At 64.4% G+C, this 57671-nt stretch carries 52 protein-coding genes and 2 pseudogenes (1 of these 54 running past the window's edge); 19 read left to right on the top strand and 35 right to left on the bottom strand.

Annotated elements, in window-relative coordinates; all coding sequences use genetic code 11:
* The 5 genes from F6X40_RS31330 to gph all read left to right on the top strand — a co-directional run.
* The coding region (locus tag F6X40_RS31330) for a TonB family protein (protein ID WP_187630487.1) at window positions 1-541 on the top strand (541 nt) is incomplete at its 5' end.
* A gap of 58 nt (window positions 542-599) precedes the next feature.
* Window positions 600-1367 (top strand): MotA/TolQ/ExbB proton channel family protein, encoded by a 768-nt coding sequence (locus F6X40_RS31335; protein ID WP_090809011.1) that lies wholly within the window; start codon window positions 600-602, stop codon window positions 1365-1367.
* Window positions 1358-1780 (top strand): ExbD/TolR family protein, encoded by a 423-nt coding sequence (locus F6X40_RS31340; protein ID WP_018424565.1) that lies wholly within the window; start codon window positions 1358-1360, stop codon window positions 1778-1780. The genes F6X40_RS31335 and F6X40_RS31340 overlap by 10 nt, the downstream gene beginning before the upstream one ends.
* 146 nt (window positions 1781-1926) lie before the next feature.
* Window positions 1927-2748 (top strand): HAD family hydrolase, encoded by an 822-nt coding sequence (locus F6X40_RS31345; RefSeq protein WP_187630488.1) that lies wholly within the window; start codon window positions 1927-1929, stop codon window positions 2746-2748.
* The gene (gene gph, locus F6X40_RS31350; protein WP_187630489.1) at window positions 2739-3431 is read left to right on the top strand and encodes a phosphoglycolate phosphatase; all 693 of its coding nucleotides are present in this window, start codon (window positions 2739-2741) and stop codon (window positions 3429-3431) included. Before F6X40_RS31345 ends, gph begins: the two co-directional genes overlap by 10 nt.
* A 9-nt stretch (window positions 3432-3440) precedes the next feature.
* Here gph and F6X40_RS31355 read toward each other — a convergent pair whose 3' ends face one another.
* The 8 genes from F6X40_RS31355 to F6X40_RS31390 all read right to left on the bottom strand — a co-directional run bounded on the left by F6X40_RS31355 (window position 3441) and on the right by F6X40_RS31390 (window position 12546).
* Entirely contained in the window at window positions 3441-4103 is a 663-nt protein-coding gene (locus tag F6X40_RS31355; RefSeq protein WP_187630490.1) for an ankyrin repeat domain-containing protein, read from the bottom strand.
* 15 nt (window positions 4104-4118) lie between these two features.
* A complete protein-coding gene (locus F6X40_RS31360; RefSeq protein WP_187630491.1) occupies window positions 4119-4739 on the bottom strand; it encodes a c-type cytochrome in 621 nt (206 codons plus the stop codon).
* On the bottom strand, window positions 4736-6469 hold the full coding sequence (locus F6X40_RS31365; RefSeq protein ID WP_187630492.1) for a pyrroloquinoline quinone-dependent dehydrogenase: 1734 nt from the start codon (window positions 6467-6469) through the stop codon (window positions 4736-4738). The genes F6X40_RS31360 and F6X40_RS31365 overlap by 4 nt, the downstream gene beginning before the upstream one ends.
* A gap of 360 nt (window positions 6470-6829) precedes the next feature.
* A complete protein-coding gene (locus F6X40_RS31370) occupies window positions 6830-7702 on the bottom strand; it encodes a VOC family protein (RefSeq protein WP_187630493.1) in 873 nt (290 codons plus the stop codon).
* A gap of 135 nt (window positions 7703-7837) precedes the next feature.
* Window positions 7838-8266 (bottom strand): RT0821/Lpp0805 family surface protein, encoded by a 429-nt coding sequence (locus tag F6X40_RS31375; protein ID WP_184032431.1) that lies wholly within the window; start codon window positions 8264-8266, stop codon window positions 7838-7840.
* 16 nt (window positions 8267-8282) lie between these two features.
* Window positions 8283-10034 carry a SulP family inorganic anion transporter gene (locus F6X40_RS31380; protein ID WP_187630494.1) on the bottom strand — a complete coding sequence of 584 codons (1752 nt, stop codon included), beginning with the start codon at window positions 10032-10034 and terminating at the stop codon, window positions 8283-8285.
* 82 nt (window positions 10035-10116) lie between these two features.
* Window positions 10117-11076, bottom strand: coding sequence for a DUF2950 domain-containing protein (locus F6X40_RS31385; protein ID WP_187630495.1), 960 nt, complete (start codon window positions 11074-11076; stop codon window positions 10117-10119).
* Window positions 11077-11085: 9 nt separating this feature from the next.
* Window positions 11086-12546 (bottom strand): DUF3300 domain-containing protein, encoded by a 1461-nt coding sequence (locus F6X40_RS31390; RefSeq protein WP_262421607.1) that lies wholly within the window; start codon window positions 12544-12546, stop codon window positions 11086-11088.
* 330 nt (window positions 12547-12876) lie between these two features.
* Here F6X40_RS31390 and F6X40_RS31395 point away from each other — a divergent pair, with 330 nt between their 5' ends.
* Entirely contained in the window at window positions 12877-13350 is a 474-nt protein-coding gene (locus tag F6X40_RS31395) for a glycine zipper family protein (RefSeq protein WP_090810400.1), read from the top strand.
* An 18-nt stretch (window positions 13351-13368) separates the two neighbouring features.
* On the top strand, window positions 13369-13956 hold the full coding sequence (locus F6X40_RS31400) for a hypothetical protein (protein ID WP_187630497.1): 588 nt from the start codon (window positions 13369-13371) through the stop codon (window positions 13954-13956).
* Window positions 13957-13971: 15 nt separating this feature from the next.
* On the opposite strand, the gene F6X40_RS31405 is transcribed toward F6X40_RS31400, so the two are convergent.
* From F6X40_RS31405 to F6X40_RS31490, 19 genes and pseudogenes are all read right to left on the bottom strand, one after another.
* Window positions 13972-14991 carry a hypothetical protein gene (locus F6X40_RS31405; protein ID WP_184064552.1) on the bottom strand — a complete coding sequence of 340 codons (1020 nt, stop codon included), beginning with the start codon at window positions 14989-14991 and terminating at the stop codon, window positions 13972-13974.
* A gap of 19 nt (window positions 14992-15010) precedes the next feature.
* Complete coding sequence (locus tag F6X40_RS31410; protein WP_187630498.1) at window positions 15011-15268, bottom strand: RNA-binding protein; 258 nt, start codon at window positions 15266-15268, stop codon at window positions 15011-15013.
* Window positions 15269-15288: 20 nt separating this feature from the next.
* The gene (fabI, locus tag F6X40_RS31415; RefSeq protein WP_187630499.1) at window positions 15289-16071 is read right to left on the bottom strand and encodes an enoyl-ACP reductase FabI; all 783 of its coding nucleotides are present in this window, start codon (window positions 16069-16071) and stop codon (window positions 15289-15291) included.
* 12 nt (window positions 16072-16083) lie between these two features.
* Complete coding sequence (locus F6X40_RS31420) at window positions 16084-17259, bottom strand: acetate/propionate family kinase (RefSeq protein WP_187630500.1); 1176 nt, start codon at window positions 17257-17259, stop codon at window positions 16084-16086.
* A 4-nt stretch (window positions 17260-17263) separates the two neighbouring features.
* A complete protein-coding gene (locus F6X40_RS31425; RefSeq protein WP_184064541.1) occupies window positions 17264-18253 on the bottom strand; it encodes a phosphate acetyltransferase in 990 nt (329 codons plus the stop codon).
* A 22-nt stretch (window positions 18254-18275) separates the two neighbouring features.
* A pseudogene (locus tag F6X40_RS43650) lies at window positions 18276-18377 on the bottom strand (pentapeptide repeat-containing protein); the annotation flags it as partial.
* Window positions 18378-18437: 60 nt separating this feature from the next.
* Complete coding sequence (locus F6X40_RS31430; protein ID WP_187630501.1) at window positions 18438-20774, bottom strand: DUF3141 domain-containing protein; 2337 nt, start codon at window positions 20772-20774, stop codon at window positions 18438-18440.
* Window positions 20775-20952: 178 nt separating this feature from the next.
* Window positions 20953-21552 (bottom strand): membrane integrity-associated transporter subunit PqiC, encoded by a 600-nt coding sequence (locus tag F6X40_RS31435; protein WP_187630502.1) that lies wholly within the window; start codon window positions 21550-21552, stop codon window positions 20953-20955.
* Window positions 21549-23162, bottom strand: coding sequence for an intermembrane transport protein PqiB (locus F6X40_RS31440; protein WP_187630503.1), 1614 nt, complete (start codon window positions 23160-23162; stop codon window positions 21549-21551). The genes F6X40_RS31435 and F6X40_RS31440 overlap by 4 nt, the downstream gene beginning before the upstream one ends.
* The gene (locus tag F6X40_RS31445) at window positions 23146-24426 is read right to left on the bottom strand and encodes a paraquat-inducible protein A (RefSeq protein ID WP_187630504.1); all 1281 of its coding nucleotides are present in this window, start codon (window positions 24424-24426) and stop codon (window positions 23146-23148) included. Before F6X40_RS31445 ends, F6X40_RS31440 begins: the two co-directional genes overlap by 17 nt.
* On the bottom strand, window positions 24423-25937 hold the full coding sequence (locus tag F6X40_RS31450) for an efflux transporter outer membrane subunit (RefSeq protein WP_187630505.1): 1515 nt from the start codon (window positions 25935-25937) through the stop codon (window positions 24423-24425). Before F6X40_RS31450 ends, F6X40_RS31445 begins: the two co-directional genes overlap by 4 nt.
* A 1-nt stretch (window position 25938) precedes the next feature.
* Entirely contained in the window at window positions 25939-29172 is a 3234-nt protein-coding gene (locus tag F6X40_RS31455) for an efflux RND transporter permease subunit (RefSeq protein WP_187630506.1), read from the bottom strand.
* 13 nt (window positions 29173-29185) lie between these two features.
* Window positions 29186-30433 carry an efflux RND transporter periplasmic adaptor subunit gene (locus F6X40_RS31460; RefSeq protein ID WP_187630507.1) on the bottom strand — a complete coding sequence of 416 codons (1248 nt, stop codon included), beginning with the start codon at window positions 30431-30433 and terminating at the stop codon, window positions 29186-29188.
* A gap of 16 nt (window positions 30434-30449) precedes the next feature.
* A complete protein-coding gene (locus tag F6X40_RS31465; RefSeq protein WP_184064517.1) occupies window positions 30450-30842 on the bottom strand; it encodes a hypothetical protein in 393 nt (130 codons plus the stop codon).
* Between the two features lie 216 nt (window positions 30843-31058).
* Complete coding sequence (locus F6X40_RS31470; protein WP_184061877.1) at window positions 31059-31445, bottom strand: response regulator transcription factor; 387 nt, start codon at window positions 31443-31445, stop codon at window positions 31059-31061.
* A 162-nt stretch (window positions 31446-31607) separates the two neighbouring features.
* Window positions 31608-32231, bottom strand: a complete 624-nt coding sequence (locus tag F6X40_RS31475) for a response regulator transcription factor (RefSeq protein WP_187630508.1) — start codon at window positions 32229-32231, stop codon at window positions 31608-31610.
* Window positions 32228-33688: a sensor histidine kinase gene (locus F6X40_RS31480; RefSeq protein WP_187630509.1), complete on the bottom strand. Its 1461-nt coding sequence runs from the start codon at window positions 33686-33688 to the stop codon at window positions 32228-32230. Before F6X40_RS31480 ends, F6X40_RS31475 begins: the two co-directional genes overlap by 4 nt.
* 936 nt (window positions 33689-34624) lie before the next feature.
* Window positions 34625-35212: a YSC84-related protein gene (locus F6X40_RS31485; protein ID WP_410452552.1), complete on the bottom strand. Its 588-nt coding sequence runs from the start codon at window positions 35210-35212 to the stop codon at window positions 34625-34627.
* A 283-nt stretch (window positions 35213-35495) separates the two neighbouring features.
* Window positions 35496-36176 carry a hypothetical protein gene (locus F6X40_RS31490; RefSeq protein ID WP_187630510.1) on the bottom strand — a complete coding sequence of 227 codons (681 nt, stop codon included), beginning with the start codon at window positions 36174-36176 and terminating at the stop codon, window positions 35496-35498.
* A 231-nt stretch (window positions 36177-36407) separates the two neighbouring features.
* Between F6X40_RS31490 and ppk2 the strand changes: the two genes are divergently transcribed.
* On the top strand, window positions 36408-37223 hold the full coding sequence (gene ppk2 / locus F6X40_RS31495; protein WP_184064507.1) for a polyphosphate kinase 2: 816 nt from the start codon (window positions 36408-36410) through the stop codon (window positions 37221-37223).
* Between the two features lie 27 nt (window positions 37224-37250).
* On the opposite strand, the gene F6X40_RS42745 is transcribed toward ppk2, so the two are convergent.
* The 5 genes and pseudogenes from F6X40_RS42745 to F6X40_RS31515 all read right to left on the bottom strand — a co-directional run bounded on the left by F6X40_RS42745 (window position 37251) and on the right by F6X40_RS31515 (window position 42430).
* A complete protein-coding gene (locus F6X40_RS42745; RefSeq protein WP_311539612.1) occupies window positions 37251-37529 on the bottom strand; it encodes an acyl-CoA dehydrogenase C-terminal domain-containing protein in 279 nt (92 codons plus the stop codon).
* A 196-nt stretch (window positions 37530-37725) separates the two neighbouring features.
* Window positions 37726-38142, bottom strand: a pseudogene (locus tag F6X40_RS42750) (acyl-CoA dehydrogenase N-terminal domain-containing protein); the annotation flags it as partial.
* A 17-nt stretch (window positions 38143-38159) separates the two neighbouring features.
* A complete protein-coding gene (locus F6X40_RS31505; protein ID WP_187630511.1) occupies window positions 38160-40040 on the bottom strand; it encodes a feruloyl-CoA synthase in 1881 nt (626 codons plus the stop codon).
* A gap of 72 nt (window positions 40041-40112) precedes the next feature.
* Complete coding sequence (locus F6X40_RS31510; protein WP_187630512.1) at window positions 40113-41564, bottom strand: aldehyde dehydrogenase; 1452 nt, start codon at window positions 41562-41564, stop codon at window positions 40113-40115.
* Window positions 41565-41602: 38 nt separating this feature from the next.
* Complete coding sequence (locus tag F6X40_RS31515) at window positions 41603-42430, bottom strand: p-hydroxycinnamoyl CoA hydratase/lyase (RefSeq protein ID WP_090810398.1); 828 nt, start codon at window positions 42428-42430, stop codon at window positions 41603-41605.
* Window positions 42431-42644: 214 nt separating this feature from the next.
* On the opposite strand from F6X40_RS31515, the gene F6X40_RS31520 reads away from it, so the two are divergent.
* Window positions 42645-43058 (top strand): MarR family winged helix-turn-helix transcriptional regulator, encoded by a 414-nt coding sequence (locus F6X40_RS31520; protein WP_311539611.1) that lies wholly within the window; start codon window positions 42645-42647, stop codon window positions 43056-43058.
* Between the two features lie 33 nt (window positions 43059-43091).
* A complete protein-coding gene (locus F6X40_RS31525; RefSeq protein ID WP_187630513.1) occupies window positions 43092-43991 on the top strand; it encodes an amidohydrolase family protein in 900 nt (299 codons plus the stop codon).
* 58 nt (window positions 43992-44049) lie between these two features.
* On the opposite strand, the gene mhpT is transcribed toward F6X40_RS31525, so the two are convergent.
* Window positions 44050-45279: a 3-(3-hydroxy-phenyl)propionate transporter MhpT gene (mhpT, locus tag F6X40_RS31530; protein WP_187630514.1), complete on the bottom strand. Its 1230-nt coding sequence runs from the start codon at window positions 45277-45279 to the stop codon at window positions 44050-44052.
* 222 nt (window positions 45280-45501) lie between these two features.
* Here mhpT and F6X40_RS31535 point away from each other — a divergent pair, with 222 nt between their 5' ends.
* On the top strand, window positions 45502-45987 hold the full coding sequence (locus F6X40_RS31535; RefSeq protein WP_090808939.1) for a MarR family winged helix-turn-helix transcriptional regulator: 486 nt from the start codon (window positions 45502-45504) through the stop codon (window positions 45985-45987).
* An 81-nt stretch (window positions 45988-46068) separates the two neighbouring features.
* On the opposite strand, the gene F6X40_RS31540 is transcribed toward F6X40_RS31535, so the two are convergent.
* Entirely contained in the window at window positions 46069-46242 is a 174-nt protein-coding gene (locus tag F6X40_RS31540) for a hypothetical protein (protein ID WP_187630515.1), read from the bottom strand.
* Between the two features lie 167 nt (window positions 46243-46409).
* Here F6X40_RS31540 and F6X40_RS31545 point away from each other — a divergent pair, with 167 nt between their 5' ends.
* Entirely contained in the window at window positions 46410-46988 is a 579-nt protein-coding gene (locus F6X40_RS31545) for a DJ-1/PfpI family protein (RefSeq protein ID WP_184032364.1), read from the top strand.
* Window positions 46989-47116: 128 nt separating this feature from the next.
* Window positions 47117-47455, top strand: coding sequence for a ribbon-helix-helix domain-containing protein (locus F6X40_RS31550; protein ID WP_187630516.1), 339 nt, complete (start codon window positions 47117-47119; stop codon window positions 47453-47455).
* A 77-nt stretch (window positions 47456-47532) separates the two neighbouring features.
* Here F6X40_RS31550 and F6X40_RS31555 read toward each other — a convergent pair whose 3' ends face one another.
* Window positions 47533-48771, bottom strand: coding sequence for an MFS transporter (locus F6X40_RS31555; RefSeq protein WP_187630517.1), 1239 nt, complete (start codon window positions 48769-48771; stop codon window positions 47533-47535).
* Between the two features lie 463 nt (window positions 48772-49234).
* Between F6X40_RS31555 and F6X40_RS31560 the strand changes: the two genes are divergently transcribed.
* From F6X40_RS31560 to F6X40_RS31585, 6 genes are all read left to right on the top strand, one after another.
* Window positions 49235-49603: a hypothetical protein gene (locus F6X40_RS31560; RefSeq protein ID WP_184064479.1), complete on the top strand. Its 369-nt coding sequence runs from the start codon at window positions 49235-49237 to the stop codon at window positions 49601-49603.
* 522 nt (window positions 49604-50125) lie between these two features.
* Window positions 50126-52672, top strand: a complete 2547-nt coding sequence (gene ptsP, locus F6X40_RS31565; protein WP_187630518.1) for a phosphoenolpyruvate--protein phosphotransferase — start codon at window positions 50126-50128, stop codon at window positions 52670-52672.
* Window positions 52673-52694: 22 nt separating this feature from the next.
* Window positions 52695-54479 carry a PTS glucose transporter subunit IIBC gene (ptsG, locus tag F6X40_RS31570; RefSeq protein ID WP_187630519.1) on the top strand — a complete coding sequence of 595 codons (1785 nt, stop codon included), beginning with the start codon at window positions 52695-52697 and terminating at the stop codon, window positions 54477-54479.
* Window positions 54480-54577: 98 nt separating this feature from the next.
* Window positions 54578-56167 (top strand): aspartate:alanine exchanger family transporter, encoded by a 1590-nt coding sequence (locus tag F6X40_RS31575; RefSeq protein WP_187630520.1) that lies wholly within the window; start codon window positions 54578-54580, stop codon window positions 56165-56167.
* 185 nt (window positions 56168-56352) lie between these two features.
* Entirely contained in the window at window positions 56353-57666 is a 1314-nt protein-coding gene (locus F6X40_RS31580; RefSeq protein WP_187630521.1) for a c-type cytochrome, read from the top strand.
* Window positions 57663-57671 carry the beginning of a (2Fe-2S)-binding protein gene (locus F6X40_RS31585; RefSeq protein WP_187630522.1) on the top strand. 474 nt of this gene lie beyond the right edge of the window, so only the first 9 of its 483 coding nucleotides appear in the window; its start codon is at window positions 57663-57665; its stop codon lies off the right edge, out of view. Before F6X40_RS31580 ends, F6X40_RS31585 begins: the two co-directional genes overlap by 4 nt.

The raw sequence follows: 57671 nt of genomic DNA on the forward strand, positions 1-57671 counted from the left end.
CCCCCCCGCCGCTGTCGTTCCGACGGCGCCAACGCCGCCGGTCACGCACCCCGCCGTGCGCGTCAAACCGGCGCCGCAGCCTCGCGCGCAGGTGCCGCGCAGTGTGGAAAAGCCTGTGCCGACACCGTCTCCGACACGCGAAAGCACCGCGCAGCCCGTCACGCAAGCCGCGGCGGCACCGCAGGCCGCCGTGCCAACAGCCGCCGCGCCGTCGGCGGCATCGGCTTCCGCCGTCCGTCCGGCGGTGCCCGCGTCGACCGAGCCGCGCAACGTGTCGCACGTCGACTGCTCGATTCCGAAGCCCGACTATCCCGACATCGCGAAGCGGCGCGGCGAGCATGGCACGGCGATCGTGCGTTTCGTCGTCGGGCTGAGCGGGCATATCGAAACGGCGCAGCTGCAAACCAGCAGCGGCTCCGCGCGGCTCGACGACGCGGCGCTCGCCGCCGTCCATGCGGGCGCCTGCCAGCCGTACACCGAAAACGGCACGCCGGTGCGCGCTGCGTACTCGCAGTCGTTCGTATTCGGACTGACCGAGTGACGCGACAGGTTGAGCGCACCGCCAATCAGACCAGGGACACCAAACGAAGGAACTCGCCATGCAACACTACGGACTCGCAAACGTCTGGGATTCAGGTGATATCGTCACGCGCGGCATTCTGAGCGTGCTCGTGATCATGTCGGTGCTGTCGTGGACGGTGATCATCGTGAAGCTGTGGCAACTGATCCGCCTCAGGCGCGCAACCCGGAGCGACGCGCGCTTCTGGAGCGCGGACCGCTTCGACGACGGGCTGCGCAGCCTCGGCCATCCGGAATCGGGCGCGCACGACAACCCGCTGCTCGCGCTCGCGCTGGCGGGCCATGAAGCCGCGACGCACCATCGGCAGACGCAGCAGCATCTGCACGACCGCATCGACGTGTCCGACTGGATCACCCGGCGTCTGCAGGACACGATGGACGAGACGATCGCGCGCCTGCAAAGCGGCCTCGCGATTCTCGCGTCGATCGGCAGCACCGCGCCTTTCGTCGGGCTGTTCGGCACCGTGTGGGGCATCTACCATGCGCTGATCGTGATCGGCGAGACCGGTCAGACCTCGATCGACCATGTCGCCGGCCCGGTCGGCGAGTCGCTGATCATGACGGCGTTCGGGCTCTTCGTCGCGATTCCCGCCGTGCTCGGCTACAACGGTCTGACGCGCGCGAACCGCTCGATCGTCGCGCGCCTGAAGCGCTTCGCGCACGGCTTGCACGCGTACTTCGTGACCGGCTCGCAGTTGCCGTCGAGCGCCGGGCCGCAGATGCGCGTGGTGCCGCGCGGCACCAACGCGACGAACGCAAACCGCGACGGAGACCTCGAATGGCAATGAGCCCTTTCTCCGACGACGACGATCAAGGTTTGATGAACGAGATCAACATGACGCCGCTCGTCGACGTGATGCTGGTGCTGCTGATCATTTTTCTCGTCACCATTCCGGCGCTGCAACACGCGGTCAGGATCGATCTGCCGCACGCAAGCAGTCAGCCGGAAGCGCTCAAGCCCGCGCACGTGGACGTCGCGGTGCAGGCGGACGGTACGGTGCTGTGGGACGGTCAGCCCGTGACCGACGACGCCTTGCGCGCGCGCATCGCGCAAGCCGCCCTCGCGACGCCGCAGCCGGAGCTGCATTTGCGCGCCGATCGCAAGGTGCCGTACGAGCGGGTGGCGATCGTGATGTCGGCGGCGCAGCGTGGCGGGCTGACGAAGCTGGGCTTCGTGACCGATCCGCAGTTGGGCAAATGACGCGGCGCGGCGTGCGTGTTCGGTGCGTGCCGGCACACAAAGTCCCGCTTATCGGCGGCGAAAGAATCTCTGAATTTGAATCGGCGGACGGCTCGGCTATCGTGGTGCGTGTCTGAACGGCACCCCACCCTTGCGAGGACCGCACGATGCAAGCCCTCATCTTCGACGTCGACGGCACGCTCGCCGACACCGAGACTGCTCATCTGCACGCATTCAACGCCGCGTTCGCGGAAGCGGGCCTCGACTGGTTCTGGGACGAAGCGCTCTATTCCAGCTTGCTGAAAGTGGCGGGCGGCAAGGAGCGTCTGCTGCATTACTGGCGCACGGTCGAGTGCGAGGAAGCCGGGGGCCCGCGAGCGCGAGAGGCCGTCGACGCGCTGCACGCGCTGAAGACGCGCCACTACACCGAGCGCATGCGCGAGCGCGGCGTGCCGCTACGACCCGGCATCGCGCGTCTGATCGACGAGGCGAACGAGGCCGGTCTACGCGTGGCGATCGCGACGACCACGACTCCCGCCAACCTTGACGCGCTGCTGCAAGCGCATTTCGGCGCCAGTTGGCGCCATCGCTTCGCGGCAATCGGCGACGCCGGCACCACGCCGGCAAAAAAGCCCGCCCCCGACGTCTATCGCCACGTGCTCGAACAACTCGGCTTGCAGCCCGCGGCCTGTCTCGCCTTCGAGGACTCGCGCAACGGCCTGCTGGCAGCGCGCGCCGCGCGCGTGCCCGTCGTCGTCACGCCGAGCGCTTTTACCGCGCACGAGGACTTCGATGGCGCGCTGGCCGTGCTGCCTCATCTCGGCGATCCGCACGCGCCGATCGTTCCGATGGTGCGCGGCGAATGGCATCGCTGGGTGGATCTGGCGACACTGCGCCGCTGGCATCAAGACGCCACGCGTCGTCCCGATTCGGCCGCGCACGGCGCACTGAACGCGGACCAGGCGAACGCGAGCGCGTCATGGCAATGAACCGCGACTACCACGCTGTCCTGATCGATCTCGACGGTACGATGGTCGATACCGCGCCGGACATCGTCGCGGCTGCCGGCCTGATGCTGACGGATTTCGGCGCCACGCCGCTGCCTTACGACAGGGTGGCCGGCTTCATCGGCAACGGCCTGCGCAAGCTCGTGCAACGCTCGCTGGATGCGGCGGGCCTCGGCAAGCGCGTCGAACTGGACCACGCGCAGGCCGTGTTCGAGCGGCACTACGCAGTGACCAACGCGGCGCTGAGTCGGGTTTTTCCTGGCGTGATGGCCGGGCTGCGCGCGTTGCAGCAGCACGGGTACCGCTGCGCGTGCGTGACCAACAAGCCGCAGGCGCTGGCGGCGGCGCTGCTCGACAAAACTGGGCTTGCCGCTTTTCTGGACGTGCTGGTCGGGGGCGACACCGTGGCGAGCATGAAGCCGTCGCCCGAGCCGCTTCGGCACGCGTGCCGGCTGCTCGACGTCGAGCCCGAACGTTGCGTGCTGGTCGGCGATTCATCGGTCGATGTCGCGGCGGCGCGCGCGGCCGGTCTGCCGGTCTTCATCGTCAGCTACGGCTATGGCAGCGCGAGCGGCGCCGATCTGCCGCGCTGCGACGCGCTGATCGATTCGTTCGAGGCATTGCCGGCGATTCTGGCGCAAGCGCGGCCGGCATTGCGGGCGTGATTCGAGCCGCTAACCCGCCGACAACAACCCCGCGACGCGCTCCGACTTCGTCTGCACCGCGATATCTTTCGCCGTCATCCCGCGATTGTCCTTCAACGACCGGTTCGCGCCGCGCGCGAGCAACAGCTGGGCGGTCTCCGCGCGATCGTATCCCGCCGCCCACATCAGCGCGGTCAGATCGTTCTTGTAGGTCCGGTTCACGTCGACGCCCGCATCGAGCAACTGACCGACGACCTTCGTTTGCCCCTGGCCCGCAGCGTATTCCATCGCGGTCTTGCCGACGCGATCGGTCGCGAGCGGCTCGGCGCCATGCGCGAGCAGCAGCGCGACGATCTCGTCGAAGCCGCCGTAGGCGGCGGCCATCAGCGGTGTATCGCCCGGCGCGTTCGCATGCTGCACGTTGGCGCCGCGCTCGATCAGCGTGCGCGCCATCGCCGTATCGCCCTTCTTGCACGCGGTGACGAGCGCGGTGTCGCCGATCCGGTTCATCGCATCGACCGACGCGCCGCGCTGCAGCGCAGCGACGACCGACTGCTGATCGTCGTCCTTCGCGGCCGCGAGCAGTTGGCGGTTGATTTCCCCCTGGTCCTGCGCGAGCGCCGGCACCCATGCGCCGAATGCGCTGGCGAGCAGAACGGCGGCGGCAAGCGGCCGAGTGAGCATGTCTGTCATGGTGTCTTCCCCGTGCTACTGCAGATTGTTGATATAAGCGGCCAGATGATGGATGTCGTCGTCGGTCAGATTGCGCGTGACGCTGGCCATGTTGCCCGCATCGTTGGTGCGCGTGTGCGAGCGAAAGTCCTGCAACTGCTTGACGATGTACTGATACTGCTGACCGGCGACGCGCGGAATCTCGTTCTGCCCGGAAAAGCCACCCAGGTGGCACATCGTGCACAACAGCTCGGCGGCCTTCTTGCTGCCCGCCTCGATGCTCGCGCCATCCGCGTTGAACGGCACCGATACGGGCTTCTGCGCGGCGAAGTAGTCGGCGAGGTCCTGCATGTCCTCGCTCGACAGGTTCGCCGCCATCGGCGACATGCGCGGATCGCTGCGCCGTCCCTGCTTGAAGTCCTTCAGCTCCAGATACAGGTAGCGCGCGGTTTGCCCGGCCAGAATCGGATAGTCCGGATTGGTCGAATTGCCCATCGGCCCATGACAGGCCACGCACACCTGCGCTTTCGCCTTGCCCGCCTCGGCGTCGGCGCGCGCGCCCGACGGCAGGCATGCGGCGATCAATCCGCCGCACAGCAGCGCCACCCTTGCAGCGCGCGCCCCACCCGGCGCTCCCCGCGGCGCCGGCCGCCTCATGGCACCGCGAACACGACGACGCTATTGCCGCGCTTGAAGTCGATCTGCGTATTGCCGCCCGCCGCGACCGCGATGTACTGCTTGCCGTTGACCGTGTACGACACGGCCGGCGCGTTGACGCCCGCGCCGCACTGGAACTCCCACAGCTTCTTGCCGGTGGCGGCATCGAACGCGCGGAACAGGCCGTTGCCCTCGCCGTTGAACACGAGACCGCCCGCCGTTGCAAGTACGCCGCCGATCAGCGGCTGGTCGGTCTTGTAGTCCCACGCGATCTTGCCGGTGTCGACGTTGACGGCCGACAGCTTGCCCCATTGCGCCTCGGACGGAATCAGCTTGAAGGCGCCGCCGAGCCACAGCTTGCCGCCGCCCGGATAGGCGGCGTCCTCGACCTGGTACGTCATCGGCTGATTCAGGTTGGCCGCGTAGACGAGGCGCGTTTGCGGATCGAACGCGATCGGCGACCACTCGACGCCGCCGTTCGCGCCCGGCAGCATGCGCGCGCCGGCTGCAGTCGGCAGGGTCCACATGTTTTCCTGCGGAATCATCGCCTGCGAGAAGCGGATCAGCCGGCCGGTCGCACGATCATGCACGTACACGTGACCGGTCTTGCCCGCATGCACGATGCCGGGGATCATCTTGCCGTCGTTGTCGCGCACGTCGATCAGGATCGGCGGGCTCACCGCGTCGAGGTCCCAGACGTCGTGCGGCACGTACTGGTAGTGCCATTTGTACTTGCCGGTGTCGAGATCGATCGCGACGAGCGAATCCGTATAGAGGTTGTCTCCCGGCCGGATCGCGCCATACAGGTCCGGCGAAGGGTTGCCGACCACGAAGTACACCGTGTGCGTTTTCCGGTCGACCGCCGGCGTCATCCACACACCGCCGCCGAGCGTCTTGTAGAAGTCGCCGCCCTTGTCGGCCAACTGCTTCTTCTCCGCGTCGATGTCGCGCTTCTCGTCGCGGCCGGTCGCGTCTTTGGTGGCCCACACGCCTTCCTGGCCGGTTTCCGGAATCGTGTAGAAGGTCCACAGCAACTGGCCGGAATTCGCGTCGTACGCCTTCACGAAGCCGCGAATGCCGTACTCGCCGCCGTTCGTGCCGATCAGCACCTTGCCGTCGACGACCGTCGGCGCCATCGTTTCCGAGTAGCCCTCGTCGGGATTGGCGATCTGGCTTTGCCACAGCACGTTGCCGGTTTTGGCGTCGAGCGCGACGAGCTTGGAGTCGAGCGTGCCCATATAGAGCCGGTCACCCGAAATCGCGACGCCACGATTGTTCGGCCCGCAACAGAACGTCGTGACCGGACCCATCTTGTGCTTGTAATGCCAGAACTCTTTGCCCGTCGCCGCATCGATCGCGTATACGTGATTGAACGACGTGGTCAGGAACATCACGCCGTCCTTCACGATCGGCGCCGTTTCCATCGACTCGTTGACGGCCGTCTGGAAGATGAACGCCGGCCTCAGCTTCGCGACGTTCGTCCGGTTGATCTGCGCGCCAGGGTAATAGCGCGTCTGCGCGTACGAGCCGTTCGGATGGAGCCAGACCGCCGTCATGCTGCCGGCGCGATCGAGCTGATCCTGGGTCACGGGCTGAAGCGTCGATGGCACCGGCGCGGCGGTGGTGGTCGAGCTGTTCTGTACTTCGTCGGCGGCATGAGCCGCAGGCAAGCCGAACGCGATGGCGAGCAGTGGCAGGCCGACAATTCCCTGAATACGGTTGAATGGCATGAGCGTCTCCTAGCTTTTTATTGTTCCTATGAATTGCAGCGCAGGAGTGCGACATGGATCCACGCGGACGACAGCGTGAAAGAGCACGATGGCGCAACCCTCGCAGACAACAAAAGCGTACGACTTCGAATCGTTGTTAGCTTTATCAGGATGGGTCGGCTTCGCAGAGAGGGGAGAAGTGATGCACGGGTCCGCGGAAAACCGGCTCGTTTAAGGGTAGGCGATGTGTTGTGGATTTTCTAGATTAAATCGTTAAGGAGTGGCGAGCGATCAGCGTGCACCGTTGTGGTCGCTGACCGCCGCCCTGGTCGTGGCGTTTTCACCTGGGTCGCTTCGCGTTGCGGCCGCTCGTTGAGCCGATCAGAACCGGCCGCCGCGCGAATCGGCCCCCTGCTGATAGTTCCGGTTGGTCTGTTCCGGATTCCGGTTCACCAGCGGGCGCGCGTAAAGTGGGTGATGCAGGCTCCGTACTTCGTGTTCGAGCCGGAAGCAACGCTCTCCGGATGACAGATCGAGCAGGTCGGCAAACCGGTATTGATGCGGCTCTTCTCCATATACCAGACCTTTTTCGGCGAGCCGTGTGAACGGCCCCGAAAAAGCAGCGGTGTAAATGGCGATGTGGTGTCCGTCGTATTCAGGAATGGGCTCGGTCGTTTCCGCGTACAGCAGTTGCTGATGCGTGCCGATATCGATCACCGCGCGGTGCAATCCATGCTTCTCTTCGATGTCGACGGTCGCATCGAACATATCGCGGTAGAAGCGCGCGATAGGCAACGCGCTGCCGACCGGCACGTCCATCTTCACGAACGCGATGCCCAGATCGATTTCCGACCACGGAGCCGACGCGGATCGATTGAGAGGATCGAGGCACTCGTAGCGGTTGCCCCACGGACACGTCACTTCGACACTGCCTGCGCGCTCCGTCCAGCCGAACGCGGTGCCGGCGAGCAGCGGTTCGACCGAGCGCAGCCGCCTCACCAGCGCTTCGAGCTCGCCGACCACGAGACCGACACTGCCGCGCAGACGTTGCGCCGCCCCGTGCGGCAAGTGAATCTGCGACCGGCCGACGTTGATCCACATATTCTCGACCCCGGTCATCACGAACGGATCGCGCGTGAGCCCAAGGCCGGTGACGTAGAAGGCGGTCGCGAGAATCTGGTTGGGGATTTTCAGGTTGACGTGTTCGAGCAGGACCAGATTGCCGGTATCGTCGTTAGCGTAAGAGTGTTCCATGTGTTTGCCTTGTGCATGAGCCGCGAAACGCTGGACAAATTATGCATCAACAGGGCAGATGGTTCGTGCTCGTGCAACTCGGGCGGCGTGGCGGCGCCGCCATGTTCAGAGGCGTATGAAGCGGCACGCATGTGCTTATTGCCGCAGAATCTTCCACGGCCCATTGCCGGTTTTGCAGACGATCGGCGTCCACGTTTGGGTCTGTCCTTTCGCGACCGCGGTCAGCGTCGCGGTCCGGCAGGTTCGATCGCCGTCCTTCGTCGTGTCCTGCGGCGTCACCGTGCCCTTGATCGACACGGAATTGCCGGTGCCCGCATTGCTCCACTCGTACGATTCGCCATCCTTTTTTGTATCGAGCGCCTTTTGCGCCGCGTCGTTGAGCGCTTTACGGTCGGCCTCGCGCATGTAAGTAACGGGCGTGTCTTTCAGAAAGTTCAGGTTCGCTGCGTAACACAACATTGGGCTGGCGAGCAGCGCCGCTGCCGCAAGCCACTGCCTGATCGTGTGGGCGTACGCGGCGTCGAGTGCGGGCGCGCCTGCGCCAGGACGAAATTGACGTGACATGGGTTTCTCCTCGAGTTCATCCGCGATTCGCGTCGTCCGCGAAATCGCCGTTTTGCTGGAATGCGTCGACGACGTCGGCCACCGAGCCGCGTCGGCCGATGTGGCCGACACGAACTTCGAGCCCCTCGGCGCGCAGCATGTCGCGCACGTCCGCGTGCGCGCCGACGACCTTCATCGCGGCGCCCGCGGCCTCCAGCGCGCCGTGCATCGCTTCGAGCATGCGCGCGCCCGCCAGATCGACGACCGCCGATGCGGACAGGTCGCAAATCACGAGCCGGACCGGTTCGGGTGCGGCGTGGATCATGCGCCAGATCGTCTCGCGCACGTGCTCGACGTTGAAGTACAGCAACGACGCCTCGACACGCACCGCCAGCACATGCGCAATCGTCTCGTTCTCGGCATGACGTTCGAGATCCGAGAAATAGCGCGTGCCGGGAATACGCCCGAGCATCGCGACATGCGGATGAGCGGCGCGGTGGATGATCAGCAGCATCGACACGAGCACCGCGACGATGACGCCCTTCAGGATGCCCAACAACAGCACCGCCGCGAACGCCACCATCGAAATCGCGAATTCGAAGCGGCTCACGCGCCACACATGACGCAGTTCGCCGACGTCGACGAGGCCCTTCACGGCCACGAGCACGATCGCCGCCAGCACGACGTTGGGCAGATTCGCGAGCAGTCCGGTGAGGAACATCAGACAGAAGCCGATCGCGAGCGACGCGAATACCAGCGCAAGCGCGCTTTTCGCGCCGGCCTTGTCGTTCACCGACGATTGCGAAAGCCCTCCCGCAACCGGGAAGGCCTGGAATAATCCCGCGGCCAGATTGGCTGCGCCAAGACCCAGCAATTCCTGGCGGGCGTCGATCTCGTAACCATGTGCCTGCGCGAGCGCGCGCGCGGCCGAAACGCTCTCGACGTATGCCAGCAACAGGCACGCGAACGCCAGCGGAACGATGCCGTCGACATCGCGCAGCCGCAGCCCGGGCAGACGGAATTCAGGCAAGCCCTGAGGCAGCGCGCCCACGAGCGTGAAGCCGCGGCTGGCCAGCGGCGTGATGGACAACACGACGATCGAGGCAGCGACGACGGCGAGCGCCACCGGACGCCCCGGCAAAAGCTTTTCGCCGAGCAGCAGCAACGCGATGCAAACGAGGCCGAAACCGAGCACGCCGAGGTTGGTCAGCGGAAGCTGCCCCCACAGCACGGCGATCCGTTCGAAGAAGAATTCGCCGCCGCCTTTCACCCCGAACAGCTTCGGCAGCTGGGTCATCGCGATCGTCAGCGCGGCGCCCGCCTTGAAGCCGAGCAGGATCGTCTCGCTGATGAAGCTGACGAGCGAACTCAGGCGCAGCAGCCAGCCGATCACGCACATGCACGCGATCAGCACGGACGTGAGGGCCGCGATCGAAGCCCAGCGCGACGGGTCGCCCCCGGCCATCGGCACGAGCGTCACGCCGACGAGCATCGAGATCGCCGAGGTCGGGCCGATCGCGAGCTGGCGCGACGAGCCGAACAGCGCATAACAGAGGCCGCCGACCAGATAGCCGTAGATGCCGTATTGCGGCGGCAAGCCGGCGAGCGACGCATAGGCGAGCGATACCGGAATGCCATAAGCCGCGAGCGTCACGCCGGCGACCGCGTCCTTCGCGAGCCATCGAGGCTGATAGCTTCGCAGCCACTGCACGGGAGGAAACGCGGAGCGCCACCCGCGCGCGGGTGGCGTGGAAGACGCGCGGCCGGTGACGCTGGGTGGATGGTTCAACGTAGCGCCTCGAGTACGGAAGCGGACCTGACGGAAGCACGGGCGCGCTGTACGGCCATCGCCTCAGCCGACCCGGAGCGGCTCAGAGCGAATCCTTGACGCGCTGCCACGTATGATCCGGATTGAACTCGGTCACAGGCGGCGCGTGCGCGCCACGGTCCTTCTGGTAGATGACGCCGTTGTTGCTGACCACGAAGGTCATCACGCCGCTCGTGCCGTACTGCGCCGGATAAGCGACCATCGCGAAACCCGCGATCATGTGGCCGTTGATCACGTAGCTGAACGCGCCGCCCGGCGCGTTCTTGCCCTGCCGCGTCAGGATGTGGAAATGGTAGCCCCGGTAAGGATCGCCCGCCGCGTGGCCTTTCAGATATTCGGAACTCGCGGCGACGAGCGGGCCGAACGGACTCTCTTCTTCGTCGCTGTTTTCGTCGGTGTGCCAGTAGAGACCGTCCTGCTTGCCGGGTGTGCTGGCCAGCTTCTGCGCGTATTCGAGCAGGCCGTCGTGGTTGCGGTCGCGCGACGCGTATTGACGCTGCGCGCCGATATAAGCGTGCAGCACCTTGATCGCTTCGAGTTCGTTGGCGCCGATCCGTCGATTGATCAGTTCTTCTTCGCCCTGCTCGGTGGCGAAGCGCCAGGTGCCGTCCTCTTTGACGATCGGTATCGGCATCGGCCACGCCTCGTCGCCGACCAGCAGAATCCGCCGGTTCGGTCCCCTGTCGTCGAGCACGTGATAGGCCTCGATCTCCTTGCTCGCCCTGGCCCAGTTCGCCTCGTTCTCCGCCTGATCCGGCGATACCACGAGGCTCTTGTGCGCTTCGCCGAAGATCGCGACGAGCGACGCTTCGTCGTCGGTCTTCAGTGCGCTGGACAGCGCGGCGACCGCGTCTTCCGGGGTGGCGAAAGTGCGCTGCCCCGCGGCGAGCGCGGCCAACGGAACCGACAGCGCGAGCACCATCGCGCACAGCCGGCGCGATGTGGCCACACGTCGCCGCGAATCGTCGCGTGCGCGCTTTCCGGTGATGCTTTGTCCGCTCATGGCTGCTCCTTATCGCCGTCCGCCGCCGCGGCCGCCACCGCCACCGCCGGGCCGCGGCGAGAATCCACCACCGCCGGAGTATCCGCCGCCACGCGTCGATTGACGGCTCGCCGCGCCGCGCGCGCTGTTGGCTTGCGCGTCGCGCGCCGAGCCGTAGCCGCTGAACGCATTGCCGCCGCCCCCAGGCGACGCGCGCTGACTCACCTCGCGTGTGCCCGCCGACGCCGTCGGACGCTGGGACGGCTGCGGCCGCCCTTGCGCGCCAGCACCGCCGCCCGCGAAGTTTGCGCCGGCGCCGCCACCCGCGCCGCCACCTGCATAGTTTGCGCCGCCGCCCGCGCCGCCGCGGTTGCCGCCCGCCAACCCACCGCCCGCGCCCGCGCCTGCACCCGCGCCGCCGCCGCGCGACGGCGGATCGCCGACCCGTTGCGTGCGCGCCGAGCGATCCGAGATACCGCTGACCTGGCCCGGCTTCTTGTCCGAGGTCCACGCGGAGGTGCCCCCTCCCTGCCCGCGTCCACCGCCGCGGTTGATGTCGCCCGTGTTGATATTGCCGCGCTCGACGTTCCTATCGCCGCGCTCGACGTTTCTATCGCCCCGCTCGACGTTTCTTTCGCGGTTGATGTTGATGTTGTTGTTGCCGCCGCCTCCGTAATGCGTTTCATAGTGCCCGCCGTTCCAGGCGGCGGTAATCGCCGCGCCCCAGATCAGCCCCGTCGCGAGCGCGGCGCCGGGCGCGTACGGATAGTAGTAGGCCGGATAGGGCGTGGGCGCGTAGGCGTAGGTCACGGGCGCACTGGCCACGACGATGGTCTGCGGGTTGTACTGCGGCACGTAGATCACCTGCGGGTCGGCCGGCTGGATCTTGATCACTTCCTTCTCGACGACCACGACCTGCTTGTCGTCGGATTTCAGATGCCCCGCCGACTGCGTTTGCCGCCGGAAGCGCTGAATCGCTTCGAGCACCGAGCCTTGGTCGGCAACGACGGCCTCGCCGAGATCGATCGTCCAGTCGAGATCGGTGCTCATGTACTTGACGATGTCGGGGTAATTCAGCAGCGCCTTCACCGGATCGTGCCACGCGTCGTTGAGCTTCAGCGACTTGTTGTTTTTGTACTGATCGAGAAAGCGATCGGCCTGCACGATTTCGACGGGATAGGTTGAGGCAGGAAGAATGATCGCGATCAGATCGTCCGGATATAGCGCGATCGGTCCGACGAGCTGGTCGAGCGTCGCCGCGGAAACGGGTGCGTTCGGGGCCGCGTTCGCCGGGGCGTTCGCGGCCGGCGCCTGCGCCAGCGACACCGCAGTGGAGAACGCGCCGCAGCACGCCAGAAGCGCGGCGCCCAGTACATGGCTGAGGCGTCGCGCGCGCTTCGCCTCGTCGTCGAGCGCCGGCATGCGCCTGCGCCTGTCGAGCGCCGTTGCAAACGGGATGATGCGTGTACGAGCACGCGAATCGCGGTCCATCGATGCTTCCCCTTGCGCTTCGTCAGCGGCCCCGGGCGGCATGGCCATGATCTTTGACAGACAGTTGTCCGAAGCAATGAAAACGACCTGCACCTGTCGCATGAATACAGTTTGGAAACCATGGACGAAATTGCAAATACGACCTTGGTCCGATTGCGCGCGACAGGCCCGCGACACCATGATGAAAGCGAACCTGCCATTGCTGCGCATCCACCGCGCGGCAACCGGTCCCACCAGAATTCCCATTCACGGGTGCCGGTTGCGCCCTCACGCCTGAGCAAACAGGCAGCCGGCGACTCGCACCCGCGCGTGCCCACGCAAGGAGTTGTCGTGAACAAGTCTACGAAATATGCCGTGATCGCCGCGTTGAGCGCGTCGCTATCGCTGGAAGGCCTGGCGCAATCGAGGCCGATTGCCTATCCGGCCAGAGGGCAAAGCCCGCAGCAACAGCAGCAGGACGAAGGCGCCTGCTATTCGTGGGCGAAGAGCAATACCGGCATCGACCCGACCATGGTCGCCAATGCCCCGCCCCCGCCTTCCGGCCCCGCGGTGGGAGGCGGCGAGCGCGTGCAGGGCGCCGCGCGCGGCGCGGCCGGCGGCGCGATCATCGGCGCGATTGCGGGCGACGCCGGCAAGGGCGCGGCGATCGGCGCGGCGACCGGCACGATGGTCGGCGGGTCGCGCGCGCGGCAGAACCGGCGCGCGGCCGCGACACAATCGCAGGCGCAAACGCAGGGCTCGATGGACACGTTCAATCGCGCTTTCGCCGCCTGCATGTCGGGGCGGGGTTACACGGTCAATTGATCGCGCAAGGAGAGCAGAATGATTAACCGCAAACTGATCATCGCGGCGGCGCTCGTGTGTCTCGCGAATACGGGGTTCGCTCAGACGGAGGCACCCGTCACGGTCAAGAGCGAGCCCGGCAAAGTCACCGTGTCGGGCACGGTCAAAACGACCGCGACGGTCGTCGGCATCGAGCCGGCAACGCGCACCGTCTTGCTCAAGGACCCGAAGGGCAAGGTCGTGCAGGTCGTGGTCGGCGAGGAAGCGCGCAACTTCGATCAGATCAAGGTCGGCGACGTGGTCAAGGCCGAGTATTCGCAGGCTCTGACCATCATGCTGAAAAAAGGCAACGCGCCGCTGACCGCCAACGAAACGCAGACGCTCGCTCGCACACCGGCGGGCGCGAAACCCGGCGGCTCGGCCTCGCGCGAAGTCACGATCATGGCTAACGTCATCGCGGTCAATCACCAGAGCGGCGTGGTCACGCTGAAAGGCCCGCAAGGCAATACGGTGGATCTGGTCGTGCAGGATCCCGAACAGCTCAAGCGGATCAAAAAAGGCGACCAGATGCAAGCGGTCTATACCGAGGCCGTGGCCCTCTCCGTGGAGCCGGTCGCCGGCAAATAGCGAGCATGGCTCGCGTCAGATCAGGCGGTGCGCTTGCGCGAGGCCGCTGAGGGGCGGCGTAAAGTCCGCGCGTCGAAAACGCACCGTCGAGAAAACCCGTATCGCATTGGGACTCGCCGGCAGACGCGCAAGGCGAAACTCGATTTCGTGCGCGGGCCGCGTATCTCCCTCTTCCAGGACGACGTTCATCCGGTCGAGCCGGTACATGCTCTTGCGCACGTAGAAATGCGCATCCGGCGCCCCCAGTACACCGCACATCACGTCGAGATGCCGCTCCAGCGCCTCTGTCTTCAGGCCCAACTGCGCCAGAGCCTGATCGTTCTCTTCGATCTGCGCCTGCAGCTTCGCCACTTCCGCGTAATTCGACGTCGCGTCGCTACCAAGCAGCGAGCGCACGCCCGCCCCTTGCCGTTCGAGAATCGTCAGGCGCGTTTTCAGCAGCGCCCTTTCGCGTTGCAATTTGTCCTGCCGCGAGGTGTCGGCCTCGATCTTGCCGAGCGCTTCGAGCACGAGCTGATCGACGATCCGCAACACGATCTGGCGCCGCAACGCGGCTTCGGATTCTTCGCACACGCGCACCTGGTGATCGCTGAAGTTGATGGTCGTCTGCGCGAGATCGGTTTGCGTCGTTTCGCCGTGTTGCCCGACGCCGAAAATACGCCGCTCGTCCATGGCCATGCCGAGCACCGCGAATACCTGATCGGCAGCGGGATGGTCGCTGAAGAACGTGTTCAGCTCGTGTGAGCGGTTGAAGACCGGGCAGACGTCGTCGGGTGTGGCGAAAAAGGCGTGGATATACGGGTCTGTCGCCCACGCCGCCGCGTTCGCTTCGCGCGTCGGCGGCACTTCATCGGCGAGCCGGAGCAGATAGGCGGTCGTGTGTTGCACGGCGGGCCGCAGGCGCGACGCATAATTGCGCGCGAGCCGCAACGACGGACAGAGCCCGACGATCCGCTCGACGATTTCCTTCGTCTGCTGATCGTCGCTCTCTTCGGAAGCGTTGCGCCTGGTCAGCCACCGCGACAGCAGACCCATGCCCGGCTCCCGTCGCCCGTCACGATTCGTCGCGCTCCGGTAGCAGCTGCGCGACGATCGTGTGGTTCTTCCAGAACAGGTTATGGACGCGGTTTTGCAGTATGCGCAGCCCGTCCGTGGGCACGTCGTCGAAGACGACCACCGCGCCTGGCCGCGAGCCCGTGCCGTGCACCCGCTGGATCGAGCTGAAGCGCGGGAACCCGTAGCGAATCAGGAACTCGCCGATCTCTTCGTCGGAGACGCTTTCCTCGACGTTTCCAAGAAACATTTCAGCCATGATGCCTACTCCTCCAGACCCTATGCGACGATGTTCAATCCGCCGTCGATATACAAGGTAGAACCGGACACCCGCCGCGCATACGGCGTGGCCAGAAACGCACAGGTATAGCCGACATCCATGATGTCGACGAGTTCGCCGAGCGGCGCGCGCTGCACCGCTTCGTTGAGCAGCAGCTCGAAATCCTTCAGGCCCGAAGCGGCGCGGGTCTGCAGCGGCCCGGGAGAAATCGCGTGCACGCGGATGCCCCTCGGTCCCAGCTCGAACGCCAGATAGCGCGCGCAGGCTTCGAGCGCCGCCTTGACGGGGCCCATCAGGTTGTAGTTCGGCACGACCTTGTTCGCGCCGTAGTAGCTCATCGTCAGCATGGTGCCGCCGTCTTTCATTAGCGGCGCGGCGAGGCGCGCCATCCGCACGAACGAATGGCAGGAGATGTCCATCGCGCTCAGGAAGCCCTCGCGCGACGATTGCAGCAAGCCGCCCTGCAGATCCGCTTTCGGCGCCCATGCAACGGCGTGAACGAGAATATCGAGGCTTCCCCATGTCTTCTCGATCCGCTCGAACACGGCCTCCATTTCGTCCTCGCCCGTTACGTCGAGCGGCATGAAGATCTCGGCATCGAGTGCTTTGGCGATCGGTTCCACATATGGAGCCGCCTTGGCGTTCGCATAGGTGAGCGCAACGCTCGCGCCGAGGTCGTGAAACGCCTTCGCGCATCCGTACGCAATCGAATGCTCGTTGGCGACGCCGGTCACGAGGGCCTTCGCTCCTCGCAGAATCAAACTCGGTTGCTCGACAGACATGGTGAAACTCCTCTATGGGGCGACAGCGCGCGTATGGCGGGCGATCATCAGTTCCTCGTTGGTGGGCACGACCCAGACCGGCAGCCTGCTCGAGGCGCGGGTGATCAGCGGGCCGCCCGCCCGATTGGCCGCTTCGTCGAGTTCGGCGCCGAGCCACGCGGCATCGCGCACGATGCGCTCGCGGATCGCGACGGCGTGCTCGCCGATGCCGGCCGTCAGCACCAGTGCGTCGAGACCTTGCATCGCCGCGGCGAGACTGCCGAGTTCGCGCCCGATGCGGTAGGCGTAGACGTCGATCGCAAAGCGGGCACGCGGGTCGTTGCTGTCGAGCAGCACACGCATGTCGCCCGAGATGCCCGACATGCCGAGCAGCCCCGAGCCCTTGTAAATGAGGTCCGCGATCGACTGCGTATCCATCTTCAGCTCGTCGAGCAGATAGAGCATCACGCCGGGGTCGAGGCTGCCGCAACGCGTGCCCATCGGCAGGCCTTCCACCGCCGTGAAGCCCATCGTGCTCGCCACGCTCTTGCCTGCGACCATCGCGCACATGCTCGCGCCGTTGCCCAGATGCGCGACGACGGTGCGCCCCGCCGCCGCGGCCGGTGCGATCTCCGGCAGCACGCTCGCGATGTATTCGTACGAGAGCCCGTGAAAACCGTAGCGCCGCACGCCGTGGTCGGTAATCGAGGGGGGCAGCGCATAGGCCTGCGCGGTCTCGGTCTGCGTGCGATGAAACGTGGTGTCGAAGCACGCGACCTGTGGAAGGTCGGGACGCAGTTGCGCGAGGATGCGGATCGGGGTCAGGTTATGCGGCTGATGCAGCGGCGCGAGCGGGCTCAGGCTGTCCAGCTGGTCGATCACCTCGGAGGTCGCGAGAACGGGGCCGGCAAAGCGCTGCCCGCCGTGCACGACGCGATGCCCGACCGCCTTCAGTTGATTGCCACCGCCGTGGTCGTGCAAAAAACCGCCCAGATATTCGATCGCGCCCTGATGGCCGAGCCGGTGGCCATCGCCCCATTCGTGCGAGCTGGCATTACCGTCGCGGTCCGTCACGCGAAAACGCGGGCTCGTGTAGAGCGCTTCGATCTGACCGCGCAAAATGAGCTCGAGTTGCGCTTGTTGCGCGTCGAAGGCGCTGAACTTGAGGCTCGACGAACCTGCGTTCAATACGAGGATCACATCCGCCATGACGTCACCCGACCACCTTGGCGGCCTCGCGCCGTGCCTTGGCCACCAACGCGGCGACCGCGCACGACGCGAGACGCGTCGACAGAGAATCCGCGCGGCTCGTCAGAATGATCGGCACGCGCGCGCCGAGCACGATGCCCGCCGCGTCCGCGCCGGCGAGAAACGACAGGCTTTTCGCGAGCATGTTGCCCGCTTCGAGGTCCGGCACCATCAATACATTGGCGCGACCGGCCACCCGCGACTCGATCTGCTTGATGCGCATGGCTTCAATGCTGATCGCGTTGTCGAGTGCGAGCGGACCGTCGACGAGCCCGCCGGTGATCTGCCCGCGGTCCACCATCTTGCACAGCGCCGCCGCTTCCACCGTCGATGGAATTTTCGGATTGACGCTCTCGGTCGCGGATAGGATCGCCACGCGGACTTCGTCAAATTTCAGCGCGTGCCCGAGATCGATCGCGTTCTGCAGGATGTCGACCTTCTCTTCGAGCGTCGGCAAGATGTTGATCGCGGCGTCGGTGATGATCAGCGCGTTCTCGTACCCGGGCACGTCCATCACGAAGCAATGGCTGATGCGCCGCTCGGTGCGCAGGCCGGTGTCACGGCGAATCACCTCGGCCATCAGCTCGTCCGTATGCAGGCTGCCTTTCATCAGGGCCTCCGCCTTGCCTTCGCGCACCAGTTGCACGGCTGCCGCCGCGGCGGCATGGCTATGCGGCGCATCGACGATCGTGAAGTTCGAAATGTCGATGCCGTGTTCGGCGGAAATCGCTTCGATGCGCGCGCGCGGCCCGACCAGCAGCGGCGCGATCAGTCCCATCCCGGCTGCTTCGACCGCGCCATTGAGCGAACTCTGGTCGCACGGATGCGCGACCGCTGTCGGCATCGCCGGCAGCGTCCGGCAGAAATCGATCAGACGCTGATACTTCGCGTGCTTTTCCATCTGCGTATTCCTCGTGTGTACGGTGCGTTGGATTCGTGACGCGTGGCACGCCATGCTGACGGAAGCCGTGCATACGGGCGCCGTGCATACGGGCGCCGTGCATACGGGCGCCGTGCATACGGGCGCCGTGCATACGGGCGCCGTGCATACGGGCGCCGTGCATACGGGCGCCGTGCATACGGGCGCCGTGCACACGGTTCCGTCATGCTTGCGTCCTGCCGCGCATCGCGCCAGTTGCTCACGTGCGAGTGGGGTCAGGCAAACGTGCGTTGCGCTTGCGGCTCTCGCGCGAACCCAGCACCGCGCGGAGGCGTTCGAACGCCTCCTTTTGCGCGGCGTCGGGCGCGGTGTTCAACACGCGCTCGTCGCTCGCCAGCTTGTCGAGCAGTTGTAGAAAGCGCTCGCGGTCCTCGCTGTGGGAAAGCAGCTTCGGCAGCGTGGCTATCGCCTCGTCCGGTTCGAAGCTGACGATGATTTCCTGCTCGCCCCGGATCCGCCGCCAGTGATCGGGGCTGATGTCGGGCAGGTACTCCGCGTAACTTTCGGCGATCTCCTTGCGCATCTCCAGGCGCGCGAGCGGCAACGACCCGCCCTTGCGCGACAACAGAAAGGCCGCGCGCGCGAGCGCCTCCGTGTAGCCGCCGTCGCCGATCGCCTGCAACGCCGTGCGCACGAACGGCAGCTCGCGCGGATCGATCGCGCCGGCTTGCGCGGCCACGCCATCGGCGGCCGGCTTGCTCAGATACGTCGCATACAGATTCGCGTACACGCTGAAGAAGCTGGCCTCGGTCCCCGCGTCGCGCATCGCGCGGTAATAGTCCAGCGACGCGCTGATCATTTGCGAGCCGTTGTGTTCGAGCTTGCTCCACGGGTTATCGGCGGCGGCCCGCTGGCGATTCTCACGAACCGACTGCGCGGCCGCCGGCAGCCAGCCAAGCCACGGGTTCATCGCGGATACGGCCCAGCGCTGCCAGCGCAGCGGATGAAACTGGCGCAGCAGGCGGGCGCTCGTTTCGTTCGACATCGCCTGCACGAGCGGCTGCGCGAGCAGTTCATACATGCGCTGATTCAGATTGGACAACGCGGCGACCGCTTCGAACGGCTTTTCGTCGACGCGGCCGAAGCGGTTGTAGCGCGCGGCAATCTCCTCGAGCCGCCGCTCATGAAATTCGACTTCGTATTCGATCTCCCCGGCCGCGTTGCTGGCCTCGTTGATGGTCATGCCGTAGAGTCCCGGCGGAAAGGTTTCGATGGTCTCGAGCACCGACATGATCTGCTTGTGCTCCTTCTTCGCGACTTTCCCGGACACGAAAATGCCCAGATGCCCGATGTTCTGGTGCGTCAGACCGACGATCACCTGGCCGCGCGCCTTGATCTCCTCGGTGCTGCCGTACAGGTCCGCCACCCAGTTGAACGCCTGTTGAGGCGGCGTGATGTTGTCGCCCATCGACGCGAACAGGATGATCGGCGAGCGGATTTCACGCAGATCGAAAGCCTGGCCGCTGCTGTTCGTCACTCCGCCCGACCACAGCTTGTTGCCGACGAACAGGTTGCGCGTGATCCATTCGATCTCCTCGCGATTCATCAGGTAGTAGCTGCCCCACCAGCGCTCGAATTCCAGAAAGCGTGGCGGCTCGGTATCGACGTTCGAGAACAGGTGGTAGTACTTGTCCCAGAACGTGTTGGCCGGGTTCAGGTTTTCGAAGTTCTCCACCAGATACGCGCCGTCGAACTTGCCGTTGCCGAGATCCGCCGCGTACGACGCGAGCCACGCGCCGCCCAGCATGCCGCCCGCGTAACGCATCGGGTTGTCGCCCTCGCCTTCGCTCCAGGCCGCGCTCCAGTACGACATCGGCGCACCGTTGATGACGATCGGGCCGGTCTCCTCGGGGTCGGAGCTGGCGAGCATCATCGCCGCCCAGCCGCCCTGGCAATTGCCGATGATCGCGGGCTTCGGACTGTCGGGATGCAGCGCGCGCACCTTGCGCACGAATAGCTGCTCGGCGTTGCACACGTCGAGCAGGGTCTGACCGGGCTCGGGGTCGCGAAAGAACACCACGAAGTAGACGGGATAGCCCGCGCGCAGCGCGATGCCCGCCTGCGAATCGTCCTTGAAGCCGCCAATGCCGGGGCCGTGCCCCGCGCGCGGATCGATGATCAGATACGGGCGTTTGCGCACGTCCACGCCCACGCCTTCGAGCGGACGAAGTTGCAGCAGCGCATAGTTGACCGGCCGTTCGAACGTGCGGCCGTCCAGCACCATGTCGTACTCGAAATGCAGCACCGGCGTGGGACCGCTGACGCTGCGTTCGACGAACTCGTTGCCGCGCCGGTACAGCGTGTCCCAGAACAGCAGCGAGCGCTGCGCGGCATCTACCGTGTATTGCCACGCACTGAGCGGATCGAACGGCGCGGGCATCGCGCTTGCGGTCGGGGCGCCATCGTGATCGAGCCCCAGCGTTTCGGTGACCCGTTCACTCAGATGCCGCTGGGCGATTTGCGTGCGCTTCTGCAGCACGTGGTTGATTTTTGAGGCAATGTCCTGGCTTTGTGACAACAGCGTTTCAGCGTCCATCGGAAGACTCCTGAAAGGTGCGCGTCACGATCGGTGCCGAGGCACGCGCCGTGCATCGATTGAATCGTGGAGTTGACCCAGAGCTCTAGCAATCGGACCAAGGTCTTATTATGCGCGCGACCCGGTGCAGCGCACGGGTTCGGGCGCGGCGCGTGTGGACGCGACGCAGCGCGACGTCTCATTGAACGGGGTTCGCCTGCACCGCTGCGGCGATATCGCGGCTCACCGAGGCGAGCGCGCGATCGTGAGCGGCGATGATCGGCTCGAATCCGGGACCGGATACGCTCTCGCGCGCAACCGAGCGGCCGGTGACGGCGCGGACCTTGCCGGGCGGCCGCACGGTCCACAGCACGTCGACGGTGACGTCGCGCCCCGGCACGGATTCGAAGCGCATCACGTCGATCCGCACGCGCCAGACGACGGACGGATCGCGTACCGCATCGAATACCGAAATCTGCGGCGAGTTCAGCAGCGCGCCGAGATCGGCCGCGATCACGCGGCCGATGTCGCCACCGAGCGGCTGCGCCCAGCGGTCGAATTCGTTGACCGCGACCTCGTTGTTAGCGATCCGCGTGACGATCTGCGGCCGGTCCACGATCTCGGGTATCGTGACCGGACCGATCACCGCCGCGATCGGCCGGCTCGCGCCGGTGCTGCTCAACGAATCGTCCGGGCTCAGCGTGTAGAAGTTCGTCGCCGGCGACTTGCAGGCGCCGAGCAGAGCGCCGGCGAGCGCGAGCATCAGGCCGGCCGCGAAGCGGCGCATCGCATCTGTCATGGCTTCTTGTCCTCGGACTTGCCGCGCACGAGCGATTCCGGATGCTGCGCCAGATAGTCGGCCAGCGTGCGCAACGAGGCAGCGGTGCGAGTCAATTCACGCATTGCGTCCTCCGTCGATTGCTGCAGCGACGAGTCGGGCTGCAGCGCGGCATTCGCGGAATCGAGCGTCGATTGCGCGGACAGCAGCGTGTCGCGCGCTTTCGGCACGACCTGCGTGTTGAGCTGCCCGAGCATCGCGTTGGTGGTGCGCAGCGTCGAGCGCGCGTCCTTGCCGAGATCCTCGAACGGTATGTTGTTGATCTTGGCGAGCAGTCGCGTGACCGATTCCTGCAGCGATTGCAGCGTGCGCGGAATTGCGGGCATTTCGGGCGGCGTCTTGCTCCAGTCGATCGACGCCTTCGGCGCGTCGGGGAAATAGTCGAGTGCGAGATACTGCTGGCCGGTCAGCAGATTGCCGGTTCTCAACTGGAAGCGGAAGCCGTGCTCGACCAGATAGTTCGCGAGACCGCGCGGGTCGTTGGTGAGGTGTCCGCCGGCGCCGTCGTTCTGATAGCGCGACGTGAACCGCTCCGGATAGATATTGATCTCGACCGGACTGCTGAAGCGGCGGGTGTCCGGATCGAAGCGCGTGTAGATCGCCGTCACTTCGCCGATTTCGACGCCGCGGAAATCGACCGGCGCGCCAACTGTCAGACCGCGCACCGAATCCGCGAAGTTCACCACGTATTTGACGACGATGCGATCGTGCATCTTCATCGCGTCGGCGCGCGTGGTGTACAGCTCGAACCGGGTGCTGGTATCGGCGCTCGTCTCTACCTGTGAATCGGGCGGCGATTCGAACGCGATGCCGCCGATGATGATCGACACGATCGACTGCGTTTCGACGCGCAAGCCGCTGCTGTCGAACGACATGTCGAGACCGCTGGCGTGCCAGAAGCGCGTGTCGGTTCTGACGAAGCGGTCATAGGGCGCGTTGACGAACACCTTCACCGTGACGCCGCGGCCGTCGGGGTCCAACTGGTACGACGCGACCTGGCCCACCTGAATTCTGCGGAAAAACACGGGCGTACCCACGTCGAGCGAGCCGAGTCCCGTGCCGTGCAACGTGTACTCGTGCCCCGGCACGTCGCTCGCGATCACGGGGGGCTCCTCGAGGCCGACGAAACTGCGGCGCGCTTTTGGCGAATTGCCGACGTCGACGTCGATATACGAGCCCGACAGCAGCGTGCCGAGCCCCGACACCGTACCGCCCGAAATGCGCGGACGCACGACCCAGAAGCGCGTGTTGTCGACGAGCAGGTCCGACACGTCGCGCGTCACCTCGGCCTTGGCCACCACGCGCTTGTGGTCCGGCGTCAGCGAGACCGCTTCGACCACGCCGATATCGACGTCCTTGAACTTGAGCTTCGTCTTGCCCGCTTCGAGACCGTCGCCGGTCTTGAAGCTGATGCTGATCTGCTCGCCGCGCTCCATCACCGCCTTCACCGCCAGCCAACCGCCGATCAGGATCGCCACGATCGGCACGAGCCAGACCAGTTGCATCCGCCAGCGCGAGCGCGGCACCGGCTCCGCGGCGGGCAGCTCGGGCTCTTCAGTCGGAGTGGACACGTTCCGTCTCCAAAGCGTCCCACATCAGGCGCGGATCGAACGCCATCGAGGCGAGCAAGGTCAGCACGACGACCGCGCCGAACGCGATCGCCGCCGGCCCCGCCTTGATCGTCGCCAGCGCCTGGAACTGCACCAGCGCGACCAGCATCGTGATGACGTAGATGTCGAGCATCGACCAGCGACCGATCAGCTCGATCAGGCGATAGATCCGCGTGCGCTGCCCGGGCAGCCATTGCCAACGAAGCTGCGTCGACAGCGCGAGATACCCGATGCCGAGAATCTTCAGCATCGGCACGACGATGCTCGCGATGAACACGAGCAGCGCAAGCGGCCAGGAGCCGGATACCCACAGATAGACCACTCCGCTCATGATCGTGTCCTTCTGCGTGCCGAACAGCGAACTCGTGTCCATCACGGGCAGCACGTTGGCCGGAATGTAGAGCACCATCGCGGCCACCAGATACGCCCACGTGCGCGACAGGCTCGCGGGCTTGCGCTGGTGCAACGGCGCCTTGCAGCGCGGACAGACGTGCTTGACCGCGCCGCTGGGCTGCTTGAGCAGCAGGCCGCATTCTTCGCACAGCACGAGCCCGTAGGCAGACGCCGTGATGGCGTTGCGGCGCACGCGGATCGGCGGCAACTGCCATGGCTGCGCGCCACGCGCTGCCATGATGCGCGCCCACACCTCATGCGGATCGAAGGTCGCCGCCGCGGCCGCGAGCAGCAGCATCAGCGCGATGAACGACCACAGCGCGGTGCCCGGCACCACCTTGGCGATGTGCGCGAGCTTGACCAGCGCGACCAGCAAGCCGAGGATCAGCACCTCGGTCATGCCCCACGGCCGCGCGAGCTGAAACAGACGAAAGCACTCGGCCGGCCGCCACGGCACGCGCCCGAAGCGCAGCGGCAGCAGCAGCCACAGCATCGCCGCGGTTTGCAGCACCGGCGTGACGATCGTCGTAAGGCCGACCAGCAAGGCGAGCGGCCACGAGCCGTGGCTGTACAGCATGCGCACCGAACCCGCGAGCGTCGTCTGCACGACATGGCCGTTCAGCGACAGACCGACGATCGGAAACACGTTCGAGATCACGAGCAGCACCGCGGACGCGCACGAGAATGCGAGCGCATACTCCGGCCCGTTCGAGCGTCCGCGCCTGAGCTCCGCGCGGCAACGCCGGCAGCGCAACGCATTGCCGGCGGCGGGCGGCGCGCCGAGTTGAAGCAGGTCGCACTCTTCGCACGCAATCAGCTCGTTGCCCGTCATCTCGCCTCCACTGCACCCGACGTTCCAGCCGGCGCGGGCGCGTTCTGCGAGACCGGCGCCATCGCCGGCGAGTTTTGCGGCGCGGGCGGCGGCGCCGTCAGTTTTTCCGCCTCGGCCACCCAGCCGCCGCCCGTCGCCTTGTAGAGCGTGACGTACGAGGCCAGCACCGCGCCTTGAGTTTGCGCATAGGTCAGTTCCGCGTTGAACAGGCTGCGCTCCGCATCGAGCACTTCGATGTAGCTCGTATAGCCGCCTTCGTAGCGCTGCCGCGCGAGGTGCGCATAGGTGTGCAGCGCCTCGACCTGGAGGTTTTGCGCATCGAGTGCCTGATGCGTCTTCTGCACGGAGATGAGCGCGTCCTCGACCTCCTGGAACGCTACCTGGATCGCCTTTTCGTACGAGTACAGCGATTCCTGCTGGCGCGCTTCGGCCTGGTGCACCTGGCCGGTGATGTTGCCCGCCGTGAAGATCGGCTGCGTGACGCTGCCGGCAAACGACCACACGCGCGCCGGGCCGGTGAACAGATTCGAGAACTGCGCGCTGACCGAACCGAACAGCCCGGTCAGCGAAATCGACGGGAAGTACAGCGCGCGCGCCGCCCCGATCAGCGCGTTTTGCGCGACCAGCGTCTGCTCGGCCTCCAGCAGGTCGGGACGGCGTTCGAGCAGATCGGACGGCAGCCCCTCGGGAATCGGCGGCGTGCCCATCTGCGACAGCTCACGGCCGCGCAGTATCGCGCCGGGATTCCTGCCGATCAACACCGACAATGCGTCTTCCTGCTGGGCGATCTGCGCTTCGAGCTGCGGAATCGTGACTTGCGCGGCTTGATACTCCGACTGGCTTTGCGCGAGTTCCATCTGCGAGACCTCGCCGTAGCGGAAGCGCGCCTCGAACACGCGCACCGATTCCGCGCGGCTTTGCACGGTCTCCTTCGCGATCACCAGCTGCCGGTCCAGACTGCGCAGATTGATGTAGGCCGACGCGACCGAGCTCACGAGCGTCAGAATCGTGGCGCGGCGGCCCTCTTCGCTTGCGAGCAGATTCGCGCGTGCCGCCTCGGTTTCCCGGCGCACCTTGCCGAACAGATCGACTTCCCAGGACACCGCCAGCGTCGCGTCGAACTGGTTGTAGACGGGGCTCACGCCCTTCGGCACCGGCACGCCTTCGTCCTGCGAGACCCGTTGACGCGACGCGTCGGCGCCTGCCGAAAGCTGCGGGAACAGCCCGGAGCGCGTGGTCACGAACTGCCCGCGAAACTCGTCGACGCGCGCGGCCGCGACCTTCACGTCGCGATTGTCCTGCAGCGCGGCGGCGATCAGCTGATCGAGCACCGGGTCCTGAAACTGCTCCCACCACACGGGGTTGGCGATGCCCGCGGCCTCGCCCTGGGCGAAACGATAAGTGGCCGGCACGTCGACCGCCGGGCGCTGGTAGTTGGGGCCTAGCAGGCATCCGCTCAGCGCGAGCAGCATGACGGATGCGAGCAAACGCGCCGGTGCCGTGCCGTGCATGTCATTCACCTGCCTGCGGCGCGGACGGCGCCTCGCTCGACGCACCGGGCCCCGGCACCGCCGAGGGTTCGCGTCCTGCGCCGCCGCTGGGCTCCACGCCCGGCGTCGGCTTTTTGCCTCCCTTCGAGCGCGACGACATGGTTTCGAGCAGGTAATAGAACATCGGGATGAAGAATACGGCGATCGCCGTCGCGCCCAACATGCCACCGATCACACCGGTGCCGATCGAATGACGGCTGTTGGCCGACGCGCCCGTCGCGATCGCGAGCGGCACGCAGCCGAGAATGAACGCGAGCGAGGTCATCACGATCGGGCGCAGCCGTTCTTCCGCCGCGGTCATCGTCGCGTCGAACACCGAGGCGCCGGTCTCGCGATTGAGCACCGCGAATTCGAAGATCAGGATCGCGTTCTTCGCGGCGAGCGCGACCAGCATCGTCAAACCGATCTGGAAGTAGACGTCGTTGGACAGGCCGCGCAGCATGATCGCGAGCAGCGCGCCGAACAGCGCGAACGGCACCGCCATCAGCACACCGACCGGCAGCGACCACTTCTCGTACTGCGCGGCGAGGATCAGGAACACCATCACGAGACCGAACACGAACACCAGCCCGGACGTGCCGCCCGACTGCCGTTCTTCGAATGCTTCGCCGCTCCATGCCACGTCGTAGCCTTCCGGCATCTGCGCGGCGATCTGTTCCAGCGTCGAGATCACCTGTCCGGAGCTGTAGCCCGGCGCGGCATTCGCCGTGACCTTGATGGCCGGGAAATTATTGAATCGCGTGACGAGGTCCGGGCCCGTCGTAAAGCGATAGCTTGCCACCGACTTGATCGGCACCATCGTGCCGTTCGTGCTGCGCACGAAGATCTGATCGAGATCAGTAGGCTTCAGGCGATACCGCGGGTCCGCCTGCAGGATCACCTGCCACAGCCGGCTCGAGCGGTTGAACTGCGATACGTACAGCGAGCCGAACATCGTCTGCATCGAGCTATAGACGTCTTCGATCGGCACGCCGAGCGTCTCCGACTTGTCGCGATCCACGTCGACCAGCAGTTGCCGCGACGCCGCATTGAAGGTCATCGTGACGCCGGTCAGCTCTTTGCGCGCCCGCGCTTTCTGCACGAACTGGTCGGCCACGCCCGCGAGCTGTGCGATGGAAGCATCCCCCTTGCTCTGAATCCACACCTCCGTGCCGCCTGTCGTGCCGAGCCCCGGAATCGACGGCGGGTTGACCGGCAGAATAATGCCCTCCTGGACGTTCGCGAAGTGGCGATACGCGTCGAGCAGCACCTGGCGCGCGTTCTGCGTCGCGCGGTTGGCGCGCGTATAGCGTTCGTCGAAGCTCTTCAGACCGACGAAGAAGGTGCCGGCATTGTTCTTGTTCTGGCTGTCGAGCAGGCTGAAACCATCGACCGTGGTGATGCTGCCGACCGCCTCCTGTTTCATGAAATAGTCAGTGATGACTTGCGACACCTGGCCGGTGCGGTCGAGGCTAGCCGCGTCCGGCATGATGACCGCGCCGAGCAGATAACCCTGGTCTTCAGGCGGCAGGAACGCCGACGGAATCGAGCGCACCATCAGCACCGCCAGCACGATCATCGCCGCGAAGAACACGAGCCCCATGACAAAGCGCTTGATGATGAGCTTGACCGCGCGTGTATAGCCCGACGTCATGCGGGCGAACTGATTGTCGAACCAGCGGAAAAAGCCCTTCTTCTCGTGGTGCGTGCTTTTCAGCAGCAACGCGGCGAGCGCCGGTGACAAGGTCAGTGCGACGATGCCGGACAGCACCACCGAAATCGCGATCGTGATCGCGAACTGCTTGTACATCTGTCCGGTGATACCGCCGAGAAACGCGACCGGCACGAACACCGCGCACAGCACCAGCACGATCGCCACGACCGGGCCGGCGACTTCGTCCATCGCCTTCTTCGAGGCGTCTTTCGGTGACAGCTTGTACACCGTCATGTTGCGCTCGACGTTCTCGATCACGACGATCGCGTCGTCGACGACGATACCGATCGCGAGCACCATGCCGAACAAGGTCAGCATGTTGATCGAAAAGCCGAGCAGCAGCATGAACATGCAGGTGCCGACGATCGACACCGGCACCGCGATGATCGGAATCAGCGTCGCGCGAAGGCTTTGCAGGAATACGAACACCACGATCACGACGAGTACCAGCGCTTCGAAGAACGTATGGATCACGTCCGAGATCGACGCTCGCGTGAACTCGGTCGTGTCCATCGCGATTTCGTAGGTCATGCCTTCCGGAAACGACTTCTTCAGTTCCGCGAGTGTCGCGCGCACCTGCTTCGCCACGTCGAGCGCGTTGGCGCCCGGCTGCTGATACACGGCGAGCACGGTGGCCGGCTTGCCCTGGAAGCGGCTGCGAATCGAGTAGTCTTTCTGGCCGAGCTCGGCGCGGCCGATGTCCTTGAGCCGCACGATCGCCGCGCCGCCGCTCGCGGCGCGCACGATGATGTTGTCGAACTGCGAAGGCTCGGCGAGGCGCCCCGTGGTCGTGACCGCGAACGATTGCTGGACCGCTCCGCTGGTCGGCGACTGTCCGATACTGCCCACCGCGAACTGCTGGTTCTGGTTCGCGACGACCCGTTGCACGTCGGCGGCCGTCACGCCCAGCTGGGCCATCCGGTCGGGCTTCAGCCAGATCCGCATCGCGTAGTCTGGCGTGCCGAAGATACTCGACTGGTTCGCGCCCGGAATCCGCTTGATCGCGTCAAGCACGTAGATGTTCGTAAAGTTCGCGATATACGTCGAATCGTAGCGGTTGGTGGGCGAATAGATCGCGATCACCATCATGAACGCCTGCGACTTTTTCTGTACCTGAATGCCCTGCGCCTGGACCGATTGCGGCAGTTGCGGCAGCGCGAGATTCACGCGGTTCTGCACGTCGACCTGGGCCAGTTCGGGGTTCGTGCCGATCTGGAAGTACACGTTGAGCGTCATACTGCCGGTCGACGAACTCGACGAGTTCATGTAGATCATGTTGTCCGCGCCATTGACCTGCTGTTCGATCGGTGCGGCGACGTTGTTCGCGACGACCTCGGCGCTGGCGCCCGGATAAGTGGCGGACACCGTGATCTGCGGCGGCGTGATGTCGGGGTACTGCGCGACCGGCAGCGAGAACATCGCCAATGCGCCGCCGAGCGTGATGACGATCGAAATGACTGACGCGAAAATCGGCCGATCGATGCAGTAGCGCGAAATGTTCATGGCGACTGCCCCGTCACTCGGCGGCGGGCGCTGCCGCGGCGCCTTGCGATGCAGCGGTCGCCACCGCCGCCTGGCTTTTCCCGCCGGCCGCCAGGGTTTTGATGATTTTCAGCTGCGAATCCGCGGTAACGCGCAGCGCGCCGTCCACGACGATGCGCTCGCCCGCCTTGAGTCCGTCGGAAATAAACCAGTTATCGCCCTGCCAGTCGCCGACTTCGACGACGCGCTGATGCGCCTTCGAGTCGCTATCGACGACCCACACGAAGTGGCTCTTCGCGCCCTGCAACACCGCGCGCTGCGGCACGAGCGTCGCATTGGGCCGGATCGCACCGGAAACGCGGGCCCGCACGAACTGGCCGGGGCGCAACGTGCCCTGCGGGTTTTGGAAGGTCGCGCGCACGAGGAAGGTTCCCGTTTCGGTACTGAACGCCGGGTTCGCGAAGTCGATCTGACCTTGCTCGGCATAGGGCGAGCCGTCGGCGAGAATCAGATGCACGGAGAAATCGTTGTGCGCGGGAAATCGCAGATGTCCTGCCGCAATGTCATCCCGGTACTTCAGCATTTCGTTCTCGGAGATGCTGAAGTTCACCCACATCGGATCGAGCTGGTACACGTAGGTCAGCAAACCGTTCGTGGTCGCCGTCACGTAGCTGCCATCCTGCAGACGCGCGAAACTCGCCAGGCCGTTCAGCGGCGACTTGATCGTCGTGTAGCTGAGGTTCAGCAGCGCGGTGTCGACTTCGCCCTGGGCGGCGATCACGGCGGCGGCGCTTTGCTTCTCGTTGCCGACCGCGTCGTCGAGATCCTTCTTGCTCAACGCGTTCTGCGCCGCCAACGGCACCACGCGCGCGAGATTGGCCTTGGCGACTTCGAGACGCGCCTCCTGCTGGGCCAGTTGCCCTTTCGCGGTCCGCAGCGCGGCCTCGAACGGCTTGCGGTCCATCTGGAACATCGTTTGTCCCGCCTTGACCAACGCGCCTTCGGTGTACATGCGCTTGTCGAGGAAGCCGTCCACCCGCGCGCGGATCTCGACTTCACGCGAACTCTGCGTTTGCGCCGTAAATTCGAAGTCGACCGGCGTGTCCTGCTGCGTCACCGTCATCACGGTCACTTCCGGCGCGGCGACGACCGGCGGCGGTGGCGCCTTCTTGCACGACGCGAGCAACGTGAGCAGCGTCAGCGCCGCGACGACGGCGAGCAATGGGAGAGCGCCGCGAGAATGTGGCCGCGGCGAGGCCAGGGACACGGGTACGGTTTTCATCGCGCACTCCGCCTGATCACAAAGGCGTGCAGTTGCCGAACAGCACGAAGGCATCGTTTCTGTTCGCGATCGTCAGCGTCATCTCGCCGTCCGTCGAATCGACGACCAGCGTCCAGCCAAAGCCCATCTCATTGCCGAGGATCAGGAGCTGATCCGCGTCCTTGGTGACCGACAGCATCGGCGTCGTGCGCGCGGGACCGACGACCGCGCGTTTGTCGAAATCGAGAGTCAGGAATTTCGGCAGACCGAGATCCGCGGGCAACGCGCGCGTGCAGGCGATGCCCGGATCGCAGGCGTGCGCGTCGATCGTCGCGCAGATCAGCCGCTTGCTGCCGTCGAAGTCCGCCGCGCCCACCTGCATCGCAGCGGTACCGAGAAGAATCGCGAGACAAACCGAAATTGATTTCATCACGTGCGCTCCCGCTTTTATCCTTGAACGCTGCCGCACTCCGCGCGGCGCATCGCACGCGCAAAGGCACGCACGCGCCGCAACCTGTCCGGTTTCGAGTTCGGTGCGGCGCAGCCGGCGTTCGGTTCGACGCGTTGACTGAGTTCAGTTTGGTGGTCCGAAGAAACGGCGACAATCGGACCTTGGTCTCATATCATCCGGCGCGAAGACGCGCGTTCAGGGTGTCGGCGGACCGCCGATGGCCACCTCGACCGCCTTGAACAGAATCGCGCTGGTGAAAGGCTTGCGCAGATACGCGGCCGCACCGGCCGCGAGCGCGCTCTGGCGGACGGAGAGATCGTCATAGGCGGTAATCACGATGACCGGCACGCCCATTTGCGCGAGCTGACGCTGAACTTCCAGGCCGTTGGTTCCCGGCATCTGGACGTCCAGAATCACGCAGGCAGGCCGATACGACGGAATTGCCACAAGCGCATTCAAGAACTCGTCACCGCTGCAAAACGTCTCCGCCCTGATACCTTCGGAATGCAGCAAACGCTTGATGGCTCGGCACACCGACTCGTCATCGTCGACCACCGCAACGAATTGGTTAGGGTTGACCATATGACAGCGCGAACGCGCAGTCGCTCCGGAAAGTGGACCACTGATGCCTTAGCGTACTGGTTGAAACCCCAATGAGATATAAGACTTTGGTCCACTAGCGGTATCGGCCAGCGCCGCTGAAAGTGGCGGCGCAACGCGGGAGTCGGCGCCTGGTTCGGGCGATTATTCTTCGTCGGCCGTACAAACGCCGCCCTTTCGCACCAGATGAACGAGGTCGACGATCGATCGGGCCTTCATCTTCTCCATCACGCGGGCCCGATGAATCTTGATCGTTTTTTCGGCCGCGCCCAGATCGCTCGCAACCTGTTTGTTCAGGCGGCCAGTCACGACGAGTTCCATGACTTCGCGTTCGCGGCGGGTCAGATGCCGCATCCGCTCTTCTATTTCCTCGCGTTCGTGGCGCCGCCTGCTTTCCACACACGCGCGCGCGAGCGCGCGATCCACCGCGGCGAGCAACAGCGAGTCGCGCACCGGCTTGGGCAGAAAGTCGACCGCTCCGCCTTTCATCGCGTCGACGCTCGAGCCGATGTCGCCGTGCCCGGTCAGGAATACGATCGGCAGCAGCCGATCGAGCTTGCGCTGCACTTCGAGTCCCGTCATGCCCGGCATCTGCAGGTCGAGAACGAGGCAGGCTGGCATGCTCGTCAGATCGGCTCGTTCGAGAAAGGCCTCAGGACTGTCGAAGCATTCGACCTGGTAGCCGGAGGCGCGCAGCAAGCGGGCGAGCGCGCTGCGCACGCTGTCGTCATCGTCGACGACGAAGACGCGAGTGTTGGTCTGGTTCATGATGATCGGGGCACGAGTCTCTGTCGGATATCGGTCGCGACGGGAAGCGTGACGTGAAACGATGCCCCTTTGCCCTCGTTGTTTTCCGCCCACAGCCGGCCGCGGTGCGCCGTGACGATCGTGCGGCTGATCGAAAGACCCAGTCCGAGCCCCTGCGGTTTGGTGGTGAAAAATGGCCGGAAAATCCTTTCCATGCTGTCGACATCGAGGCCCTGGCCGCGATCTTTTACCGTTATCCGTATCAGTCCGTCCGCTTCCTCACGCGCTGTCGTTTCGACGAGGCGGTCCGCGGCAGGGCAATCCTTGACCGCGTCGAAAGCGTTGAGCAGCAGGTTCAGGATCACCTGCTGAAGCTGAACCTTGTCGCCGCAAATCAGCGCCAGATTGTTCGGAATGTCGAAGCTCGTGCGCACGCTGCGCGTCAACGCATCGCTGTGCACGAGCGTCGCGATGTCGCGCACGACGTTGCCGACGTCCAGCAACTGCAACTCGACATCGCCTTTGCGTACCAATGCGCGAATCTTTTGCAGCACCTCGTTCGCGCGGCAATTGTCGGCCACGATGTCTTCGAGCGCTTCGCGCAGTTCCACTACGTTGGTCGTCTCCGCATCCATGAATTTGCGTGCGGCTTGCGCGTTGAACAGGATCGCGGTAAGCGGCTGCTTCAACTCGTGCGCGAGCGATCCGGCGAGTTCGCCCAATGAAGAAACGCGCGCGAGATGCGCGAGATCCCTCGTATTTCCATCGAGTTCGCCGCACGCACTGCATTCCGCTATCGCGGTGATCCGCAATTCCTGATCGTGCACGCGGCATCGCGTGGTTTCCGCCTCCGCGTGAAAGCCGCCCCCATCGCGCCGCCGCGCGATCAGAATCTGCGTGGTCGTGACGCCGGGGATTTGTATCTTCGCGCCACGCTTGCCTGAGGCCGACCGATCGGCATTGATGCCATCGATCGGAAACAGCTTGGCGGTCGGCGCGCCGATCAGCTCTTCCCTCGTGTAGCCGAACAGTTGCGCCGCCCGCGTGTTCGCGAAGATGATCTGGTCCCGCTGATCGACCGTGACGATCGGAACCGGCAACATTTCGAGCGTCTCGCACAGCGGCATTCTCGCTTCGAGCATGCGCCGCGTGCTGCTGTCGCCTTCGCCTCGCAGCCACGACGCGCAAGCGGCGACACAGCGCCGCCATGCCGGCAACGCGTACGGCGGCTCGTGGGTATCGCGGGTACTCTGTCGGCTCGACACGCCGGAGATACTGCGAGCGCGCTGAAACCGGTGATGCCTGGGTGAAGACTGTCTGGAAGGGTCGCGCCCGGACAGTGGAGCACCGTCGTTGCGCGTAGCGTCGATCTGTGACGGGCCGCTTTGACCCATGTGGCGCGGTTGCGCGTTCAGCGCCGTGAGAATTCCCGCTACCCCGATCGCCAGGTGTCTGCCACGCACGATCAGATTAATCATTGGCACCTCCGGGTCCAGTGCGAACGGATTCCGTACAACTGCGACGTCTTTATCTTTGGGCTTCGAACCACATAATTGACTTCACAATCGATACTTCGCACGTCTGGTGGCTGGAAGTCAGTATAGGCTATCCAGAATCACTTACCGAAGGGTTACCTTAATTTATGCCGCTTACTCGGGAAACTACTCAATAGTGTTCTGCGTTGTCCGCCATCAATCGGAAAATGCCGACAGAGTTTGTTAGGCAGTTAATTATTGCCGGGCAAGGCAGTGTCCGTGCCGTCCGTTTGCACGCACAGGAAAGTTAGCAACTGGCAACGTCGCCGTACGAGCGGCAATGTTCCCCTGCGCCGTGACGGATTTGCACTAGCCCGTGAAGCCCGGCGAGATAGCGCTTTCAGATGAAAACTTCCAACCGTAAAGCTTTCATGCATCGCGAATCGCAGAGTCAGCGGGTATACCCAACGCTAATTCTCAAATTTAATTAATTGGTCGGCGATAGGTTTTTTTGAAGCAAGTCAACGCTTTTATCGCCCGCTATTCCAGTGCGAATCATTTTCATTCATCGACCACAAAAAATAAAATTATGCCAGGCAGATGACTAAACGCAGCGCCGCGGCGAGAACGCGTGTTTCGGCTTCGTCTTTTCTACCGGTATTGAATAAACAGGACGGTCAGTGCGGATTACAGGCAGCGTGGCTGCGAGTCGCGAGCGCATCTGGCTCGCAGCATTTCGTGGGAACAACGGGAGGGATGATAGGGAGGCTTGGCGAGGTGAGTCCGCCAAAAAACTATCCACTGCGCGTCACCGTGCCAAGGCACGCGTAGCGTGTCGCGCGGCCTGGCTGTAGCGAAACCGCGCAACACGCGATAGACGCGCCACCGTGTGACAGCGCCATGACGATTCGATCGAATGCCGCTGCTTGCCGCGCCCTGTTACAGATTCATGCGCGTAACCTTGGTGCCGGCCAGCGACAGGTCTGCCATTAGGCCCGTATTTGTCAAGACCATCGCGACGACCTCGGCGGTCGCCGACGAGGTATCGACCGCGCCGGTAGCGCCGACCTTCAGCAGTGAAACCGAAGCATCGGCGCCCACCGACCAGCCCTTCGCGTTGCGGAATTTCTCGAGCGAATCTTTCGTCATGAACAGGAAGAACACGGCGGTCGACTGCGCGCCGGCCTGCAATCCGAACGATGCCGCGGCGGTACTGTAATAGCCGACCGTCGCTCCGCCGACGCGCAATGCCCCTTCGCCGTACTCGCCACCGACGATGAACGCCGCCTTCTTCACCGAAGGAAACACCAGCACGCCCTGCGCCTTCGATACGAGCTCGTGCGAGCCTTGCACCGTATCGAACAATTTCGACAGCGCACCGTTCACGGCCGCGTCGATCTCCTCCCGTTTGGCGGCGTCGGTAGTGGTGCTCTCGCCACTGCCTCCGGTCGTCGTGCAACCCGCCAAAGCCAGACTCGCGGCCATGGATGTAAGCGCGAGCGTGTGCACAAAGTTCCGTCTGTTCACTATCGACTCCGTTCTGGTTACGATCCGAGTCGCCAGTCCTGATGGCTGGAAGCCTCGATCTTTTTTCTCCGCCGTGAAGCGGCATAGCCGCCCAAGGAACCATCAATGCCATCGCCGCGCGTCGATTTTCTTCGGTATCCGGATGCGACGACTACAACGCTTGCAGATACATGATGTCACGCTGAAACCGCTGCGGAATCGGACCTTGGTCTTACAGGAAGCGCGGTGTCGATGATGAATGAAACGCGAAGCCAGCGAAGCTGATTGGCGGGGCCGACCTCGATCATCCGCCGAGCGCGATGATCGCCACGGTGAGCAGGACGCCGACCGCCGCCATCGCAAGGCCGGCCTGCCAGCCGCGAAATCCCGCGTAATGCCCCAGCGCCATGCCGCTGCCGAATAACATCGCGATGGTCAAGACACGGGAGGCGATCAACGCCGTCGGAACGTTCGCGAACAGCACGAAGGGCAACGCGACCGGGAATGTTGCGGCTACTACGAGCACAAAGATAGCCGCGGCGGCGATGAAATCGTCGCGCACGAATACTGCCCGCGGCGGCAGATCCGGCCGCGCCGCAACACGCCTGCGGATGGACTCGAGCTCCGTATCGCCGATCAACGGTCTGAGCCACGCGGCCATTGCGTCGTGAAGCGTCCGAACGCCCGCGGCCGCATTCGGCTGGCTTCGCACGGAATGCGCAAGCGTCACACGCCTACCGCGAGCCACCAGCGTACGCACGAGGAACATCACCGCGTCCGCGAGGCCCCATGCGAGATTGCAGCCGAGCGCGGTGTAGAACATCTTGTGCCCCGCGTCGGCACCCGCGCCGACGGCCGAGACGGTGCCGACGAACGTCAGCGCCATGAAGAGGCCGAAACATAACTCGCACACTCGATCGACGACATCGAGAACCGGCTCCCTATCGCCGAAGTTTTCCTGCTCCGTGTGACCCGTGGCATCCATGAGGCCTCCCGTGGCGATGACGTGAACCGAACCCGCCCGTTGCTGGCATACGGATGAGGCGTGACGAGGACAGTCGGATCGGGCAGGCGCGAGCGGACGCCCGCAGCATACAGCGCGCCCTGTACCGGCGATATTGGACCAAGGTCGTATGGCCCTGGTTCGCGTCGCGCTCTACCGTGGGAATGGATCATTGCGTAGTAGGCTGGAACAGTCCGCGCTGGGGAGAAGAGAATGGCCAAAACGAAGTCGGACAACGAGCAGCCCGAGCAAGACAGGGCGCTGTCGTACAAGGAATATCGCAAGGCGCTTTTCGATCTGCATGTCGAGCTGGTCAAGCTGCAGGAATGGGTCGTGCAAACGGGAAGCAAGGTCTGCGTCGTCTTCGAGGGACGTGACGGCGCGGGCAAAGGCGGCACGATCAAGGCGATGACCGAGCGCGTCAGTCCGCGCGTCTTCCGCGTCGTTGCATTGCCCGCACCTAGCGAACGTGAAAAAAGCCAGATGTATATGCAGCGCTACGTGCCGCACTTGCCGGCCGCGGGCGAGATCGTCATTTTCGACCGCAGCTGGTACAACCGCGCGGGCGTCGAGCGCGTGATGGGTTTCTGCTCCGAGGAGGACGTGCAGACGTTCTTCAAGGCCGTGCCGCTCGTCGAGCGGGCGATCGTCGAATCCGGGGTCCTCCTCCTCAAGTACTGGCTCGAGGTCAGCCCCGAGGAACAGACCCGACGTCTCGAGGCACGCATCCACGACGGTCGCAAGATCTGGAAACTGACCGAGATGGACCTGAAATCCTATAGCCGATGGTATGACTACTCGCGTGCCCGCGATGAGATGCTCGCGGCGTCGGACACCGACTATGCTTCGTGGTTCATAGCGAATTCAAACGACAAGCGGCGCGCGCGACTGAACATCATCAGCGACATGCTTCAGAGGATTCCGTACAAGCAGCCTGCCCGCAAGAAGGTCTCGCTGCCGAAACGGCAAAAGCCCGACGGATACAAGGAACCAGACTATCCGTTTAAATACGTGGCCGAGCGGTATTGATCAGGCAGGTGTTGCTCAAGCTGACTTTCAAACGTACGGCAGCGTTGCCTCGCACCCGGCTTCAACGAGGCTGCGGCGATAAGCGAAGGCCGCGAGCGGGTAGTCGAAGAAGAAGCGGCCCGTCTCCCGCTTCTCCACATAGAACGTTTCCGCCTCGCATTGCGGCGTCGCAATTCGCAGCGTGCGCGCCCATGCGAACGCCAGCAGCATCCAGCCAAGCATCGCGAGATAGTCGTCCGCGACCCGGTATGCCGTCTCCGGGTCTTGCGCGTGGCGTGCCTTGATCGACCGTGTCGTGCTCTCCACTGTCTGTGCTAGCTCTGCGAGCTTCGCGCCGGCGGCACGAACCGGCGGATCGGACTCCTGGCACAGCCGCGCGCGAACGGATCAGGCCGACATCGCTGCCGGCCTGGGGCTCGGTCAGACACATCGTCGATAGCCACTCACCACTCGCGACTTTCGGCAGCAATGCCTGTTTCACGCGTTCGCTGCCATACGTCTGCAAGCATGCCGTCGCGCCGTGCGTGAGCCCGGGCGACATCAACCATGCATGGTTGGCGCCCGCGAGCATTTCCTGAAGCGCGACGTCGAGAAGCTGCGGCAGGCCCTGTCCGCCGTGCCCGGTGTCGAGCGATAATGTCGGCCAACCCGCTTCGACGAATTCCGCGTAGGACTCGCGAAAGCCCGCGGGCGTCGTCACCTTGCCCGCGTCGAAACGACATCCTTCGAGATCGGCGCTCGCGTTGAGCGGCGCGATGCGCTCCTCGACGAAACGCGCCGCTTCCTCGAGCACCTGCTGCGCGGTCTGCGAGTCGAGGTCTTGCCAGTCGGGCACGTCGCGCCACCACGAAGTGGCGTCGAGCCACTCGTCCATCACGAAGCGCATGTCGCGTAGCGGCGCCTTGTAAGTCAACTTCATTTGTTCCTGTCCCTGGACTAGCTGCCTCTGCGCGCATGGATCACGGTCGCGTCGGCGGCGTCGGCTTCGTGCATTGCTTCCACGAGCGCGGCCCGGTGCTGGAGCACGGCGCGCTGATTGATCGAGCCTTTGTCGGTGATCTCGCCGAGGTCGAGCGACGGCGGCACGCTCAGCAGGTGCATGCGGGCAATGAACGAGGCACTGCCTGTCGCACTCCGATTCAGCCGCGCGACGAGCTCGCTGAAGAAGTCGCGCACGGCGGCCGTGTTGAGCACATCCTCGGCGCTCGCATCCGCGGGCGAACCCGCCAACGAGCGACACGCGTCGAGGCGCGGAAAAATCATCGCGCCCACTTCGTCGCGATTCATCCCCGTAATGACGGCATCCTGAACGTAGGGCGCCCCTTCGCTGATGATGCGCGCGCGCATCGGCCCGACGCTGACGAACGTTCCAGACGCAAGCTTGAAGTCCTCCGCAATGCGGCCATCGAACATCAGGCCCAGTTCGGGACGTTGCGGGTCGACGAAACGCACGGCGTCTCCTGTGCGGTAGTAGCCTTCGTCGTCGAACACGCTGCTCTGAAGCGCCGGCGATGTTCGCCAGTAACCGCCCATCACGTGAGGGCCGCGAAAGCGCGCTTCGAATTTGCCATCGACGGGCGCGAGCTTGGCCTGGCACCCGGGCGGCGGCAAGCCGATATAGCCGGCGCACGATACCGGTCCCGTCGTGAACAGACACGACGGCGCGGTCTCGGTCATGCCGAGCCCGGCCATGATGCGGATGCGTTCTCCGCAATGTTCGAGCGTTACGCGCTCGAGACGCTCCCACGCCGCCTGCGACAGACCGGCGCCCGCGAAGAAATACATCTTCACGCGCGAGAAAAACCGCTCGCGCAGCGCCGCATCCTTTTCCAGCGCGATGGTCAGTTCTTCCCAACCCTTCGGCACGTTGAAGTAGATGGTCGGCGCGACCTCACGCAGATTGCGCAGCGTCTCGTCGAATTTGCCGGCCACGGGCTTGCCGTCGTCGATATAGAGCGTGCCGCCGTTGTACAGCACGATGCCGACGTTGTGGCTGCCGCCGAACGTGTGATTCCACGGCAGCCAGTCGACGAGGACCGGCGGCTCGATGCCGAACTGCGGAAAGGTTTCGAGCAGCATCTGCTGGTTTGCGCCCAGCATGCGATGCGTCGTCGGCACGGCTTTCGGCAGGTTCGTCGAGCCGGACGTGAACAGGAACTTCGCAATCGTGTCGCCGTTCACGCGCGCGTTGGCAGCGTCGACGTCGCGCGGGGCCGTGTCGAGCAATGCGTCGAAGCGCGTCACTCTCGACGCGTTTGGCGCGGGCACCGCGCTGACACGTTCGACGTCGCTTCCCAGCGCGGCATCGAGCGCCGCTGTGTATGCGCCGATATCGTCCGCGTAGACCAGACCCGGTTTGAGCAGTTCGAGGACATGGCGCAGCTTTCCGTAATCGCCCGACATCAACGAATAGGCCGGCGAAACGGGTGCGTAAGCGATACCCGCCCACATCGCGCCGAGTGCGAGTTGCATATGTTCGACGCTGTTGCCCGACAGGATCACCAACGGGCGTTCCGCGCTGAGATCGCGATCGAGCAGCGCCTGCCCGATCGCACGCGCGCGCTCGAGCATCTGCGCATACGTGATGCCCTGCCACGCGCCACCGGCATCGCGTCGTGCGACGAGCAGCCGGTCGGGATGCGCGCGTGCGCCGCTCAGCAGGCGGTCCGTAAAGCGCTCCGGAAACGGACCCAGAGGTTCAAGTGTCTCGAGGTACCAGCAGTCGCCGCGTTTCTCGATCCGCGCTGAAGGTGCTCCGACGGCGACGCTCCGGTGTCCGGTCGCCAGAGAGCTTGCGTGGCTGTGCTCCGATTCCAAAACCTGTCTCCTGATTGTGCCATTTCATGCAAGGATGGGGTGGCCGCAATCGTTGCGGCCGGGAGCCGACGCCTAGATCGGATAATGACGCGGACTCGTCTGCACCGTGATCCAGCGCAACTCGGTGAACTCGGGAATCGACGCCTTGCTGCCGAAGCGCCCATAACCACTCGCCTTCACGCCGCCGAACGGCATCTGCGCCTCGTCGTGCACGGTCGGGCCGTTGATGTGGCAGATGCCCGACTCGATGCGTTTCGCGACGTTCATCGCGCGCGCGATATCGCGGCTGAACACGGCGGCCGACAAGCCGTACTCGCTATCGTTGGCGACCGTCAGCGCCTCTTCGTCGCCGTCCACGCGCTGCACCGTCACCACGGGGCCGAACGATTCATCGGCATAAAGCTTCATCTCGCGCGTCACGTTCTCCACGATCACCGGCTGCATGATCGCGCCTTTCACTTCGCAACCGAGCGGCAGCTTCGCACCCTTTTCGCGGGCGTCTTCGACCAGCGCGCGAATGCGCCGCGCGGCGGCTTCGCTCTCGAGCGTGCCGAGGATCGAGCCCGGCTGTGTCGGATCGCCTGCCTTCAGCGTGCGCGCTTTCGCGACGAGCTTTTCGACGAACGCATCGGCAACCTTGCGATCGACGATCACGCGTTCCGTCGACATGCAGATCTGCCCTTGATTGAAGAACGCGCCGAACGCGATGCCCTCGACGGCAGCGTCGAGGTCCGCGTCGTCGAGCACGAGCACCGGCGCCTTGCCGCCCAGTTCGAGCAACGCGGGTTTCAGATGGCGCGCGGACAGCTCGGCGACGATGCGGCCGACACGCGTCGAACCGGTGAAATTCACACGCTTCACGGCAGGATTCGCGACCAGACGCTCGACGATCGCGGGCGCGTCTTCCGGCGCATGCGTGAGCACGTTGACGACGCCTTCGCCGAGACCCGCGTCGTTCAGCGCTTCGCCGATCAGCGCATGCACGCCGGGACAACCTTCCGATGCCTTCAGCACGACCGTGTTGCCGCACGCGAGCGGCATGGCGAGCGCGCGCGTCGCGAGAATCACGGGCGCGTTCCACGGCGCCATGCCAAGCACGACGCCGCACGGCTGGCGCACGGCCATTGCGAGGCTGCCCGGGACGTCGGACGGAATCACCGCGCCGTCGATCTGCGTCGTCATCGCCGCGGCTTCGCGCAGCATGTTGGCCGCGAGCATGACGTTAAAGCCGTACCAGTTCGCCATCGCACCCGTTTCGGCCGCGCCGATCTCGATGAACTCGGCCGTGCGCGCGTCCATGCGCACGGCGGCGGCGAGCAGGCGTTTGCGGCGCTCCGTCGGCGTGAGCGCCGCCCATGCCGGGAACGCGCGCGCCGCGGCGGCGACGGCCGCATCGGCATCCTCGACGGTGGCCGCCGCGGCGCGGGTGGCAACCGCCCCCGTCGCGGGATTGATGCGCTCGAAGGTCTTGCCGTTCGACGCGGCACGTCTCGCGCCGCCAATCAAAAGGTTCGTCTGATGCATGTGTTCGTCTCCTCAGTCGTCCTGCTGAAATGCGCCGCTTAGCGCTTGTAGGTCTGCAAGCCCGGCTTGATGCTCTTGTCGTCGAGGAACTGCTTGAGGCCCTGTTCGCGGCCGCCTTCCGGATCGCGATAGTTCGCCTGGTCGAGCTTTGCGTACAGGTAATCTTCGTTCTGCTCCCACGTGAGTTCGCGCGAACGCTTGAAGCCATGCTTCGCGTTGCGCAGCACGACCGGGTTCTTGTTCAGCAGCTTCGCCGCGAGAGCGATCGTTTCGTCGCGCAGTTGCGCGAGCGGCACGCTTTTGTTCACCAGACCCATCTTCGCGGCTTGCGGACCCGTGAAGGTGTCGCCCGTCATGATGTAGTACAGCGCTTCACGATGACCGACGGTATCGGCCATCGCCTTGCTCACGAGGTTGCCCGGCGGAATCCCCCAGTTGATTTCGGACAGGCCGAACACGGCTTCGTCCGCGGCGATCGCGAGATCGCAGGCGACGAGCGGAGAGAAGCCGCCGCCGAAGCACCAGCCGTTGACCATGGCGATCGTCGGCTTCGAGTACATGCGCAGCAATTGCCATTGCCAGCGGCTCGCGTCGCGGCGAATCCGCTCCTGCAGCACGTCCGGGCCCGCGTCCACTTCGCGGAAATATTCCTTCAGGTCCATGCCGGCCGTCCATGCACTGCCTTCGCCGGTCAACACGAGAACCTGGGCTTCGGCGTCGAGTTCGAGCGTCTCGAGAACGTCGATCATTTCCTTGTTCAGCGTCGGGCTCATCGCGTTGCGCTTATCCGGACGATTGAACGTGACCCAGGCGATTCCGCCTTCGACCGCGACCTTGACCGTTTTCCAGCGTCCTTCGTAACTCATCTGCTTCTCCGTATCAATGCCGCCCTCGCGGCCTGAGCTCAATTTAATATCAGGTGACCTGATAAGTAAAGTACAATATCGAAGTCTTGGTACAAACCCCTAACCGCCTATGCCGACGATCACGAGAAAGCCGTCAGGGTCTGAATCGACAGCGCGCGCCACGGCGCGGCGCAACCTGCGCAACCTGCGCGATCGAAGGCACGCTGCCGCTCCGGTGCGTCTCAGCTACCTGGCCGGGCAGCTCGACAAGATTCTCACGCGGCAGCTTTCCGAAGCGCTTGCCTCGCATGGTCTGACGTTGCCGCAATACACCGCGCTGTCGGTGCTGCGGGCGCGCGCACGTTCGTCGAACGCACAGCTCGCGCAGCGCTCGTTGATCACGCCGCAAGCGGCCAGCGCGGTCGTCAAATCGATGGAAGCGAATGGATGGGTGACGCGCGTGGCCGGTCCGCTCAACCGTCGCGTCGGGCTGCTGTCGCTGACGAAGGCCGGCGAAACATTGCTGGCTCAGTGCGACGGTGCCGCTGACAGGGTCGAGCAATCGATGCTCGGCGAAATCGATGAACACGATTCACAGATGCTGAAAAACCTGCTGTTGACGTGCGTGCGCAATCTTCGCGCAGCCTGACGCATCAGCTTTAATTACACATAGGAGACCCCATTGAACATCGATCAACTGAAGGCCATCGACACCCACGTGCACGCCGAGGTGTCGTGCTGCCAACCGCCGGACCTGTTTGCCAAAGAATTCGACGAAGCCGCCGACAAATACTTCGGCACCGTGCTCAAGCAAGGGCGCCGCCCGACCATTCCCGAAACCATCGAGCACTATCGGGAGCGCAATATCGGCTTCGTGATGTTTACCGTCGACTGCGAAGCGAACATCGGGCGCCGTCGCATTTCGAACGAAGAGGTCGCGGAGTTCGCGCAGAACAACCGCGACATCATGATCGCGTTCGCGAGCATCGATCCGCACAAAGGCAAGTTCGGCGCGCGCGAAGCGCGGCGGCTCATCGAGGAGCACGGCGTGCGCGGTTTCAAGTTTCACCCCACGATGCAGGGTTTCTTCGCCAACGACCGCATGGCATACCCGCTCTACGAAGTGATTGCCGAGTACCAGCTGCCGGCGGTTTTTCACAGTGGACACTCGGGCATGGGCTCGGGCATGCGCGGCGGCGGCGGTTTGCGCCTCAAGTATTCGGAGCCGATCTACCTCGACGATGTCGCCGCCGACTTCCCCGACATGAAAATCGTGATCGCGCATCCCTCCTGGCCATGGCAGGAGCAGGCGCTGTCGATCGCGCTGCACAAGCCGAACGTGTATATCGATCTGTCGGGCTGGTCGCCGAAGTACTTTTCGCCCGAGCTGGTCAAATATGCGAACACGCTGTTGCGCAACAAGGTGCTGTTCGCGTCCGACTTCCCACTGATCCGCCCCGACCGCTGGCTCGAAGACTTCGATACGCTCGACATCAAGCCCGAAGTAAAGCCGCTCGTTCTGAAGGAGAACGCCGTCAGGTTGCTTGATCTGCGGGCCCGAGGCACGACGAATCACGAATGACGCATGAAAAATGGCCCGGCGCGAAAACGCCGGGCCAGCTGGGTCCATCAACGAAGAGTTAGCGTTTCGCGGCGTTGGAGCGAATGACGAGCAATGCTGTAATCGCCGCGATGATCGTCACCGGCACGCTCGCGCCGATGACGAGCGCCGAGCTCTTTCCCATCGCAAGCAATTGCCCGGCGGCTACGGGGCCGACAATCGAGCCGACGCGTCCCACCGCCACCGCGGCGCCGACTCCCGTACCACGCACGCTGGTCGGATAGCTGGCGGCGGACAGCGAATACAGCATCGACTGCGCACCGACGACGCCCATTCCGGCAAACAGCACGGCAACGGACAGCGTCTCGATGCTGGCGACTTGCGAAAGCGCGACCAATGCACCGACGATGCACGCATAGATTGCCGTGACTGACAGGCCTTGTCTGAAGCGGTCCATCAGCAGACCGATGCCGAGTACGCCGATCACACTGCCGACGTTGAAGAAGATCTGGGCAATCCCCGCCTGCGAACGGCTCATGCCGCGCCCCACGGTCAACGAAGGCAGCCAGTTCAGCAGGAAGTAAAGAACGATCAGCGTGCAGAAGAAGCTGATCCAGATACCGATCGTCGCGGCGGCGCGCCCCTCGCCGAACAGGACTTCGCGCGTCGAAAGGAGCGGCTTGTCCGCCGTCGTGAATTCCCGCGATTCGGTGGCGAATTCGCGCGACTCAGGCAGCAATGCCATCAGCAGCGGAATGATGATCAGCGGTCCGACTCCGCCCACGTAGAAGATATGACGCCACGCGGTAGCACCCGCGCTCAGTACGGCGATCAATGCGGCAAGCGCGCCGCCGAGCGGCATACCGCAATACATGACGCTAACCGCGGTGTTGCGGTGACGCGGATCGACCGCCTCGGACGACAACGCGATCAGGTTCGGCATCGCGCCGCCGAGCCCGATGCCCGTCAGCACGCGAGCAATCAGCAGACTTTCGAAACTCCAGACTTGCGCGGTCGCAATCGAGAAGATGCCGAATATCGCCATCGAGATCATCAGAACGCGCTTGCGGCCGATCCGGTCGGCGAGTCTGCCACCGATCATCGCGCCCGGCAAAAGCCCCAACATGCCGGCGCTAAAAGCGAGCCCCAACTGGCTGACCGACAAGCCGAACTCGTGCGCCATTCGAGGCGCCGCGACGCCAGTGGACTGCAGGTCGATACCCTCCAGCACCGCGACGAGAAAGCACAATGCCAACGTTAGTGCAGTACTGGAGCCCACCGCACTCGACCGATTAGCAACGCTTGACATGACGTCTCCTTCACCTTTGATTGAATTGCCAGAGGCGAGCCACGCTTCGTTCTTCGACGAAGCGGCCATGGGAAGGAGAAGATTTCTGACAATGATCTTGCGCCACTTATCAGACTCCTTCCCACAGCGCCCCCGGGATTGATGATGAGTCTAGTATCAGGATGCCTGATATTGAAAGTAGAATATGATATGCCTGGTAGAAACACCTAAGGCAACCTGATAATGATCAAGACAATGGAGAAGCGGCGAACGCCCCTTGCCAAACAGGCCGGTTCAACGAAAACCGGTGCGCCACCTTCCCGCGTTTCCTATGTGGTCGGCCAACTCGACCGCCTGCTCAAACGCAGTTTGATCGATGTACTGGGTGAATTCGGGCTGACCTTGCCTCAGTTCACCGCGCTCTCCGTCATCAGCGCCAGCGGCGCGATGACCAATGCGAAACTCGCCGAACGCTCGTTCATCACGCCGCAGTCGGCCAACGAAGTTGTCAAGACGATGGAAGCCAACGGTTGGGTCGGACGCGTGGGGCATCCTACCCACGGTCGACTGATTCATCTGTTTCTGACCGACGAAGGGCGTCGGGTACTGCAGGAATGCGATTCGGCGATCGACGCGCTCGAAGCGTCCATGCTGGACGGAGTAACGGAAATCCCGGTCGACACGCTGCGCAAGGTGCTGCAGCGATGTGTGTCGAATCTGCGCGGTTGAATGGACGTTCCCAATGATAAAAGAGTCGCACTCGAATGGAGCGCGACTCCTTTTCTTTCGCCTGATGGAAGCAGGAAAACCTCAGCGACCGCCAGCGTCGATCTCGCTGAGACGCAGGCCTTTGGTTTCCCTTACCGAGCGCAGAATCACGATGGCCGCCAGCGCCGCAATCACCGTGAAAACCGCGATGCCGAGGCTGTTCGGCCAGATCATGGCGACACCGATCGCTCCACCTACCGCGATCGTCTGCCGCATTCGGGCTGAATTCCGTTCAGCTCAGTGAAATCCCTGGTCGGCATTTAGCCGCGTATTACCTGGCCCACTGCGTCGATCGCTATATTGCTTCTCAACGGCCGCCGCCTTCACACCGCGATAGCGCGTCCGCCTCGCCATTTCCCACCCCATTCGAGAGGAGACGAAGCATGTCAAAGCGAATTCTTATCATCGCCGGCGATTTCGTCGAAGATTATGAGCTGATGGTGCCGTTTCAGGCACTGGCGGCAGTCGGGCATTCGGTGGACGTCGTCGCGCCAGACAAGCGCGCGGGCGACGCGATTCGCACCGCCATCCACGACTTCGAAGGCGATCAGACCTACACCGAAAAGCGTGGCCATAACTTCACGCTGAACGCCGATTTCGCGTCGGTGAACCCCGCGCAATATGACGCGCTGCTCGTGCCCGGCGGCCGCGCCCCCGAATATCTGCGGCTCAACGACGAGGTGATCGGCTGGGTGCGCCAATTCGCCGAAGCGAAGAAGCCGATTGCTGCGGTCTGCCACGGCGCGCAACTGCTGGCTGCGGCAGGTGTGATCGAAGGCCGGCGCATCTCGGCGTATCCGGCCTGCGCGCCCGAAGTGAAGCTCGCGGGCGCGCAGTACGTGGCGCTCGACTGGCCTGACGCGATCACCGACGAGAACTTCGTCACCGCGCCCGCATGGACCTCGCACGTGAACTGGCTTGCGCAGTTCCTTGCGCTGCTGGGCACGCGCATCGCGCATTGAAGGAGCGCGCCTCGACCGAGGCGCGGCGCGGGCGACCAACCGTGTTAGGCTCGATCACGACGGCATGAGCGCCCGCGCCGCGCGCTTCGCGTCCTGCGACGTCATCATTCGCGAGAAAGGCTGAACGTATGTGCAACGTCTATGTCAACGCTGATCCGATCCTCTACGAGTCGCGTACGCGCGCGCTGCGCATTCATGGCGTCGTGACCACGGTGAGGCTCGAAAATCTCTTCTGGGACGTGCTTCGGGAAATCGCCAACCGCGAGAACGTGACGACGACCCAGTTCGTCGTGAAGCTTCACGACGAACTGGTCGCCTTGCGCGGCGAAGAGTCGTTGAATTTCGCGTCTTTTTTGCGCGTGTGCTGTTTGCGCTATCTATCGACGAGCGCCGCCCGCAACGAGGCCGCTGGCGACGTGTCGCTCAACGCCCCGTTTCAACCCAGAGTCGTGAAGACGGCTGTTTGACGGCTTCCGTCGCCTGGCGGTCGCCACAGCTGGCTAGCGCGGTGCGGTCCAGGCACGCGACGTACTGTCTCGACGCGTCAGTCAACCGACGCATCGCAGGCGCAATCAAGGGAAGCCGCCGTGGCCGGTCGTTCCAATACAGCAAGCCGTTGCAGTGCCACGAGGCCCAGTAGCGCGAGTCCAAGTCCCAGCGTGAAGTCAGCGTGAACGCCCGCACGGTCGACAATGGTGCCCCCCACTGCCGAGCCCACCGCAATCGCCACCTGGATGATGCTGACGAACATGGCCGACCCCGCTTCGGGCAGGTCTGTCGTGCCGCGCTGAATCCACACGCTGAGGCAAAGCGGAAGCGCTCCGAACGCGATTCCCCACAGCAGCATCCCCGCAGTCTCGCCGATCGGCGAATGTTCGAGCAGCAACATCGACGACATCGCGCCCAATAGCAGCAGAACCATCGCGGCGACGGATTTCTTTAGATGGTCCGAAATCACCATCGATGTCAACGCATTGGAGAAGAAGCCGATCAGACCGAATCCGAACAGCAACAGCGTGATGGCGCTCAACGAGAAGTCGTGTTCGAGCAGCGGCGCAATATACGTGTAGGTCGAGAAATGCGCGCCGAAGACGAGCGCGACCATCACCATGCTCAACCTCGTATGAGGCCGGACAAGCAGGGTTTTGAAATCGGCGATCCGCAACGCCGATGCCGACGGCAACGAAGGCACGAGGAACGCCTGCGCCAGTAAGGCGAGCGACACGAGGCCCGCGGTGGCGGCGAACGCCATGCGCCACGATGCAAACGATGCGATGAACGTCCCGAGCGGCACGCCGATCACGGTTGCGCAGGTCACGCCGGTCAGAATGGTCGCGGTCGCTTTGGCGGCATCCTTTGCTTGCACGAGTCGAGGAGCCGCCGCCGTCGCCAGAGTCCAGAAGCCACCCAGCGCGCCGCCAAGCAGAGCCCGTCCTACGAGCATGATCGCGAGGTTCGGTGCGATGGCACACACGACGTTCGCGATCAACAGTACCGCAGTGAGGAGCAGGAAAACGTACCGGCGGTCCATGCGGCCCGCGCTGACTATCAGCGTAGGCGCCAATATCGCGGCCATCACGCCGGGCGTGGTGACCATGAGGCCAGCGACACCGGTCGACACGCCGAGGTCGTGTGCGATTTGCGGCAACAGCCCGACAGGCAAAAACTCGGCCGTGACGAAGGCGAATGCGCTTACCGCTACCGCTATGACGGAGAGCCATTGACCCGCGGAGGTTGAATGTTCTTCCAACGATGCCGGGATTGCAGGTGTATCGATTTGCATGACGACCTTGATGCCAGATTGAAGTCTCGTACTTTAGGCTGGGTCTCATGTCCGAAAAAGAGTCGTCCGATGAAAAGACTAGAAGGTGTGGCTGAACAATGCCTCTGCGGCGATATCTCGCTATGAGTCAGCTAGTCTCGCGAAACGACCCGTACGGCTCTTCCATATACGTCGGCACGAAAGCGTTCGCCATCAGCAACCTGATGCGCATTGGCCAAACCATCGACGCTCCTACTGTTTTCTTGACAGTCTTCCACAATGTTACGAGGTCTCGTAAGTCGCGCCGCCGTGCGTTCTCAGGGCCGCCATAGAGGTATTGCAGCGTTCGCGGCGGTTTGAGGGCTTCGTTTTTTGCAGCGTGCAATGGAGCCCCCGTGATAGGTATACCAACTGATCTGATCGCACCAGGGAGGCGGATTATGTTGTTCCATTCAGCCCCGGGAGTCCCTGAAGGAATTACGCGATGGACCTTATCAAGAAATTCAATGCGTTCCATGACTGGTATTTGATGGGCGTATCCGCGGACCGTGAGGCAAGCATCGTTGAGCTTGCCTTGATGTTCGACAACAGGAAAGACCGGGTTCGCGTTCAATTCAAGGGCGCGACGCGCTGTCTTGCGAACGATTTCCTCATCCAGAACGTCATTTATGAAGTAAAGGTACTCACGGATTTCCAGTCCCCTGATTATCAGCGCGCCCTCCATGCGCTAGAAAAATCATATTTCGGAAAAGAGAACCGCCCCAATATGCCGATTGCATCTGTAGGCGCCTCGTTGGGCGCGGAATTGCTCATCGAGTTCGATACGGTGGATGTCGTCACGGATCTACTCTGAACAGTAAGGGTGAACGCGTTGTCGGGCCGCCGCCTTTCGCTAAACGGATAAAACACAGATTAATGAACGCGTCACACGCCAATTAATAAAGACCGCTCCATCTCCCGCCAGGAAATTGCAAATTTCAGGCGTTCCCGTCCGCAATCGTCTTGTCTTGCAATCTACGCTCAGTAACATATGCTCTTTTTCAGAGCGCTTTCCGGGTCCTTTTTTCTAGGGACCACGGTGCAAAGGGTTGTGCATGGGTGCGAGGCGGCCCGGCAAACGCAAACAGCGCCGGCGGAGCGCGCCTGACGTTTCTCCATTCATCCCGGTCGAGGCTGCGCGGCGCACACGGGCGACGTGCGCGACTTTGTTTGGTTTCCCGAGTTTTTTGTCACCGACGCTTTTGTAACGTGCGCCGCTCACAAGTGGGTGAGCGGGGTGAGCGGCAATGGTGCCGACCGCACGTGTGAATGTCGCGCCCATGCGGCTCGAGTCGAGCCACCTGAGGCGAACGTCAATGTACAAGGAGTCCTGGCGATGAAAGCTCCTCAGCGTCCTCAGCGCATCGGGTTGATGGCGCCACTGTCGGGTGTACTGGTTCCTCTCGAGAGCGTGCCCGATCCGGTCTTCGCCCAGAAGATGGTCGGCGATGGCGTGTCGATCGATCCGACCTCGGATGAACTGCTGTCGCCGCTTGCCGGCAAGGTCACGCAACTCCATAGCGCTGGCCACGCCACGACGATCACCGGCGACAACGGTCTGCAAGTGCTGCTGCACATCGGGCTCGACACCGTGTTGCTGCGCGGCGAGGGCTTCATGCCGTTGGTCAAGGAAGGCGACGCCGTCGCGACGGGCACGCCGCTGATCCGCTTCGACCCAATCGCGGTCGGCGCAAAAGCAACCAGCCTGCTCACGCAAATGGTGATCGCCAATGGCGATCTCGTCACGCGCTACGTTCCCGCGAAAGGGCTCGTCGTTGCCGGCACCGACGTCGCGCTGTACGTCGAGCTGGTCGGCAGCGTGGAGGACAAGGACACGGCCAGCGCCACCGGCGCGATCTTCTCCGACGAGATCACGCTGCCGAATCCAGCGGGCCTGCATGCACGGCCCGCCGCGGTCGTCGCGGTCGAGGCGAAGAAATTCAAGTCCGAGATCCGGCTGCTGCGCGGCGATGCCAGCGCAAATGCCAAGTCCGTCGTCGCGATCATGGGGCTCGCAACGAAGTTCGGCGACAAACTGCGCGTCGAGGCCCGCGGTCCCGACGCGGCGGAGGCGGCCAGTACCGTCGCGCGTCTGCTTGGCGAGGGATCGGGCGAAAAGCCCGGCGATGCGCCCGCACCCGCGGCGGCTGCGCCAACCGCACCGGCTGCGCCGGTGCCAGCACCGACCGAAGCGGCTCCCGCCGACACCAACGAATTCATCGGCGTATCCGCTTCGCCAGGGCTTTCGGTCGGCAGGATCGTGCAGTTCCGCCAGCAGGTCATCGAGGTGAACGAAGCGGGCGAGTCGCCGCAACGCGAACGGGCGCAACTCGAAGCGGCCCAGCATCAGGCGCGTCAGCAGATCGAGGCGCTCAAGGCGACGCTCACCGATCCGTCGAAAGCGCAGATTCTCGACGCGCATCTCGAACTGCTGGACGATCCTGGCCTCAACGACGCCGCGATCAGCAGCATCAGCGCGGGAAAGGGCGCGGGGTTCGCGTGGCGCGATGCGTTCCAGCACCAGGCAAGCACGCTCGAAAAGCTCGACAATCCGCTGCTGCGCGAACGCGCCGGCGATATCCGCGACGTCGGCCGCCGTGTGCTCGCGCTGCTCGCCGGCGTGAAGCAGGCGCAGATCGACGTGCCGGACGAATCGATCCTGATTGCCGAGGAGCTCTCGCCGTCCGACACCACGTCGCTCGATCGCAGCAAGGTGCTCGGCTTTTGCACGACGAGCGGCGGCGCAACGAGCCACGTCGCGATCCTCGCGCGCTCGCTCGGCATTCCGGCGATCTGCGGTATCGACGCGCGCGCGCTGCAACTCGCCGACGGCACGCCCGTCGTGCTCGACGGTTCGCGCGGCAGCTTGCGGCGCAACCCGAGCGCCGAGGAACTCGAGAAGGCGCGCGAACGCATCAGCCGCCAGGCCGCCAAACGCGAAGACGAAAAGCTCGCGGCAACCAAACTCGCAATGACGGCCGACGGCCACCGCGTCGAGGTCGTCGCGAACATCCGCAATGCGCAGGAAGCACGCGACGCGGTCGCGGCCGGCGCCGAAGGCGTGGGCCTGTTGCGCTCCGAGTTCCTGTTCGACGCGCGAGACACCGCGCCCACCGAAGACGAACAGGCCGCCGAATATTGCGCCGTCGCCGAAGCGCTTGGCCACGAGCGGCCGCTCGTGGTCCGCACGCTCGACGTCGGCGGCGACAAACCGCTGTCGTATCTGCCGCTGCCGAAGGAAGACAACCCGTTTCTCGGCCTGCGCGGCGTGCGCGTGAGCCTGGCGCGTCCCGACATCTTCCGCACGCAACTGCGCGCGATCCTGCGCGCGGCGCCGCTTGGGCATCTGCACGTGATGTTCCCGATGATCGCCGCGATCGAGGAGGTGCGGGCAGCGCGCAAGATCCTGCTCGAAGAAGCCGGCGATCGCGCGGCGAGCGTGAAAGTCGGCGTCATGATCGAAGTCCCCGCGGCCGCGCTGATCGCCGAGCCGCTCGCACGCGAAGTCGATTTCTTCTCGATCGGCACGAACGATCTCACGCAATACACGCTCGCGATGGACCGCGGCCATCCGCAGCTCGCGAAGCAGGCCGACGCGCTGCACCCGGCGGTGTTGCGTCTGATCGGCATGACGGTCGACGGTGCGCACAAGCATGGCAAATGGGTCGGCATTTGCGGCGGCATCGCGTCGGATGCGATGGCGGTGCCGGTGCTCGTCGGCCTTGGCATCGACGAGCTTTCGGTGAGCATTCCGGCGATCGGTTCGATCAAGGCTCAGCTTGCACGCGTGACGACCGAAGAAGCCAGGAAGCTCGCCGCCGAGGTGCTGTGTCTGGGCACCGCCGCGGAAGTCCGCGCGCATCTGTCGCGCTTTGCCGAGTGAGCGGATCAACAGGAGATCAGCCATGTTCTCGCATGCCTTCGGAGTCTTGCAGAAGATCGGCAAATCGCTGATGCTGCCCGTCGCCGTGCTCCCGGTGGCCGGCCTGCTGCTCGGTCTCGGCGCCACCGACTTTCACGGTTACGTGCCGGCCGTCGTGCTCGCGCTGATGAAGAACGCGGGCGACGTGATCTTCGGCAACCTGCCGCTGATCTTCGCGATCGGCGTCGCGCTCGGCTTCACCGAGAACGATGGCGTCTCGGGCATCGCCGCAACGATCGGATATCTGGTGATGACGGCCACCTTGGGTGTGATCGGCAAGCTCCAGGGCGTCGAAACCGACACGATCATGGGCATACCGTCGATCCAGACCGGCGTGTTCGGCGGCATCCTCGCCGGTGGTCTTGCGGCATGGATGTTCAACCGCTACTACCGGATCACGTTGCCGCCCTATCTCGGTTTCTTCGCCGGCAAGCGCTTCGTGCCGATCGTGACCGCGATCGGCTCGATCGTGCTCGGCGCGATCCTGTCTTTCGTGTGGCCGCCGATCGGCAGCGCAATCAAGGCTTTTTCGCATTGGGCGGCGGTTTCCGACCCGCGCACCGCCGCGACGGTCTACGGTTTCGTCGAACGTCTGCTGATTCCGTTCGGCCTGCATCACATCTGGAACGTGCCGTTCTTCTTCGAAATGGGCAGCTACCTCGACCCGACGACCGGCAAGACGGTTCACGGCGACATCACCCGTTTTTTCGCGGGCGACCGGACCGCGGGCATCCTGGCGGGCGCGTTCCTGTTCAAGATGTTCGGCCTGCCGGCCGCGGCGATCGCGATCTGGCATTGCGCGAAGCCGGAGAAGAAGGTGGCCGTCGGCGGCATGATGGTCTCGGCCGCGCTGACTTCTTTCCTCACCGGCATCACCGAGCCGATCGAATTCGCGTTCCTGTTCGTCGCGCCGGTGCTTTACCTGATTCACGCATGCCTCGCGGCGTCGGCGCAGTTCGTGGCGAACACACTGGGCATGCGCATGGGCTTCACGTTTTCGCAAGGCGGCATCGATTTTCTGATGTTCAACCTGATCGGCGGGAAGGCCACGCACGCGTGGTACGTTTTCATCCTTGGTCCAATTTACGCGGTGATCTATTACGGCGTGTTCCGCTTCGTCATCACGCGCTTCAACCTCAAGACACCCGGTCGCGAGGACGACGCGGCGGAAACAGCCGCGGTTGCCGCGAGCGGCGCGGGAGGACGTTCGCGCGAACTCGTGCTGGCCTTTGGCGGCCGCTCCAATATCACGAGTCTCGACGCTTGCATCACGCGGCTGCGCATCTCCGTGAAGGACCCGGCGGGCGTCGACGAACCCAAGCTCAAGGCGCTCGGTGCCGCGGGTGTGGTGCGCATGGGCAACGGCGTGCAGGCGATCTTCGGGCCGTTGTCGGAGAACATGAAAACCGACATGCAGGACTATCTGAAGACAGCGGGTGCCGAAGCGGATTTGCCGGCGGCCGGGGTGCCCGGTGTGGAAGGCGCAGCGGCGGCGGCTCCAGCGGCTGTGGCCGCCTCGGTGCAAAACTCGCCGCAGGAAACGGAGCGCGCGGAAAAGATTCGTGCGGCGCTGGGCGGCGCGGCCAACATCAGGAAGCTCGACGCGCTGGCTGCCACGCGGTTGCGTGTCGAGCTATCGGACGCGTCGCGCATCGACGCGGCCGCTTTGAAAGCAGCGGGCGTGGTCGCGACGCAAGCGTTGAAGAACGGCGCACTCGATCTGATCGTGGGTCTCGGCTCGGGCAACCTCGCAGGCGCAATGCGATAGCAGCAACGAGTATCGTCAGCAACTGCCGTGCGTCGAACGCGAGGCCTACCCGGTGGAAGCGCTCAGTCGCGTTGCTTTGTCCACCTATAGGGGGCGGCATGGGAGCAGCCAGAACTTTCCTCGAAACTCAGCCGCTGTTCGCGCTTTTTCTGACCATCGCGCTTGGCTACCTGGTCGGCGAAATCACTATCAAGGGCGTGGCTCTAGGCTCGGGGGCCGTGCTGTTCGTTGGACTGGCGCTCGGCGCGTTCGCGCCGAAATCCGCGCCGCCGGCGTTGCTGGGCACGCTCGGTCTGCTGCTGTTTCTGTATGGCATCGGCATTCAGTACGGCGCGCAGTTCTTTCGCGGACTCACGAGCCGGGAAGGCGTGAAGGCCAACGCGGCCGCATGTCTGGGCGTGATCGTTTCGGGTCTGGTGGCGTGCGGCTTCATCCATTTCGGCATCACGCTCGCCGATGCGCTCGGCATGTTCGCCGGCAGCGGCACCAGCACGGCGAGCCTGCAGGTTGCCATCGCATCGATGAAAAGCAGCAATGCCGCCGTGGCTTATAGCGTCACCTATCCGTTCGGCGTGGCCGGGCCGATCCTATTCCTCTATGTGCTTAACTCGGTCCTGAAAGCCAAAATACCGAAACCGCCCGCGAAGGTGCTGGAGACCGCGGAAATCGCGCTGCGCAATGCCAGTCTCTTCGGTCTCAAGCTGTCGGAGCTCTCGACTCGCCTGCCTGCCGGCGTAGTGATCGCGGCCGTGCGGCGCGCGCATCACAATCAGCTGCCCAGCGACGACTTCACGCTGCGCGCCGACGACGTCCTCCTTGCCACCGCCACCGAGCGCCGCCCGCTCGACGAAGCAACGGCGCTATGCGGCGAGCTACAGCCCGGGCGTATCTCGAGTCATCGGGAAGACCTGGACTATATGCGCGTGTTCGCGTCGAGTCCGTCAGTCGTCGGCACGGCGCTCGGCAATCTGCGCTTTCCGGATGGCGTGAACTGCGCGGTCGCGCACGTGCGGCGCGGCGACGCCGATCTACTGTCGACGCCAGAGCTCATTCTCGAAGCTGGCGACCGCGTCGGCCTGCTCGTCAGTAGCGCGCATCGCGCGAGGGTCCGCGCGTTTTTCGGCGATTCGATCAAGGGCACGGCCGACCTCAGTTTCATCTGTCTGGGCATCGGCGCGGCAGCGGGGCTGCTGGTCGGCGCGATCCCGCTGCGCGCGCCCGGTCTCGGCGCGTTCAGCCTGGGTCTCGCGGCGTTGCTACTGGTCGCGCTGTGCCTCGGCAAGGCGCGCCGCAGCGGACCGTTCGTGTGGGTGATGCCGCTCTCTGCAAATCTCGTGCTGCGCAATCTCGGGCTGACGATTTTTCTCGCGCAGGTGGGCCTGTCTTGCGGACCGAAGTTCGTCGCGACCGTCGGCAGCGCCGGACCGCTGCTGCTGCTTTATGGCGTGATCACGCTGCTGGTGCTGGTCGGCGTCACGGCTGTGTGCTGCCTGTGGGTCTTCAGACTGTCTTTCGATACATCGGTCGGCGTGATCTGCGGGGCGACCGGCAATCCCGCGATTCTCGCCTTCGCCAACCGCATCGCGCCGACGGATCAGCCCGACGTCATGTACGCGATGATTTTTCCGTCGATGACCATCGTCAAGGTGCTTTTCGTGCAGATCGCCATCGCGATCGCAGCCGGCTAGGCGAGACCGTTATCGCGACCTGCCGCTGTTCGACCCTAAAGCTTCCGTCCTCGTAGACAGCGGCCAACCGCGGAGCGGCGGACAGCCGCAGACTTCCGCGAATATCAGGAATGCCGCTTGCGCCACCTGGAGCCGCGCGACGTAGTCTGGAACCATGATGCGGACGGCTCGGCGATGGAGGCTAGATGAAAGGACGGGTGGCGAGTGCAGGCATGGCCGTTGTCGTGGTTGCCCTCATGGCCGCATACGGCGGACCCACGGCGCATGCACGGGAGCCCGCGTCGAGTCCCGTCACCGCGCCCATCGCGGCCGGCAGCGATACCGCGGCCGCGGCCGCGGCGCGCGGCGCGAAGCTCGCGGCCGTTGGCAATTGCGTCGCGTGCCACACCGCGACGGGCGGCCTGCCCCTCGCGGGCGGACTGCCACTGCGAACACCCTTCGGCATCATTTACTCGACCAACATCACCCCGGACAACGAGACGGGTATCGGGGGCTGGTCGCTCGACGCGTTCGCGCGCGCGATGCGGCGCGGCGTGTCCAGCGACGGCCATCTGCTCTATCCGGCGTTCCCCTATCCGCACTTCACGCACATCAGCGATGCCGATATGGGCTCGCTGTATGCGTGGCTGATGAGCCGCGCTCCCGTCAAGGCGCCTGCGCCGCACAACGAGCTGATCTTCCCGCTCGGCTTCAGGCCCCTCATCGCCGTGTGGAATCTTTTTTACCTGCATACCGGTACGGAACCAGCGCCGGCCCCGCCTGAAGCGCCGGACGTCGCACGCGGACGATACCTGGTCGACAGCCTCGGTCATTGCGGTGCGTGCCACACGCCGCTCGGCCGCCTCGGTGCCGAGCGCCGCGACCGCGCGCTGCAAGGCGGCACGATCGACGGATGGGATGCGCCCGCGCTGACGGACCTCGCTTCACGCCCCACGCCCTGGACGCAGGCACAGCTCGTCAGCTATCTGCGCACGGGCCTCGCGAGCGCCCATGGGGCGGCGGCGGGTCCGATGCGCCCCGTCACGCGCATGCTCGCCGACGCATCCGCCTCCGACGTAGAGGCAATTGCCGCGTATCTGCTGGCGTTGCCGTCCGGGGGCCCAGGCATGCCGGAGCATCCGGTCGCCTCGCCCTCCGCTTCCGCCGCGCCCGTGTCCACCGCGCCCGGCGGCGGCGCTAATCTATTCTCCGCGGCCTGCGCATCGTGCCATGCCGAAGGCGCGCCGATGTCGAGCGGGGGCGCTCGACCGTCGCTGTCACTTTCCACGGCCGTCAACGCCGACAGCCCGCGCAACATGGTCCGCATCATCCTCGATGGAATCGAATGGCACGAAAGCGATAGCGCGCCCTTCATGCCATCATTCGCCAACACATTCACGGATGCGCAGATAGCGGAGCTCGCCAACTACACGCGCGAACGCTTCACCGCACGCGACGCGTGGCCCTCGCTCGACGCCGGCGCGGTCGCGCATTTTCGCAAGGACGGCCTGCCACGATGATCACG

The sequence above is a fragment of the Paraburkholderia sp. UCT31 genome, assembly GCF_014397655.1.
Classification (GTDB): domain Bacteria; phylum Pseudomonadota; class Gammaproteobacteria; order Burkholderiales; family Burkholderiaceae; genus Paraburkholderia; species Paraburkholderia tuberum.

Coding starts and splice junctions, on each gene's coding strand:
- F6X40_RS31335 (WP_090809011.1), top strand. CDS start 600: ATGCAACACTACGGACTCGCAAACGTCTGGGATTCAGGTGATATCGTC.
- F6X40_RS31340 (WP_018424565.1), top strand. CDS start 1,358: ATGGCAATGAGCCCTTTCTCCGACGACGACGATCAAGGTTTGATGAAC.
- F6X40_RS31345 (WP_187630488.1), top strand. CDS start 1,927: ATGCAAGCCCTCATCTTCGACGTCGACGGCACGCTCGCCGACACCGAG.
- gph (WP_187630489.1), top strand. CDS start 2,739: ATGGCAATGAACCGCGACTACCACGCTGTCCTGATCGATCTCGACGGT.
- F6X40_RS31355 (WP_187630490.1), bottom strand. CDS start 4,103: ATGACAGACATGCTCACTCGGCCGCTTGCCGCCGCCGTTCTGCTCGCC.
- F6X40_RS31360 (WP_187630491.1), bottom strand. CDS start 4,739: ATGAGGCGGCCGGCGCCGCGGGGAGCGCCGGGTGGGGCGCGCGCTGCA.
- F6X40_RS31365 (WP_187630492.1), bottom strand. CDS start 6,469: ATGCCATTCAACCGTATTCAGGGAATTGTCGGCCTGCCACTGCTCGCC.
- F6X40_RS31370 (WP_187630493.1), bottom strand. CDS start 7,702: ATGGAACACTCTTACGCTAACGACGATACCGGCAATCTGGTCCTGCTC.
- F6X40_RS31375 (WP_184032431.1), bottom strand. CDS start 8,266: ATGTCACGTCAATTTCGTCCTGGCGCAGGCGCGCCCGCACTCGACGCC.
- F6X40_RS31385 (WP_187630495.1), bottom strand. CDS start 11,076: ATGAGCGGACAAAGCATCACCGGAAAGCGCGCACGCGACGATTCGCGG.
- F6X40_RS31390 (WP_262421607.1), bottom strand. CDS start 12,546: ATGGACCGCGATTCGCGTGCTCGTACACGCATCATCCCGTTTGCAACG.
- F6X40_RS31400 (WP_187630497.1), top strand. CDS start 13,369: ATGATTAACCGCAAACTGATCATCGCGGCGGCGCTCGTGTGTCTCGCG.
- F6X40_RS31405 (WP_184064552.1), bottom strand. CDS start 14,991: ATGGGTCTGCTGTCGCGGTGGCTGACCAGGCGCAACGCTTCCGAAGAG.
- F6X40_RS31410 (WP_187630498.1), bottom strand. CDS start 15,268: ATGGCTGAAATGTTTCTTGGAAACGTCGAGGAAAGCGTCTCCGACGAA.
- fabI (WP_187630499.1), bottom strand. CDS start 16,071: ATGTCTGTCGAGCAACCGAGTTTGATTCTGCGAGGAGCGAAGGCCCTC.
- F6X40_RS31420 (WP_187630500.1), bottom strand. CDS start 17,259: ATGGCGGATGTGATCCTCGTATTGAACGCAGGTTCGTCGAGCCTCAAG.
- F6X40_RS31425 (WP_184064541.1), bottom strand. CDS start 18,253: ATGGCGTGCCACGCGTCACGAATCCAACGCACCGTACACACGAGGAAT.
- F6X40_RS31430 (WP_187630501.1), bottom strand. CDS start 20,774: ATGGACGCTGAAACGCTGTTGTCACAAAGCCAGGACATTGCCTCAAAA.
- F6X40_RS31435 (WP_187630502.1), bottom strand. CDS start 21,552: ATGACAGATGCGATGCGCCGCTTCGCGGCCGGCCTGATGCTCGCGCTC.
- F6X40_RS31445 (WP_187630504.1), bottom strand. CDS start 24,426: ATGACGGGCAACGAGCTGATTGCGTGCGAAGAGTGCGACCTGCTTCAA.
- F6X40_RS31450 (WP_187630505.1), bottom strand. CDS start 25,937: ATGCACGGCACGGCACCGGCGCGTTTGCTCGCATCCGTCATGCTGCTC.
- F6X40_RS31455 (WP_187630506.1), bottom strand. CDS start 29,172: ATGAACATTTCGCGCTACTGCATCGATCGGCCGATTTTCGCGTCAGTC.
- F6X40_RS31460 (WP_187630507.1), bottom strand. CDS start 30,433: ATGAAAACCGTACCCGTGTCCCTGGCCTCGCCGCGGCCACATTCTCGC.
- F6X40_RS31465 (WP_184064517.1), bottom strand. CDS start 30,842: ATGAAATCAATTTCGGTTTGTCTCGCGATTCTTCTCGGTACCGCTGCG.
- F6X40_RS31470 (WP_184061877.1), bottom strand. CDS start 31,445: ATGGTCAACCCTAACCAATTCGTTGCGGTGGTCGACGATGACGAGTCG.
- F6X40_RS31475 (WP_187630508.1), bottom strand. CDS start 32,231: ATGAACCAGACCAACACTCGCGTCTTCGTCGTCGACGATGACGACAGC.
- F6X40_RS31480 (WP_187630509.1), bottom strand. CDS start 33,688: ATGATTAATCTGATCGTGCGTGGCAGACACCTGGCGATCGGGGTAGCG.
- F6X40_RS31490 (WP_187630510.1), bottom strand. CDS start 36,176: ATGGATGCCACGGGTCACACGGAGCAGGAAAACTTCGGCGATAGGGAG.
- ppk2 (WP_184064507.1), top strand. CDS start 36,408: ATGGCCAAAACGAAGTCGGACAACGAGCAGCCCGAGCAAGACAGGGCG.
- F6X40_RS31510 (WP_187630512.1), bottom strand. CDS start 41,564: ATGCATCAGACGAACCTTTTGATTGGCGGCGCGAGACGTGCCGCGTCG.
- F6X40_RS31515 (WP_090810398.1), bottom strand. CDS start 42,430: ATGAGTTACGAAGGACGCTGGAAAACGGTCAAGGTCGCGGTCGAAGGC.
- mhpT (WP_187630514.1), bottom strand. CDS start 45,279: ATGTCAAGCGTTGCTAATCGGTCGAGTGCGGTGGGCTCCAGTACTGCA.
- F6X40_RS31535 (WP_090808939.1), top strand. CDS start 45,502: ATGATCAAGACAATGGAGAAGCGGCGAACGCCCCTTGCCAAACAGGCC.
- F6X40_RS31540 (WP_187630515.1), bottom strand. CDS start 46,242: ATGCGGCAGACGATCGCGGTAGGTGGAGCGATCGGTGTCGCCATGATC.
- F6X40_RS31545 (WP_184032364.1), top strand. CDS start 46,410: ATGTCAAAGCGAATTCTTATCATCGCCGGCGATTTCGTCGAAGATTAT.
- F6X40_RS31550 (WP_187630516.1), top strand. CDS start 47,117: ATGTGCAACGTCTATGTCAACGCTGATCCGATCCTCTACGAGTCGCGT.
- F6X40_RS31555 (WP_187630517.1), bottom strand. CDS start 48,771: ATGCAAATCGATACACCTGCAATCCCGGCATCGTTGGAAGAACATTCA.
- F6X40_RS31560 (WP_184064479.1), top strand. CDS start 49,235: ATGGACCTTATCAAGAAATTCAATGCGTTCCATGACTGGTATTTGATG.
- ptsP (WP_187630518.1), top strand. CDS start 50,126: ATGAAAGCTCCTCAGCGTCCTCAGCGCATCGGGTTGATGGCGCCACTG.
- ptsG (WP_187630519.1), top strand. CDS start 52,695: ATGTTCTCGCATGCCTTCGGAGTCTTGCAGAAGATCGGCAAATCGCTG.
- F6X40_RS31575 (WP_187630520.1), top strand. CDS start 54,578: ATGGGAGCAGCCAGAACTTTCCTCGAAACTCAGCCGCTGTTCGCGCTT.
- F6X40_RS31580 (WP_187630521.1), top strand. CDS start 56,353: ATGAAAGGACGGGTGGCGAGTGCAGGCATGGCCGTTGTCGTGGTTGCC.